Annotated in this window: 47 protein-coding genes, 2 tRNA genes and 1 pseudogene (2 of these 50 running past the window's edge); 24 read left to right on the forward strand and 26 right to left on the reverse strand. The window is 71.0% G+C overall.

The window, feature by feature from the left end; genetic code table 11:
- Both ABZX90_RS11980 and ABZX90_RS11985 read right to left on the reverse strand, forming a co-directional pair.
- On the reverse strand, positions 1-354 hold the 5' end (the start) of the coding sequence (locus ABZX90_RS11980; protein ID WP_351119831.1) for a glycosyltransferase family 2 protein. Its footprint begins 792 nt before the window's first position; the window shows 354 of its 1,146 coding nt (coding positions 1-354); the start codon lies at positions 352-354; its stop codon lies beyond the left edge, outside the window.
- Between the two features lie 5 nt (positions 355-359).
- Positions 360-734, reverse strand: coding sequence for a hypothetical protein (locus ABZX90_RS11985; RefSeq protein WP_355204177.1), 375 nt, complete (start codon positions 732-734; stop codon positions 360-362).
- A 145-nt stretch (positions 735-879) separates the two neighbouring features.
- Here ABZX90_RS11985 and ABZX90_RS11990 point away from each other — a divergent pair, with 145 nt between their 5' ends.
- The 4 genes from ABZX90_RS11990 to ABZX90_RS12005 all read left to right on the forward strand — a co-directional run bounded on the left by ABZX90_RS11990 (position 880) and on the right by ABZX90_RS12005 (position 5,614).
- Positions 880-1,647, forward strand: coding sequence for a TetR/AcrR family transcriptional regulator (locus tag ABZX90_RS11990; protein WP_355203920.1), 768 nt, complete (start codon positions 880-882; stop codon positions 1,645-1,647).
- Positions 1,648-1,880: 233 nt separating this feature from the next.
- Positions 1,881-2,060, forward strand: a complete 180-nt coding sequence (locus ABZX90_RS11995) for a hypothetical protein (RefSeq protein ID WP_351119837.1) — start codon at positions 1,881-1,883, stop codon at positions 2,058-2,060.
- A 71-nt stretch (positions 2,061-2,131) separates the two neighbouring features.
- Entirely contained in the window at positions 2,132-2,776 is a 645-nt protein-coding gene (locus tag ABZX90_RS12000) for a class E sortase (protein ID WP_351119840.1), read from the forward strand.
- Between the two features lie 1,020 nt (positions 2,777-3,796).
- Complete coding sequence (locus tag ABZX90_RS12005) at positions 3,797-5,614, forward strand: ABC transporter ATP-binding protein (RefSeq protein ID WP_355203924.1); 1,818 nt, start codon at positions 3,797-3,799, stop codon at positions 5,612-5,614.
- A gap of 163 nt (positions 5,615-5,777) precedes the next feature.
- Here ABZX90_RS12005 and ABZX90_RS12010 read toward each other — a convergent pair whose 3' ends face one another.
- The 3 genes from ABZX90_RS12010 to ABZX90_RS12020 all read right to left on the reverse strand — a co-directional run bounded on the left by ABZX90_RS12010 (position 5,778) and on the right by ABZX90_RS12020 (position 9,841).
- On the reverse strand, positions 5,778-7,511 hold the full coding sequence (locus tag ABZX90_RS12010; protein WP_351119846.1) for a GAF domain-containing protein: 1,734 nt from the start codon (positions 7,509-7,511) through the stop codon (positions 5,778-5,780).
- 497 nt (positions 7,512-8,008) lie between these two features.
- Complete coding sequence (locus ABZX90_RS12015; RefSeq protein ID WP_355203927.1) at positions 8,009-8,770, reverse strand: CBS domain-containing protein; 762 nt, start codon at positions 8,768-8,770, stop codon at positions 8,009-8,011.
- Positions 8,771-9,028: 258 nt separating this feature from the next.
- Positions 9,029-9,841, reverse strand: coding sequence for an SAM-dependent methyltransferase (locus tag ABZX90_RS12020; protein WP_355203930.1), 813 nt, complete (start codon positions 9,839-9,841; stop codon positions 9,029-9,031).
- A 326-nt stretch (positions 9,842-10,167) separates the two neighbouring features.
- Between ABZX90_RS12020 and ABZX90_RS12025 the strand changes: the two genes are divergently transcribed.
- Entirely contained in the window at positions 10,168-11,355 is a 1,188-nt protein-coding gene (locus ABZX90_RS12025) for a thiolase family protein (protein ID WP_351119855.1), read from the forward strand.
- Between the two features lie 181 nt (positions 11,356-11,536).
- Entirely contained in the window at positions 11,537-12,310 is a 774-nt protein-coding gene (locus tag ABZX90_RS12030; RefSeq protein WP_355203933.1) for a sulfite exporter TauE/SafE family protein, read from the forward strand.
- Positions 12,311-12,340: 30 nt separating this feature from the next.
- Here the strand turns inward: ABZX90_RS12030 and ABZX90_RS12035 are convergent, their stop codons facing one another.
- Positions 12,341-13,171, reverse strand: a complete 831-nt coding sequence (locus ABZX90_RS12035; protein WP_355203936.1) for an HAD-IIA family hydrolase — start codon at positions 13,169-13,171, stop codon at positions 12,341-12,343.
- A gap of 72 nt (positions 13,172-13,243) precedes the next feature.
- Here ABZX90_RS12035 and ABZX90_RS12040 point away from each other — a divergent pair, with 72 nt between their 5' ends.
- Positions 13,244-13,990, forward strand: a complete 747-nt coding sequence (locus tag ABZX90_RS12040; protein ID WP_355203939.1) for a cobalt-precorrin-6A reductase — start codon at positions 13,244-13,246, stop codon at positions 13,988-13,990.
- A gap of 27 nt (positions 13,991-14,017) precedes the next feature.
- Here the strand turns inward: ABZX90_RS12040 and ABZX90_RS12045 are convergent, their stop codons facing one another.
- The 3 genes from ABZX90_RS12045 to ABZX90_RS12055 form a co-directional block, all read right to left on the reverse strand.
- On the reverse strand, positions 14,018-16,102 hold the full coding sequence (locus tag ABZX90_RS12045; protein WP_355203942.1) for an MDR family MFS transporter: 2,085 nt from the start codon (positions 16,100-16,102) through the stop codon (positions 14,018-14,020).
- 76 nt (positions 16,103-16,178) lie between these two features.
- A complete protein-coding gene (gene cobF, locus ABZX90_RS12050; RefSeq protein ID WP_355203945.1) occupies positions 16,179-16,949 on the reverse strand; it encodes a precorrin-6A synthase (deacetylating) in 771 nt (256 codons plus the stop codon).
- A gap of 102 nt (positions 16,950-17,051) precedes the next feature.
- Positions 17,052-17,576 carry a DUF309 domain-containing protein gene (locus tag ABZX90_RS12055; protein ID WP_355203948.1) on the reverse strand — a complete coding sequence of 175 codons (525 nt, stop codon included), beginning with the start codon at positions 17,574-17,576 and terminating at the stop codon, positions 17,052-17,054.
- Positions 17,577-17,676: 100 nt separating this feature from the next.
- Here ABZX90_RS12055 and ABZX90_RS12060 point away from each other — a divergent pair.
- Positions 17,677-17,750: transfer RNA gene (locus tag ABZX90_RS12060), tRNA-Pro, on the forward strand.
- Between the two features lie 185 nt (positions 17,751-17,935).
- Here the strand turns inward: ABZX90_RS12060 and ABZX90_RS12065 are convergent.
- The gene (locus ABZX90_RS12065; RefSeq protein WP_351119874.1) at positions 17,936-18,472 is read right to left on the reverse strand and encodes an NUDIX hydrolase family protein; all 537 of its coding nucleotides are present in this window, start codon (positions 18,470-18,472) and stop codon (positions 17,936-17,938) included.
- A gap of 299 nt (positions 18,473-18,771) precedes the next feature.
- Here ABZX90_RS12065 and ABZX90_RS12070 point away from each other — a divergent pair, with 299 nt between their 5' ends.
- Positions 18,772-19,635, forward strand: a complete 864-nt coding sequence (locus ABZX90_RS12070) for an intradiol ring-cleavage dioxygenase (protein ID WP_355203951.1) — start codon at positions 18,772-18,774, stop codon at positions 19,633-19,635.
- A gap of 13 nt (positions 19,636-19,648) precedes the next feature.
- Here ABZX90_RS12070 and ABZX90_RS12075 read toward each other — a convergent pair whose 3' ends face one another.
- Positions 19,649-20,860 carry an RNA-guided endonuclease TnpB family protein gene (locus tag ABZX90_RS12075; RefSeq protein ID WP_355203954.1) on the reverse strand — a complete coding sequence of 404 codons (1,212 nt, stop codon included), beginning with the start codon at positions 20,858-20,860 and terminating at the stop codon, positions 19,649-19,651.
- Between the two features lie 155 nt (positions 20,861-21,015).
- On the opposite strand from ABZX90_RS12075, the gene ABZX90_RS12080 reads away from it, so the two are divergent.
- The 3 genes from ABZX90_RS12080 (at position 21,016) to ABZX90_RS12090 (ending at position 24,978) form a co-directional block, all read left to right on the forward strand.
- The gene (locus ABZX90_RS12080) at positions 21,016-22,110 is read left to right on the forward strand and encodes a maleylacetate reductase (RefSeq protein WP_355203957.1); all 1,095 of its coding nucleotides are present in this window, start codon (positions 21,016-21,018) and stop codon (positions 22,108-22,110) included.
- Positions 22,111-22,477: 367 nt separating this feature from the next.
- Complete coding sequence (locus ABZX90_RS12085; RefSeq protein ID WP_355204171.1) at positions 22,478-23,926, forward strand: hypothetical protein; 1,449 nt, start codon at positions 22,478-22,480, stop codon at positions 23,924-23,926.
- 284 nt (positions 23,927-24,210) lie between these two features.
- A complete protein-coding gene (locus ABZX90_RS12090) occupies positions 24,211-24,978 on the forward strand; it encodes an NPP1 family protein (RefSeq protein WP_351119885.1) in 768 nt (255 codons plus the stop codon).
- 66 nt (positions 24,979-25,044) lie between these two features.
- On the opposite strand, the gene ABZX90_RS12095 is transcribed toward ABZX90_RS12090, so the two are convergent.
- Positions 25,045-25,932, reverse strand: a complete 888-nt coding sequence (locus ABZX90_RS12095) for an SDR family NAD(P)-dependent oxidoreductase (RefSeq protein WP_355203961.1) — start codon at positions 25,930-25,932, stop codon at positions 25,045-25,047.
- A 71-nt stretch (positions 25,933-26,003) separates the two neighbouring features.
- Between ABZX90_RS12095 and ABZX90_RS12100 the strand changes: the two genes are divergently transcribed.
- The gene (locus tag ABZX90_RS12100) at positions 26,004-26,927 is read left to right on the forward strand and encodes a LysR family transcriptional regulator (RefSeq protein ID WP_355203964.1); all 924 of its coding nucleotides are present in this window, start codon (positions 26,004-26,006) and stop codon (positions 26,925-26,927) included.
- A 193-nt stretch (positions 26,928-27,120) separates the two neighbouring features.
- Positions 27,121-27,194 (forward strand) — tRNA-Pro (locus ABZX90_RS12105).
- 127 nt (positions 27,195-27,321) lie between these two features.
- Here ABZX90_RS12105 and ABZX90_RS12110 read toward each other — a convergent pair.
- On the reverse strand, positions 27,322-28,989 hold the full coding sequence (locus ABZX90_RS12110) for an FAD-dependent monooxygenase (RefSeq protein WP_351119891.1): 1,668 nt from the start codon (positions 28,987-28,989) through the stop codon (positions 27,322-27,324).
- A gap of 235 nt (positions 28,990-29,224) precedes the next feature.
- Between ABZX90_RS12110 and ABZX90_RS12115 the strand changes: the two genes are divergently transcribed.
- The 7 genes from ABZX90_RS12115 (at position 29,225) to ABZX90_RS12145 (ending at position 34,539) form a co-directional block, all read left to right on the forward strand.
- On the forward strand, positions 29,225-30,349 hold the full coding sequence (locus ABZX90_RS12115; protein ID WP_355203967.1) for a SchA/CurD-like domain-containing protein: 1,125 nt from the start codon (positions 29,225-29,227) through the stop codon (positions 30,347-30,349).
- Positions 30,350-30,417: 68 nt separating this feature from the next.
- Complete coding sequence (locus ABZX90_RS12120; RefSeq protein WP_355203970.1) at positions 30,418-30,897, forward strand: cupin domain-containing protein; 480 nt, start codon at positions 30,418-30,420, stop codon at positions 30,895-30,897.
- On the forward strand, positions 30,894-32,162 hold the full coding sequence (locus tag ABZX90_RS12125) for a beta-ketoacyl-[acyl-carrier-protein] synthase family protein (RefSeq protein WP_351119896.1): 1,269 nt from the start codon (positions 30,894-30,896) through the stop codon (positions 32,160-32,162). The genes ABZX90_RS12120 and ABZX90_RS12125 overlap by 4 nt, the downstream gene beginning before the upstream one ends.
- Complete coding sequence (locus ABZX90_RS12130; RefSeq protein WP_355203973.1) at positions 32,159-33,421, forward strand: ketosynthase chain-length factor; 1,263 nt, start codon at positions 32,159-32,161, stop codon at positions 33,419-33,421. The genes ABZX90_RS12125 and ABZX90_RS12130 overlap by 4 nt, the downstream gene beginning before the upstream one ends.
- Before the next feature lie 13 nt (positions 33,422-33,434).
- Positions 33,435-33,695 carry a phosphopantetheine-binding protein gene (locus tag ABZX90_RS12135; RefSeq protein ID WP_351119900.1) on the forward strand — a complete coding sequence of 87 codons (261 nt, stop codon included), beginning with the start codon at positions 33,435-33,437 and terminating at the stop codon, positions 33,693-33,695.
- A gap of 1 nt (position 33,696) precedes the next feature.
- Positions 33,697-34,176 (forward strand): SRPBCC family protein, encoded by a 480-nt coding sequence (locus ABZX90_RS12140; protein WP_351119902.1) that lies wholly within the window; start codon positions 33,697-33,699, stop codon positions 34,174-34,176.
- A gap of 30 nt (positions 34,177-34,206) precedes the next feature.
- Complete coding sequence (locus ABZX90_RS12145; protein WP_351119904.1) at positions 34,207-34,539, forward strand: TcmI family type II polyketide cyclase; 333 nt, start codon at positions 34,207-34,209, stop codon at positions 34,537-34,539.
- A gap of 99 nt (positions 34,540-34,638) precedes the next feature.
- Here the strand turns inward: ABZX90_RS12145 and ABZX90_RS12150 are convergent, their stop codons facing one another.
- The 3 genes from ABZX90_RS12150 to ABZX90_RS12160 all read right to left on the reverse strand — a co-directional run bounded on the left by ABZX90_RS12150 (position 34,639) and on the right by ABZX90_RS12160 (position 39,340).
- Positions 34,639-35,667, reverse strand: coding sequence for a methyltransferase (locus ABZX90_RS12150; protein ID WP_351119906.1), 1,029 nt, complete (start codon positions 35,665-35,667; stop codon positions 34,639-34,641).
- 227 nt (positions 35,668-35,894) lie between these two features.
- Positions 35,895-36,953: a right-handed parallel beta-helix repeat-containing protein gene (locus ABZX90_RS12155; RefSeq protein WP_355203978.1), complete on the reverse strand. Its 1,059-nt coding sequence runs from the start codon at positions 36,951-36,953 to the stop codon at positions 35,895-35,897.
- A gap of 167 nt (positions 36,954-37,120) precedes the next feature.
- Complete coding sequence (locus tag ABZX90_RS12160; RefSeq protein ID WP_351119910.1) at positions 37,121-39,340, reverse strand: NADP-dependent isocitrate dehydrogenase; 2,220 nt, start codon at positions 39,338-39,340, stop codon at positions 37,121-37,123.
- 292 nt (positions 39,341-39,632) lie between these two features.
- Here ABZX90_RS12160 and ABZX90_RS12165 point away from each other — a divergent pair, with 292 nt between their 5' ends.
- Positions 39,633-41,183: a M1 family metallopeptidase gene (locus tag ABZX90_RS12165; RefSeq protein ID WP_355203982.1), complete on the forward strand. Its 1,551-nt coding sequence runs from the start codon at positions 39,633-39,635 to the stop codon at positions 41,181-41,183.
- A gap of 59 nt (positions 41,184-41,242) precedes the next feature.
- On the opposite strand, the gene ABZX90_RS12170 is transcribed toward ABZX90_RS12165, so the two are convergent.
- From ABZX90_RS12170 to ABZX90_RS12180, 3 genes are all read right to left on the reverse strand, one after another.
- Positions 41,243-42,340 carry a mechanosensitive ion channel family protein gene (locus tag ABZX90_RS12170; protein WP_351119914.1) on the reverse strand — a complete coding sequence of 366 codons (1,098 nt, stop codon included), beginning with the start codon at positions 42,338-42,340 and terminating at the stop codon, positions 41,243-41,245.
- 239 nt (positions 42,341-42,579) lie between these two features.
- Entirely contained in the window at positions 42,580-43,344 is a 765-nt protein-coding gene (locus ABZX90_RS12175; RefSeq protein WP_351119916.1) for a crotonase/enoyl-CoA hydratase family protein, read from the reverse strand.
- Between the two features lie 118 nt (positions 43,345-43,462).
- The gene (locus ABZX90_RS12180) at positions 43,463-44,446 is read right to left on the reverse strand and encodes a lysylphosphatidylglycerol synthase transmembrane domain-containing protein (RefSeq protein WP_355203986.1); all 984 of its coding nucleotides are present in this window, start codon (positions 44,444-44,446) and stop codon (positions 43,463-43,465) included.
- Between the two features lie 240 nt (positions 44,447-44,686).
- Here ABZX90_RS12180 and ABZX90_RS12185 point away from each other — a divergent pair, with 240 nt between their 5' ends.
- Positions 44,687-46,588 carry an ABC transporter ATP-binding protein gene (locus tag ABZX90_RS12185; protein ID WP_351120309.1) on the forward strand — a complete coding sequence of 634 codons (1,902 nt, stop codon included), beginning with the start codon at positions 44,687-44,689 and terminating at the stop codon, positions 46,586-46,588.
- A gap of 98 nt (positions 46,589-46,686) precedes the next feature.
- Here the strand turns inward: ABZX90_RS12185 and ABZX90_RS12190 are convergent, their stop codons facing one another.
- Positions 46,687-49,911, reverse strand: coding sequence for an alpha-L-rhamnosidase (locus tag ABZX90_RS12190; protein WP_355203988.1), 3,225 nt, complete (start codon positions 49,909-49,911; stop codon positions 46,687-46,689).
- A gap of 938 nt (positions 49,912-50,849) precedes the next feature.
- On the opposite strand from ABZX90_RS12190, the pseudogene ABZX90_RS12195 reads away from it, so the two are divergent.
- Positions 50,850-51,257: pseudogene (locus ABZX90_RS12195) on the forward strand (carbohydrate binding domain-containing protein); the annotation flags it as partial.
- 52 nt (positions 51,258-51,309) lie between these two features.
- Here the strand turns inward: ABZX90_RS12195 and ABZX90_RS12200 are convergent.
- From ABZX90_RS12200 to ABZX90_RS12225, 6 genes are all read right to left on the reverse strand, one after another.
- Positions 51,310-51,651 (reverse strand): hypothetical protein, encoded by a 342-nt coding sequence (locus ABZX90_RS12200; RefSeq protein WP_355203991.1) that lies wholly within the window; start codon positions 51,649-51,651, stop codon positions 51,310-51,312.
- Positions 51,652-51,698: 47 nt separating this feature from the next.
- A complete protein-coding gene (locus tag ABZX90_RS12205; protein ID WP_355203994.1) occupies positions 51,699-52,448 on the reverse strand; it encodes an alpha/beta fold hydrolase in 750 nt (249 codons plus the stop codon).
- A 34-nt stretch (positions 52,449-52,482) separates the two neighbouring features.
- Positions 52,483-54,300 (reverse strand): non-ribosomal peptide synthetase, encoded by a 1,818-nt coding sequence (locus ABZX90_RS12210; protein WP_351119926.1) that lies wholly within the window; start codon positions 54,298-54,300, stop codon positions 52,483-52,485.
- A 169-nt stretch (positions 54,301-54,469) separates the two neighbouring features.
- A complete protein-coding gene (locus ABZX90_RS12215) occupies positions 54,470-55,486 on the reverse strand; it encodes a TauD/TfdA family dioxygenase (RefSeq protein ID WP_351119928.1) in 1,017 nt (338 codons plus the stop codon).
- An 83-nt stretch (positions 55,487-55,569) separates the two neighbouring features.
- Entirely contained in the window at positions 55,570-56,574 is a 1,005-nt protein-coding gene (locus tag ABZX90_RS12220; protein ID WP_351119930.1) for a beta-ketoacyl-ACP synthase III, read from the reverse strand.
- Between the two features lie 100 nt (positions 56,575-56,674).
- Positions 56,675-57,671, reverse strand: partial view of a LuxR C-terminal-related transcriptional regulator gene (locus tag ABZX90_RS12225; RefSeq protein WP_351119932.1) — the 3' portion only. 11 nt of this gene lie beyond the right edge of the window; only the last 997 of its 1,008 coding nucleotides appear in the window; the start codon falls outside the window, past its right edge — the gene reads right to left on this strand; it ends in the stop codon at positions 56,675-56,677.

The raw sequence follows: 57,671 nt of genomic DNA on the forward strand, positions 1-57,671 counted from the left end.
ATCATCCGAGAGGGTTTTCAGAAGTTCTGCCAGCGCTCCGTTGAGATTGCCGGCCTTCTTATACTTGTTGCCGACAGAATGCCAGACTTCGGCACCGGCTTCCCGGCCTATTTGCTCCAGTTCGCCGGTTCGTTGCTTCTCCTTGTGCGGGTCAAGAGTCACGACTATGCGGTCCGGTGGGTGCGTCTGGCGCTTCAGCGCTTCAAGGACGTGCCCCAGAGAGTCCACTTCCTTGTAAGCGGGAACGAGCGCCACCACCCTTCCCGGGTTCTCCCCTGAGGGCGGCCTGCCACGTTCATGCTTCGAACGCATCCAGAAGAAGCAGGCGCGAAGCATGCATGTCTTGGCGAACATGGCCGTCACCTCGATGCCGCTGAGAGGGTGAACGCTGTTTCCACCGGGGCGATGTGACTGAACGCCTCGGGTGTGTTGCCGAGTTGGCGGCCCGTGTCCGGGGCCGCGTACCGGCGTGGGAACCGTCCGTGTCCGAGCCGGCGCACGGATCGAGCGGTGGAACGCCACGCCACGATCTTGGAGTGGACGAACTGTCTCCCGGGGCCGCGCACCCGCCAGTTGTCGGTGAATCGCACCGGGCCGGTCTCGGTCTCCCGCGCGGCCGGGCGGGCAGGTGAGTCGAGGCGCAGCGGACATGGCCAGTCGGCTGATCCGCCCCTGGCGACCGTCGGAGCCGTCTCCAGGTGACTGAGGAGGGCGTAGTCCTCGATGCGGGGCATGGAGTCCGCCTTTCGACCCATCGGTGCGAGCAGCCCTGTTGAAGGAATGGGCTATATGCGTATATTTACACTGTATACGTACACTAGGATCGAACGGGCGCGGCGTCAACACGAGCGGCGCGGGGGCGGATCGCCTGGAGGTGCCATGACCAAGGAGCAGGGTCGGGCGGGGGGTGAGGGCTGGCGCGGCGCCGGTCCGGTGCGCCGCTCCGGCGGTCGCGGCTGGTATCGCCCGCTGAGCCGGGAGCGTGTGCTGGCCGCAGCGCTGGCGTTGGTGGACCGGGAGGGGCTGTCGGCGCTGAGCATGCGCCGCCTGGGCGCCGAACTCGGGGTGGAGGCGATGGCGCTCTACCGGTATGCGCCGAGCAAGAACGCCCTCCTGGACGGACTGGTGGAAGCGCTCTATCTCGAAGTGGAGGAGTGCCTGGCCGCCGATGCGGAGGCGGGTGCCGTGGCCGGCGTGCCGGCGTGGCGCTCCGGGCTTCACCGGATAGGGCGGGTGACGTACGACGTCTGCCTGGCCCATCCCGAGGCGGTGCCACTGCTCCCCACGCGCATGCTGAGGGCTCCCCTGGCCCGTCGGCCGCTCGCCGTTCTGAAGGACCACGAGAGGGTGTTCGCCCTGCTCGAGGAAGCCGGACTCGACGGCGCCCGCGCCGGAGTCGTCTTCCGCGCCATCACGGGGTGGGTCCTCGGCTATGTGTCAGTTGAGGTGTGCCCCATGGCGGCCAAACCGGATGAGCCGGATCCCGTGGTCCGCCTCGGGCTGGATCACCTTCCGCCGCGGGAGCTGCCCAGGCTGCGGATGGCCGTCGCGCTCACCGAGCCGGGCGGGCCGGAGGGCCTGGCCGTCGGGCTGGACGCACTGCTCGACCGCCTGGTCCGGCCCATCGGGGCGGGGTCGGTGCAGTGATCGCCGCACTCTCCACTTGACCGCATGCGCCAACGGGGTTAAAGCTGGACGTATACGTCGTAAACAAGTCGGATCGGCAGCTGAGAAAACTCGGCTGATGTGCCCGCCCCCTCACCACTACGGCTTCGGGCCGGGCGTCGGATCGATGCAGGTGCCGGATCTCCAATTTGTCCGTGAAGCTGATCCGTTTCTGATGGCGGAATTGGCCGCTTCATGTTCCGAAGGAGAAACTCATGGCGGACTACACCGGTGCCGGAACTGTGGCATCTGCCGGAGTCGGTGCAGGCGTTCTGCCTGTCACCGGCGGCGTGGACAGCATCTGGTTCTGGGTCGTGATGTTTGTTCTGATCTCGGCGGGATTCGCCGCGCTGCGGCTGATTCCCCGAAGGGAGAGCAATAGCGACGACACCTGACCAAGGCTGAGTCGCCCCCAAGGTGGAGTGGCATTTCCGGTGACCCCGCCAAAACCGTGAGGACGTTTCCCATGCGGACAATAATCCGCCTGGTGGGAGTGGGCTTGATCCTTACCGGTCTCCTTATGGGAGGCCTCAGGCTTCACCAGGACTGGCAGCAGAATCACGAATATAGCCGCGCGCAACAGAATCTGCGTGATCAACTGTTGCAGCCGCAGGTGGGCCATCAGGAATCGGCTCCTCCACAAGGGGCGACACGGAAGGATCCCGGCCCCAGTGAGGGGAAGGCTCTCGCGGTGCTGCGGATTCCGAAATTCGGGGCCGGATACCATCCGGTCATTGTCGAGGGAGTATCTCAAGATGCTCTGGCAAAGGGCCCGGGGCACTATCCGGGGACTGCGATGCCCGGTGAGATCGGCAACTTTGCGGTCGCCGGCCACAGAACGGGTTGGGGGCAGCCGTTCAACCGGCTGGACCAGTTGAAACGCGGCGACTCGGTCACCGTCGAGTGGCGGGGACGAAGCGACACCTACCGGATCACGGGGACAAGGAAGGTGAAGCCGACGGAGGTCGGTGTCGTCCTGCCCGTTCCCAACAGGCCCGGGGTCAAGCCCGACAAGGCGCGCATCACGCTCACCACCTGCACGGACCGTGACCCGGTCACCCGCGCCTACAGGCTCCGGCTCGTCGTCTGGGGTGAACTGGACGAGCGGTGACATCGCGCGCTCCGAGCCGGGCGGCGACTGTTTCCAGACGTCGCTGAGGAAAGGCGCGCATCCTGCGCCATCGAGCCAGTGTCACCGGCTCGTGCTGCTGCCCGGCCCAACGCACGATCGACTGTTCGAACAGGTGGTAGAAGGCCGGGATCAGACGACCGGTACGGTCCACCTCCACCTCGATGGCCAAGAGCTCGGCTCGATGGCCGAGAGCTCGGCGCACCGCACCTCACGGCGCACACGCTCTGATGGAAGTGGCGCTGCCAGACCGTGTTGAATCCGCCGTCGAGGTTCCGTGCGTGTGCGGTGTGGGGATCCAACCGGAAGCCCGTGGGTGCGGCGCGCCCCCACACCTCGTCGTCCCCCGGCCGGAACCTGACGGAGAGCCGGTCGCCCAGCGAGGTCGTCGAACACCGCCCCAGCGTCCACAACACCGACACCTCCGGGCGGCACCGGTCCTCTGGCACCCCACTCGCCCGACCAGGATTCCTCGGCTCCTCGCGCCTCACAGATCATCGAGGCGACAGCCGACCTACCTGCCCGCTACGAGGCTCACGCGGCGCGACAGACTCCGTACAGGGAGTACGGCATCTCATACATCTCTCACAGACCACCTCAGGTCGGCACGCCGACCACGCCCTTGACCTGGATGTTTACCGGATGGCCTGGACTGTGTGGACGCCCTGACCTTGGCGTCGGCTTCCGGGGGCAAGGGGTCGCAGGTTCAAATCCTGTCGTCCCGACTTTTTGAGTCGTGGTTCAGAGGCCGTTTTCTCATCACTGAGGAAGCGGCCTTTGTCGTACCCGGACACCGCCGTTCGCCACCCCGTTCGACCGGTGGCGTACGGGTGTCCGAGATGGCTCGGTGTCCGAGAAAAACGCTTGGACCGGGTGGACACCGTCACGGGAGACTGCAAGTCCTGGCCTGCCCATATGGCTACATCGGCGTCTTTGTGAACCGCGCGGGGACTCCGTCGCACAAGCGCGTGGCGGGCTGCCGTACGACGACACAGGGTGGGGATGGCATCGCCTGAATCGCGGAGGGCTTTACCGGGCAGGGGCTCAGTGCTCCTCGCACTTCGTTACTACGGAAGGGAGTTGGTCCGGCTCAAGCGGCTGACGGCGCCCGCCATGCTGATGCCGGCGCTGGGCAACATCGGCATCGGCTATGTCGCGCCGCTCATCGTCGCGAAGCTCGTCGGTCGCATCGCGGGCGACGGCGGCGGCCTCTCCATCGGCGTGGCGCTGCCCTACGTCCTCGGCTTCGGCGGTGTCCTGCTGCTCGCGGAGGCGTTCTGGCGCCTCGGTCTGCACTGCCTGAACCGCCTGGACGCCCTGGGCATCGAGCAGTTGTACGTGATCGGCATGGACGAACTGTTCGCCAAGGACGCCTCGTTCTTCCACGACAACTTCGCCGGGTCGCTGACCAAGCGGGTGCTGAGCTTCGCCTCCCGCTTCGAGGAATTCGTCGACACGATGACGTTCCAGGTCGTCGGCAGTCTCGTGCCGCTGGTGTTCGGGTCGGTGGTGCTGTGGCGCTACGAACCGCTGCTCGTCGTCGGGCTCCTGGTGATGATCGCGGTGACGGGACTGTGCGTGGTGCCCCTCATCCGCCGCCGCCAGGCACTCGTCGACCAGCGCGAGGAGGCGATCGCCCGGGTCTCGGGCCACGTCGCCGACAGCCTGATGAACATGGACACGGTCCGGGCCTTCGCCGCCGAGGAACGTGAGGCCGCCGAGCACCGTTCCCGAGTCGCGGTCTCGCGGCGGCTCACCCTGCGGTCGTGGGACTACGGCAATCTGCGCATCGACACCCTGGTCGCGCCGATGTCCGTGCTCACCAACGCGTTCGGCCTGCTGCTCGCGGTCGCGCTCGGCGGGGGCGGTCACGGCGTGGAGGCGGTCGTGGTCGCCTTCACGTACTACGCCAACGCGACCCGGATCATGTTCGAGTTCAACCAGATCTACCGTCGCCTGGAGAGCTCGATGACGGAGGCCGCCCAGTTCACCGAACTGCTGCTGACGCCGCCGACCGTTCTCGACCCTATCGCTCCGGAGCCCCTGCTGTCCCGCGCCGCCGACGTCCGCTTCGAGCGGGTGACGTTCACCCACGCGGGCGCGAAGCCGCTGTTCACGGGGCTCGAACTGGCCGTACCCAGCGGGGCGAAGATCGGTCTGGTCGGCCGGTCCGGCGGGGGCAAGACCACGCTCACCCGGCTGCTGCTGCGGATGACGGACATCGACGACGGCCGCATCCTGATCGGGGGGCAGGACATCAGCAAGTTGCGCCAGGCCGACCTGCGCAGCCTGATCGCCTACGTGCCGCAGGACCCGGCGATGTTCCACCGCACGCTGCGGGACAACATCGCCTTCGCCCGGCCGGACGCCACCGACGCCGAGATCCGCCGCGCGGCCGAGGCGGCGCACGTCACCGAGTTCGCCGACGCCCTGGCGGACGGCTTCGACACCATGGTCGGAGAGCGCGGCATCAAGCTGTCCGGCGGCCAGCGCCAGCGGGTGGCCCTCGCCCGCGCGATCCTGCGCGACGCGCCGATCCTGCTGCTCGACGAGGCGACCAGCGCCCTGGACTCCGAGAGCGAGCTCCTCGTCCAGGAGGCGCTGTGGCGGCTCATGGAGAGGCGTACGGCGCTCGTGGTGGCACACCGGCTGAGCACGGTCGCCACCATGGACCGGCTCATCGTCCTCGACCGCGGACGGATCGTGGAGCAGGGCACGCACCAGGAGCTGCTCGCCTCGGACGGCGCCTACGCGAAGCTGTGGCGCCACCAGTCGGGCGGCTTCATCGACGACAGCCCCGCGCCGGCCGACCAGCACTGAACGCGGGCCACGCGACCCCGACCGGGCCGCGTGGGGGAACAAGGGCGATCGCCGTGCCCGCGAGACGGCGAGGCGGTCGCCGAACGGGCTCCGCCGGGTGGCGGCCGCCGGGAGGTGCCGGGAGCCGCCGGGACGTGCCGGGAGGTGCCGGGAGGTGCCGTGGTCAGGCCGGATTGTCGGGGTGCAGCGGCACCGTCCACTCCAGGACGGTGCCGCTCGGCTCGTTGGATGTCAGGGCGCAGGTGCCGCCGAGGTTCTCGGCGCGGGTGCGGAGATTGCCGAGACCGCTGCGGCGGGTGACGGCCGGGTCGATGCCCCGGCCGTTGTCCGCCACCCGCAGCCGCAGCGTGGTGGAGGTGGCCTCGGCCGTGACCTCCACGGCCGTGGCGTGGGCGTGCCGGGCGGCGTTGGACAGCGCCTCGCGCAGCACCGCGAGCAGGTGTTCCCGCTGCTCGTCGGACACGTCGGTGTCCAGCAGGCCGCTCATGCGCAGAGCGGGGGTGAAGCCGAGCGTCTCGGACGCACGGCCCACTTCGGTGACGAGTCGGGCGCGCAGACCGGTGGCGCCCGCCCGGTCGCTCTCCCGAAGGGCGTAGATCGTGGAGCGTACGACCTTGATCGTGTCGTCGAGATCATCCACCACCCGCTGGACGCGTTCGGCCACCTCGGGCCGGTCGGAGAGGCGGTTGAGCACCGACTGCAGGCTGAGCCCGCCGGCGAAGAGCCGCTGGATGGCCAGGTCGTGCAGGTCACGCGCGATGCGGTCCCGGTCGTTGAGGACGAGCAACTGCTCCGCGTCGCGGCGGTGTTCGGCGATCTCCAGGGCGAGCGCGGCGTGACCGGCGAACCCGGCGATCATGTCGATGGTGGCGTCCGGGAACACGGTTCCACCCTGCCGGTTCGCGACCTGGAGAACGCCGCGCACCCGCTCCGGGGTGCCCAGCGGGATCACGAACGCCGGGCCGAGGTCGAGGACCGACGCGCTGCCCGTCCCGGTGCGTGGGTCCTCGCTGAGGGAGGCACTGACGATTCGCTCGCCGGAGGTGAACACCTTGGCCGCCAGACTCGTCCCGTCCGGCAGGGCCAGCCCCCGTACCAGTTCGGCGTCGCGTCCTTCGGCGGACTCGATGACCAGGTCCGTGGTGCCGGTCACCGGCAGGGCCAGGGTCACCAGATCCGCGTCGGACATCTCCCGGACCGTCGCCGTGAACGCGTGCAGGACGTCGGCCGGATCGGCGCCCGACAGCAGGGTGCGGGTCAGCTCGCTGCTCGCGGCCAGCCAGCGCTCACGGCGCCGGGCGTCGTCGTACAGCCGGGCGTTGTCGATGGCCACGCCGGCCGCCGCGCCGAGCGTGCGCAGCACCGCTTCGTCCTCGGCGTCGAACTCGGCACCGCCGCGTTTCTCCGTGAGGTAGAGGTTGCCGAAGATCTTGTCGCGGACCTGCACGGGGGTGCCGAGGAACGTGGTCATCGGGGGGTGCCCGGGAGGGAAGCCGACGGAGTCCGGGTGGTCGCTCAGGACGGGGAGCCGCAGGGCGTGCGGCTCCCTGATGAGCAGGCCGAGGATGCCTTCTCCCCGGGGGTAGTGCCCGATGCGGGCGATGGTCTCCTCGTCGATACCCACCGTGATGAACTGCTTGATGCCGCCCTCTTCACCGAGGACGCCGAGCGCTCCGTAGCGGCAGTCGACGAGCTGCACCGCGGACTCCACGATCTGCCGCAGGACGACATCCAGGTCCAGGTCGCTGCCGATCGCGAGGACCGCTTCGAGGAGGGTGTGCACCCGGTTCTGGGTGCCGCGCACACGCTGGACCTGCTCCTGCAGGTCCTCCAGCAGGGCGTCCAGCCGGAATTGCGGGGCCGAGGGCTCCTCCGGAAGGTGCGCGCTCTGGTTCATTCGTGTTCCCCTCGCTCGACACCCGTCGGAGCCATGATGCCCGACCGGCCGGGCCCGAAGTCGAGCACCTGTGCGGAACGCGGCGGACGAAGTGGCCGCCGCGGCGAGGCCGACCGCCTCGTGGCCCCCGACCCGCGGCTGAGCCGCAGCCGACCAGGGGCCTTCAGGGGAGGTGCGAGTGGTTCACGAGGTTCTGGGGAGGTCAGGTCGGTGAGGGGGGACACGGGGGCCGGGGCCCGCCGGGCCAGGGCCGTTCGGTCCGCACCGGTCGGCCGAGGGGTCCTTCGCTCCGGTCATGCCGGCAGGCCGATCTGTCCATGGCCTAGGTCATGCCGGCCAGCCGATCCTTCCGCGGCTCCGCGGCTCCGCGGCTCCGCGGCTCCGCGGCTCCGCGGCTCCGGGGCTCCGCGGCTCCGCGGCTCCGGGGCTCCGCGGCTCGGCCCGGCGCTCTGGGGCGCGGCCGTCGCGCACGCGATCGACTGCCCCGGGCCGGCCCGTCAGCGTTCGGGAAGCCAGTGGTGGCCGATCCGGTGCGAGGGGTGGAGTTCGGGCGGGAGGGTGTCATCGACGCGGAAGGTCAGGCTGTTCATGACTCCGACGACGCCGTCGACCCGCCACGTCAGCCGGATGGCCCGCGGGATCTCGCTCCGACGCTCCAGCCGACCCTCCAGCGTCACCACACCGTCGCCGACCGAGACGATCACGCTGTGGGGCGGCAACGACAGGGTGCGCCCCAGAACCTCGTCGGTCACCTCCTGGCGGATCTCCTCGTCCGTCCGCAGGAATACCCGCAGCAGGTCCCGGCGGGTGGCGATTCCGATCAGCCGGTCCTCCTCGTCCACCACGGGAAGCCGTTCGATGCGATGACGCTCCATCACCCGGGCGGCATCCGCCACTTGCTGTTCCGGATGCACGGTGATCGCGGGCGTCGACATCAACTGCTCCGCGGTCGTGGCGCGGGCCGGTGTGGCCTCGGCGCCCGCCGCGCGGCGCGCCACCCTGCCTTGGCGCAGCGAGCGCGACCGGCCGCGGCGCAGGGACGGCAGGAGGCCGCGCCGTACCTCGGGGTCGCACCGGGCCGCCTGCCGGCGCAGCAGATCGGTCTCCGAGATCACGCCCACGACCTTGTCGTCGTCGTCCACCACCGGCAGTCCGCTGATCCGGTACCGGTCCAGCAGCCGTGCCACGTCCTTGAACGACATCTCCCGGTGCGCCTCGACGACCTCGCTGGTCATCACCTGCCCGACGATGAGGGTCATCTCGCCATCTCGCTTCCTTCTCGGATGGCTCCCCAGCGTTCCTCCCCGGCACCCAAGGGGGCAGGGGCCGACCGTCCTCGGCCACGGGCCCGACCGTCCCGGTCAGGAGGGCCAAGGACACGCTCAGAAGGGCCAAGGACCCGGCCAAGAGGGCCAAGGACCGCCCGCCTCGTCCCGCGAGAACGTGAAACCGACCGGCGCCACAGACCGGCGCCGACCCTCGAATTCGACCGGCGCCGCCCCCCTAACCGACCGGCCCTAGCTTTTGAAGCCGACCCCGCCGTACAGGGACACCGGCTCGTCGCCGATCGGGGTCTCGCCCTCCGCGAGTTCCGGACGCCAGTCCTTCACGGAGACGATGCCCGGCTCGACCAGGTCAAGTCCCCCGAAGAAGCGGCTCACTTCGGCGTGCGAACGGCCCACCAGGGTGACACCGCCGCGCGCGTACGCCTCGATGCCCCGGCGTACGTCCTCCGGCTCGAAGTCGATCGTCATCGCGGACAGCGCCAGAAAACTGCCCGGCGCCAGTGCGTCGACCAGGGTCTCCACCAGTTCGTACGCACCGTCGTCGTCGGCGATGAAGTGCATCAGCGCGATCAGCGACAGGGCCACGGGGCGGTCCAGGTCGAGCACGCGCGCGGCCTCGTCGAGGATCTTCCGCGGCTCGCGCACGTCCGCCTGGATGTACTCCGTCACGCCCTCCGGGGTACCGCGCAGCAGCGCCTCGGCGTGGGCGAGGACGATCGGGTCGTTGTCGACGTACACCACCCGTGCGTCCGGAGCGGTGACCTGCGCGATCTGGTGAAGGTTGGGCTCGGTGGGAATGCCGGTGCCGATGTCGAGGAACTGGCGGATTCCCGCCGTACGGACCAGGTGGCGGGTGGCCCGCTGCATGAACCAGCGGTTGCTGCGCGCGGCCCGTTTGGCGCCGGGATCGCGCTCCGTGATCTGCTGCCCGAGCTGCTCGTCGACCGGGTAGTTGTCCTTGCCGCCCAGGTACCAGTCGTACACCCGTGCCGGATGTGGCCTGCTGGTGTCGATCCGGTCCGCGGCGGACTCGGTCCCCGTCATACGACAACTCCCTGCTGTGTCCGTCCTGTTCACCCCGTCAACCCGTGTTCGGCGGGGCGCGCGAGCAGTGTCGCATCCGCGCGGGGTGCGGGGCGGGCGACAGTCGATCCTCGGCCACCCGGAACCGCGGCGCCGTGGTGCTCGGCGCGGAGAACCGCTCCGCGGCCGCGATGGCCGCCTTCCCTGCGGGGCGGGTGTCGGGACGTACGGGCGGATACCGGCCGCGGGGGGATCTTCCCAAGGGCTCGGGGCGGGGGTTATAGTCAAAAACTAGCAGTGCTAATTAATCCCGGTGTCCCTCACCGGTGTCCGTCAGGAGTCCTGTCGTGCGTCCCGTCCACTTCGCGGCCGCCCGCCGCACGCCCATCGGCAAGCTGCGCGGGGCCCTGTCCTCCGTGCGGCCCGACGACCTCGCCGCGAGCGTCATCCGCGGTCTGGTCGCCGAGGTGCCCACGCTCGACCCGGCCCGCGTCGACGACGTCTACTGGGGTGCCGCCAACCAGGCCGGTGAGGACAACCGCAATGTCGCGCGCATGGCCGCGCTGCTCGCCGGACTGCCCGACAGCGTGCCCGGCGCCACCGTCAACCGGCTCTGCGCCTCCGGCCTCGAAGCCGTCACGACGGCGGCCCGCGCCATCGCCTCGGGCGAGGCCGACATCGTGCTCGCCGGCGGCTCCGAGTCGATGAGCCGGGCCCCCTTCGTCCTGCCCCGCCCGGACGAGGCGCTGCCGCACCGCATCGAGACCGTCGACACCCGGCTCGGCTGGCGCATGGTCAACCCCGTGATGAAGGAGCTGCACGGCGTCCTGTCGATGGGGGAGACCGCGGAGGAGGTCGCCGCGCGGTACGGCGTCTCGCGCGAGCGGCAGGACGCCTTCGCGCTCCGCAGCCACCAGCGTGCGGCCGACGCCCGCAAGAACGGGTACTTCGACGCCGAACTGCTCCCCGTGGAGCGTCCCGACGGTGTGATCGTCGACAGCGACGAATGCGTACGGGAGGACACCTCGCTCGACAAGCTGGCCCGCCTCAAGCCGGTGTTCCGCGCCGGCGGCACGGTCACCGCGGGCAACGCCTCGCCGATGAACGACGGCGCCGCCGGCGTGCTGCTGGTCAGCGAGGAAGCCCTGAACGAACTCGGACTGGAATCGCTCGGACGCTATGTCGCCGGAGCCTCGGCCGGCGTCGATCCCGACGTCATGGGCATCGGTCCCGTGCCCGCCACGCAGAAGGCGCTCGGACGCGTCGGCTGGAGCATCGGCGACATCCAGGAGGCCGAGTTCAACGAGGCGTTCGCCGCCCAGGCCCTGGCCTGCGTGGACCGCCTCGGCATCGACCCCGACCTCGTCAACCCGACCGGCGGAGCCATCGCCCTCGGTCACCCGCTCGGCTGCTCGGGCGCCCGCATCCTCACCACCCTGCTGCACCGCATGCGCCGCACGGGCGCCGAGCGCGGCCTGGCCACGATGTGCGTCGGAGTCGGACAGGGCAGCGCGGTCCTGGTCGAGCGCCACTGACGCGCGGACCCTCCCGGAGCTGCGCGTCCGCAGGGGCAGGTCCCTACACGGCGTGTCCCTGGCGTCGGCCCGTACACGGCGTGCCCTTGGGGTCGGCCCGTACAGGGTGTGGCCCAGGGCCCACCTGGGCCACGACCCTCCTTAGCCGGGCGAGTTGCGTGGGCATAACATCGGTCCCCGCATGAACACGATGACGCTCTGGCACATATCCACCGGGGAGTTCGCCGCTCTCGCCGCCGCGGCTCTGCTCGTCGGCTTCTCCAAGACCGCCGTCAGCGGAGCCAACACGGTCAGCCTGGCGATCTTCGCCGCCGTACTGCCCGCCCGCGCCTCGACCGGCGTCCTGCTGCCCCTCCTGATCGTCGGCGACGTGCTCGCCGTGCTCACCTACCGGCGCCACGCCCACTGGCCCACGCTGTGGCGCCTGTTCCCGGCGGTCGCCGCGGGTGTCGTCCTCGGTACGGTCTTCCTGGTCTGGGCCGACGACGCGGTCGTACGGACCTCGATCGGCGCGATCCTGCTGCTGATGGCCGGGGTCACCGTGTGGCGTCGCCGGGCCGCCGTCCAGGACGAGGAACCCGACTCGGTCGTGACCCGCACGGGACGCGTCAAGGCCCGTTCCTACGGGGTGCTCGGTGGCTTCACCACGATGGTCGCCAACGCGGGCGGCCCGGTGATGTCGATGTATCTCCTCTCGGCGGGCTTCCGCAAGCTCGGCTTCCTCGGCACCTCCGCCTTCTTCTTCCTCATCGTCAACGTCTCCAAGCTGCCCTTCAGCGCGGGCCTCGGCCTGATCGACGGCCGCTCGCTGCTCCTGGACGCGGCCCTGGCGGCCTTCGTCGTGCCGGGGGCGTTCATCGGAAAGTGGGCGGTGAACCGCATCGACCAACTGCTCTTCGAGCGACTGGTGATCGGGGCGACGGTCGTCGGGGGAGTGCAACTGCTGCTGCACTAAAGTCCGGGGCCTCCGGGACGCGCCCCGGTGCTACCGGGAAGGGCCGGAGCCCAGCAGGCGCGGGAGGTCCGCGAAGGAGTCCAGGACGTGATCCGGCGTGCCGTGGGCCGCGCGATGGCTCTCCCGCAGGTACTTCCCGGTTCTCACCAGGACGCCGGTGATGCCCGTGCGCTGCGCCGCGAGGACGTCCGACTCGATGTCGTCGCCGATCATCAGTGCCTCGCCGGGACCGACTCCGAGACGGGCCAGCGCCGTCTCGAAGAACGCGGGTGACGGCTTCCCGGTGATCTCCGCCTCCGTGCGGGCCGCCCGTTCGAGCCCCAGCAGGAACGCGCCGCTGTCGAGCTGCAGACCCCGGTCGGTCCGCCAGTACAGATTGCGGTGCATGGCGATCAGCCGCGCACCCCGCTGGAGGTGGCCGAAGGCCCGGTTCACCGCCGCGTAGCCGAACTCGGGACCGGCACCCCCCACGACGACGACATCCGCCACGGTGTCGGCGTTCCCCTCGACAGCACCCGGTACAGCGCCGGCGTTCTCCTCGACGAGGAGTACGCCTTCGAGGTCTTCGCGGATGTCACCGCTGTTCAGCAGAGCGCACCGGGCGCCCGGATGGTGTTCGGCGAGGTACGCGGCGGTGACGGCGGGCGCGGTGAGGATGTCCCCGGCGTCCACCGGGAAGCCCGCTCCGGCCAGCGTGGCGGCGATGGACGCGCGTGTGCGGGACGTCGTGTTGGTGACCAGGGCGACCGGAAGGCCGGAATCGCGGATCCGCCGCAACGCCTCGACCGCGCCGGGAATCGGCTCCCACGAGACGGTGAGCACACCGTCGATGTCGATCAGGACCGCCCGTACCGCCTCCATGCCAGGACCCTACCGATCCGCGGTGGCAAGGGCATGCGCACAGCCGTTCCCGCACCCCCGTACGCTCGGCGCATGGCCCCGCACGTCCTTCTCCTCGGCGGCACCACCGAGGCCCGCGAACTCGCCGCCGAGCTGGCGGCGCGCCCCGGCGTGCGCGTGACGACGTCGCTGGCGGGCCGGGTCTCCCGGCCGGGAGCGCTCGAAGGGGAGGTACGGACCGGGGGGTTCGGCGGGGCGGACGGACTCGCGCGATGGCTGAGCGAGCACCGTGTCGACGCCGTGGTCGACGCGACGCATCCCTTCGCGTCCGGCATCACCGCGAACGCGGCACGGGCCGCGGCGGCGACCGGGATTCCCGCCGTGGTGCTGCGCCGCCCCGGCTGGCGCCCCGGTCCCGGTGACCGCTGGCACCCGGTGGACTCCCTCGCCGAAGCCGCCGCGCTGCTGCCCGAGCTGGGCCGCCGCGTCTTCCTCACCACGGGCCGCCTCGGACTCGCGGCGTTCGCGGATCTCGCACAGCTCCACTTTCTCGTACGTTCGGTGGAGGCCCCCGAGCCGCCGCTGCCTCCCGACACCGAAGTGCTGCTCGCACGCGGTCCCTTCACCCTGGACGACGAGAAGGCCCTGCTCCGCGGTCATCGCATCGACGTCCTGGTGACCAAGGACAGCGGCGGTGCCGCGACGGCGGCCAAACTGACGGCCGCCCGCGACCTCGGCCTCCCCGTGGTCGTCGTACGCCGCCCGCCCCTCCCGAAGGACGTGAGCGCGGTTCCGGACGTCGCGTCGGCGCTGGCCCTGCTGGACCTCGGCCCGCGGTGACCGGTCTCCGGAGCCGCCGCGCGGCCGTCAACTCCTCGTGGCCGACGCCAGTTCCGGGGTCCGGTCGGGCAGACCCTGGGTCAGGTCCTCGACCAGCAGGCGCTTGGCGATGGTGTCGACGGCGGCGCGCAGTTCCTCGCCGGACGGGCGGCCGAGATCCTGCTCCACACGTCCGGCGAGCCAGCGGCCCCAGGCCTCGCTGATCACCCGTGCCTCGCGCTCGCCCGCCGCGGTGTGCGAGAACAACGAGCCGTGCCGGGTCAGATAGCCCTCCTCGACCATCCGGTTGAACACCGGGACGAGCACCTCGGGGGGCAGATGGCGCCGGGCGGCGATCAGTGCGAGATTGGCGTGGCCGACCATCCGGGTGAACAGCTCCACCTGCATCACGGCCCAGGAGCCCGCCACATCCAGCCGGGTGTCGGACTCGGCGACGATCCGGCGCGCGGTGTCCATCTCCGTGGTGCCGATGATTTTCGCGACCGAGAACTCCAGCAGCCGCTGGGAGTCCGCGGTGGACGGCGACGCGAAGCCCTCGCCCATGTCCGTCGACCCCATCCGCGCGCTGTCGCGCAACTCCACCTGCTTGAGGAAGAGCGCCACGACGAAGCCGAGGACCGCCACCGGAACCGTCCACAGGAACACGGTGTGGATGGTGTCGGCGTAGGCGTCGATGATGGGCTGGGCCGCCTCCGGCGGCAGTCTGTGCAGCCCTTCCGGACTCTGCGCCGCCTTGGCGATGACGGCCGGCCGGGCCGCACCGGTCTCCGCGGCCGCTCTGACCCCCTCGGCCAGGTTCGGCTTCAGCGCGTTGGTGTAGATCGTGCCGAAGACGGCCGTACCGAAGGAACTGCCCAGCGTACGGAAGAAGGTGACGCCGGAGGTCGCGGTGCCGAGGTCGGTGTACTCGACGGTGTTCTGCACGGCGATCGTCAGCACCTGCATGCACAGCCCGATCCCGGTGCCGAGCACGAACATGTACAGGGACTCCAGCCAGGCCCCGGTGTCCGGTCCCATGCGCGACATCAGATAGAGCCCGACCGCCATCACCAGGGAACCGACGATGGGGAAGATCCGGTACTGCCCGGTCTTGCTGACCACGTTGCCGCTGAAGACGGACGCGATGAGCAGGCCAAGGACCAGGGGCAGGGTGCGCACACCGGAGACCGTGGCGGAGTCCCCGTCGACGTACTGCAGATACGTCGGCAGAAACGTCATCGCGCCGAGCATCGCGAACCCCACGATGAAGCTCAGGATCGAGCAGACCGTGAAGACCGGGTTGGAGAACAGCCGCATCGGCAGCATGGGTTCGGCCGCACGCGTCTCCACCAGGCAGAACAGACCGAGCGCGACCACACCGCCCACGAAGAGACCGATGATGGTCGGCGATGTCCACGCGTACTCGTTGCCGCCCCAACTCGTCGCCAGGATCAGGGAGCTGGCGCCGACCGCGACCAGCGCGATGCCCAGATAGTCGATGACCGGCCGGGTCACCGACTTCACCACGGGGATGGTGCGGGCCGCCGCGATCACCACCACGATCGCGAGGGGGACGTTGACGTAGAACGCCCAGCGCCACGACAGATGGTCCGTGAACAGTCCGCCGAGCAGCGGCCCGATGACCGTGGCCACACCGAAGACCGCGCCGATCGCGCCCTGGTACTTGCCCCGCTCTCGCAGCGGGATGACGTCCGCGATCAGCGCCATGGAGGTCACCATCAGACCGCCCGCGCCGATGCCCTGCAACGCCCGCCAGGTGATCAGCAGCGACATGTTCGTGGCGAGCCCGCACAGGAACGAACCCGTGATGAAGATGATCGCCGACACCTGGAAGACCACCTTGCGGCCGAACAGGTCGCCGAACTTGCCGACCAGCACCGTCGCCACGGTCTCGGCCAGCAGGTAAGCGGTCACCACCCACGACATGTGCGCCGCGCCGCCCAGATCGGACACGATCGTCGGCAGCGCGGTGCCCACGATCGTCTGGTCGAGCGCGGCGAGAAGCATGCCCAGCACGATCGTCGCGAAGACGATGTTGCGGCGCCGGCTGTCCAGCACCGGCGGCCCGGGCGCCCCCGCCGCGGGGGGCGCCGAATCCTCCGTGATCGTCACAATCGCCACCCTCACACCGGTGGGCTCCCCGTGCATGCGGGGCGGCCCGCGCGGCGTACCGGCGGACAGGACGTCTCTAGCTCCCCGGATTCCTGCGCAGCAGGTAGGTGTCCATGATCCAGCCCTTGCGTTCCCGGGCCTCGGCGCGCAACCGCTCGATACGGGGGGCCGCCTCGGCCAGCGGACCGGAGGCGAGGATCTCGTCGGGCGTGCCGATGTAGGCGCCCCAGTAGATGTCGATGTCCTCGTCCGCGTACTGCCGGAACGTCTGGTGGGCGTCGAGCATCACCACCACGTCGTCCACCCCCTCGGGAAAGCCCTCCGCGAGGCGTCGGCCGGTGGTGATCTGCACGGGCCGGGCGACCCGGTTCAGCCCCGTACGGTGCCGGGCGACGAGCGCCGAGACGCTGCTGATGCCGGGCACCACGTCGTACGAGAACGCCACCGCGCCCTGGTCCAGGATCTCCTCCAGGATGCCGAGCGTGCTGTCGTACAGCGCGGGATCGCCCCACACCAGGAACGCGCCGCTCTCGTCCTCGCCCAGCTCCTCGGTGATCAGCCGCTCGTAGATGGCGGCACGGGCGCTGCGCCAGTCCCCGACGGCCGGGGAGTACGACGAACCCCCAGCTGTCCGGTCCCGGTCAGGGTCGCGGGCCTCGACCAGGCGGTACGCCCCCTCGGGTATGTGCGCGTCGAGGATGTCACGGCGCAGCTGGACGAGGTCGGACTTCACCTCGCCCTTGTCCAGGATGAAGAACACGTCCGTGCTCCTCAGCGCTTTGACCGCCTGCAGCGTGAGCTGATCGGGGTCGCCCGCTCCAATGCCGATGACATGAATCTTTCGCACACCCAGAGTCTGCCGCACGCCACTGACCGTGGACGCACCGGCGTCGGTACGTGGTCGGGCACCGGCGTCGGTGCCTGGTCGGGCGCCGCAGGCATGCACTTGTCAGGCGACCCGGCCGCGCAGTCGTGGAGCTGACACCGCCGCGTCGACCGGCTCGCCGTCACGCTCCACGACGCCCGCCAACTCCCGTGCCCAGATGGTGAGTTCCGCGAGCTCCATGCCGTACGGCCGCGGCCGACCCGTCCCCGACGCCCACTCCTCGATCGCCCCGGCGCCGCGTCGCAGCAGCCGTGCGCCGCCCGTCGCGTTCCCCCGGGCCGCGTGCGTGAGCCCCACGGCGAGCTGCGCCAGCCCCCGCCAGAGCCCGCGCTCGTCCTGCGGACCGGACTTCCAGGCGTCCTCGAAGACCTCGTGCGCGTGGAATGGTCTGCCCGCGTCCAGCAGCGCCTGCGCCTCGGCGACCGTTTCCTCGGGACCGCGCACGACCCCCTCCGGCTGCCGCTCCACCCCGTCCGCGCCGTACGGCAGGGGGCGCCCCAGTCCGTCGCGGGGCCTGGCGTTCCGCGCCCGCCCCTCGGTGTCCCGATCGCGTCCGCCGGCCTGCCGCGTCTCAGATGTCCCGGTCATACGCCGATTGTCGCGCGCCCCCGTCCCCCGGCGGAGCAGCCCCCGGCGTGGGGTAAAGTTCTGTTCGCACGATCACGCGGGTCACCGCGGGTGAACGCACCGGGACGTGGCGCAGCTTGGTAGCGCACTTGACTGGGGGTCAAGGGGTCGCAGGTTCAAATCCTGTCGTCCCGACTTGCGTATACGCAGGTCGTAGGCCGTTTCCGCTTTCGCGGGGGCGGCCTTTCCGCTGTCTGCGGCATGGGTGTCACCCGCTGAGGCGGCGCCGCCGGACGGCGCCGGGCAGGGTGAGGGCCCGGCTGCCGCGTCGGGCGAGGCGTCGCCGTCCCCCGATTCCGGGGCGTTCGGCGGCCTTCGCGTCAGGACAGATGGCCGACGTGCGCCAGCGCCTGTCGCAGCAGAACGCCGTGACCGCCGGGCATGTCGTCCGTGACCACGGGTGACGAGGCCTCTTCCGGGCTGAACCAGACCAGGTCGAGGGCGTCCTGCCGGGGGCGGCAGTCGCCGGTCACCGGGACGATGTAGGCCAGGGACACGGCGTGCTGGCGGGGGTCGTGGAACGGCGTGACGCCGAGTGTCGGGAAGTACTCGGCGACGGTGAACGGCTGCAGGGAGGCCGGGATCCGGGGGAGTGCCACCGGGCCGAGGTCCTTCTCCAGGTGGCGCAGCAGGGCGTCGCGGACCCGCTCGTGGTGCAGCACCCGGCCCGAGACGAGGGTGCGGCTGACCGTCCCGTCCGGACCGATACGGAGCAGGAGCCCGATGTGGGTGACTTCGCCGTTGTCGTCGACGCGCACCGGTACGGCTTCGACGTACAGGATCGGCATACGGGCGCGGGCCGACTCCAGTTCGTCACGGGACAGCCAGCCGGGCGTGGTTTCGGTCAAGTCAGACATTGCTTGATCATACTTTCCGTGCGTCCGGTGCGGGCGTGATGCTCCAGGTCAACGATGCCCCACCGAAAGGGTCATCGCGCGTCCCTCGACGTCAGCCGGGCGGTTTTCGGCCCAGCCGGCCGTCGACGGAATCCGGCCCCGGTGACGCGCGTCGCGCGCGTGAAGGTGCCGCCGACGTCCAGGTCCCCTCCGTGCCGCCGGACGCGGCGGACGGGTTCTTCGGCTTCGGACGGTGGGCCCCGGCACCTCGTAGCCTGGTACACGCCCGGCAGGGCGACCGGCGGGACCACGGGAGCGGCATGGTCGAGGAACACACCACGGAGATCACCGACGCTGTCGTCGACAGCTTCGCGGGCACGGCCGACCCGAGGCTGCGTGAGCTGCTCGGCTCGCTCACCCGCCACCTCCACGCCTTCGCCCGCGAGACCCGGCCGACGACGGAGGAGTGGGAGCGCGCCATCGGCTTCCTGACCGCGACCGGGCAGAAGTGCGACGACACCCGGCAGGAGTTCATCCTCCTGTCGGACGTGCTCGGCGTCTCCATGCTCGTGGAGGCCCTCAACGGCCACCGTGACCCGGGCGCGACGGAGTCGACGGTCCTCGGCCCGTTCCACATGACGGCGTCGCCCGAGCGGGAACTCGGCGCGAACATCGACCTGGTGGGCACCGGCGAGCCGTGTGTGGTGAGCGGCCGGGTGCTGTCCCGGGACGGCACCCCCCTGCCCGGCGCGGTCCTCGACGTGTGGCAGGCCGACGGCGAGGGCTTCTACGACGTCCAGCGGCCGGACGTCCAGCCGCCCGGCAACGGACGCGGGCTCTTCACGGCGGACACCGAGGGCCGCTTCCGGTTCCGCACCTGCGTCCCGAGCCCGTACCCGATCCCCACCGACGGCCCGGTCGGCGCCCTGCTCGGGGCCACCGGCCGCCACCCCTACCGCCCCGCCCACATCCACTTCATCGCCTCGGCCGCGGGGCACGCCCCCGTCACCACGCACCTCTTCGTGGCGGGCGGCCCCTACCTCGACTCCGACGCCGTCTTCGCCGTCAAGCAGAGCCTCGTCCAGGACTTCGCCGAGACCGACGACCCCTCCCTGGCACGGGAGTTCGGCGTCGCGAACCCCTTCCGGCACGCCCACTTCGAACTCGTACTGGAGCCGGCTTGACTTCCTCCCTCGCCTAAAGGCGGGGGATTCCAGCGGTCGCCCGCTGGGGTTCCTGCTTCACCGACGACCGCCCCGTCCGGGAGGACTCCCGTTGAGGTCTTACACCGCCTCCACAGGCAGACACGGCCAGCCCGGCCGCGAGAATGTTCTGCGCCGCGTTTCCGTCGCGGTCGTGCACCGCTCCGCACTCGCACGTCCACTCGCGGACGTTCAGCGGCAGTGTCGCCCGGACGATGCCGCAGTTCCCGCACAGCTTGCTGGACGGGAACCAGCGGTCGATCACGACGAGCTCACGCCCGTACCAGGCGCACTTGTACTCCAGCATCATCCGCAGCTCACGCCAGGCCGCGTCCGAGACAGCTCGGGCGAGCCTGCGGTTCTTGACCATGTTGCGGACGGTCAGGTCCTCGATCACGACCGTTTGGTTCTCACGGACGAGACGAGTGGTCAGCTTGTGCAGGAAGTCGCGGCGCCGGTCGGCGATCCGCGCGTGGACCTTGGCAACCTTGCGACGCGCCTTGGCCCGGTTCGCCCCATCACCAGGGGCCTTGCGGGACAACTCCCGCTGGGCCTTCGCGAGACGGACGCGGTCACGGCGTTCATGACGGGGGTTGGTGATCTTCTCCCCGGTGGACAGGGTCACCAGCGAATTGATCCCCGCGTCGATCCCGACAGCGGCCATGGTGGCCAGCGGTGGGGTGATCGTGTCGTCGCAGAGCAGCGACACGAACCAGCGTCCGGCCGCGTCCTGGGACACGGTCACCGTGGACGGCTGCGCGCCCTCGGGGAGCGGCCGGGACCACACGATGTCCAGGGGCTCGCGCATCTTGGCGAGCGTGAGCCTGCCCTCGCGGTAGCGGAACGCCGAGCCGGTGTACTCGGCGGAGCGGCGGGACTTCTTGCGCGACTTGAACCGGGGGTACTTCGCCCGTCCCTCGAAGAAGCTGGTGAACGCTGCCTGCAGGTGCCGCAGGCACTGCTGCAACGGCACCGAGGACACCTCGGACAGGTAGGCGAGCTCCCCGGTCTTCTTCCACGCGGTGAGCATCGCCGAGGTCGCGTTGTAGTTGACCCTCTCCCGGCGCTGGTACCACGCGGCGGTACGGGCCTCGAGAGCAAGGTTGTAGACCTTCCGCACGCATCCGAACGTGCGCGACAGCTCCGCCGCCTGCGCATCGTCCGGGTAGAAGCGGTACTTGAACGCCCGCTTCATGTGAGTGGCCACTACTCACAAGTTATCACAACAGATTGTGACCGTCTGCTGACTTGGGGTGGTGATCGGCGATCCGCCCCGGCGGCGAATCGTCTTTCCCTGCCCTGCTCCGCAGGAGTCCCTTTCCTCCCCGGCCCGAAGGCCGGGGTATCCACGGAGGAAGCCCGATGACCACCCCACGGAGCACCCCGCTCGACTTCGCCTACGAGACCCGGCCCGCCCGGGTCGTCTTCCGGTCCGGTGCCTCGGTGACCGCGACACCGGGGGAGGCCGCGCGGCTCGGGCTGCACCGGGTGCTCGTGGTGTGCGGCAGCCGGGGCGAGGAGGTCGCACGGTCGGTGGCGGACGCGCTCGGCGACACTTGCGTGGGGCTGCACTCCGGCGCCCGGATGCACGTACCCGTGGAGGTCGCCGACCGGGCGGTCGAGGTGGCGCGCGCGGCGGGCGCCGACGGCTGCGTCGCCGTGGGCGGCGGCTCCGCGATCGGTCTCGGGAAGGCGATCGCGCTGCGCGCCGGACTGCCGTTGATCGCCGTGCCCTCCACCTACTCCGGCTCCGAGATGACGTCCGTGTGGGGCCTGACCGAGCACGGGGTCAAACGCACCGGGCGCGACTCCTCCGTACAGCCCCGCTGCGTCGTCTACGACCCCGAGCTCACCCTCGGTCTCCCGGTCCCGCTCTCGGTGACCAGTGGCATCAACGCGCTGGCACACGCCGTCGAAGCGCTGTACGCACCCGATGTGTCCCCGATCGTCACCCTGATGGCCGAGGAGGGCGTGCGGGCGATGGCCGGTGCCCTGCCCGAAGTGGCCGCGGCTCCCGGCGATCCGGAGGCGCGCGGCCGGGCTCTCTACGGCGCGTGGCTCTGCGGTGCCTGCCTCGGCGCGACCACCATGGGCCTGCACCACAAGCTGTGCCATGTCCTCGGTGGCAGCTTCGGCCTGCCGCACGCCGAGACCCACACGGTGGTCCTCCCGTACGCCCTCGCCTACAACGCGCCGGCCGCGCCCCGGGCGATCGCCGTTCTGGCCAGGGTCCTGGGTACCGACGACGTCCCCGGTGCCCTGCGGGAGCTCGCGGGAGGCCTCGGCGCTCCCCGCACCCTCGCGGAACTCGGCCTGAAGGAAACCGACTTGGCAGCCGCGGCGACACAGGCCGCCGCGGAGTCCTACCCCAACCCCCGAGAGGTCACCGCGCACGGCGTCCTGGGGCTGCTGACGGCGGCCTACGAGGGGTGGGAACCGCGGAGCGAGGTCTTCTAGGGGCGGCGGGCGGCTCCGCCGACTCACCGACTCACCGGCCCGCCGACTCAGGCCCGCCGGCTCACCGGCCCGCCGACTCACCAACTCACCGAAACGGCGGGGCCGCCGGGTCCGTCGATCCGCCTCTTCGGTCCCTCCCGCCCGCACTTTCTGACACTACGTCACACTCCTTGCAGGGCTGGTTAGTTGAGGAGTTGACGACTTGTCGGGCATCGGTCTGTGGTCGACGGGGCGGGCGTGGCGCACATCACGCCGGCGGGCGCCGAAAGGTGGAGCGGGGCTTCACGGGTTCATGACACCCTCACTTCTGGTTACCCGTCGGTAATCCCGAGTCACCCCCCACCCCCCTCAAGGACTGAACTTGCGTATCCGCAAGCGGCCCTCGCGGGCCGTCGTGCCCGCGCTCGCCGCATCCGCCCTCTTCCTCGCCGCCGGCTGCTCCGTGAGTCCCGCGGAGTCGTCCTCCCGGGCCGACCATGCCCGTCCCGCCGCCTCTTCCTCCGCCCGAACGGACGCCGGGCAACCGCTCGCCGTCGCCGCGGCCCCCGAGGCGGCGGCCACCTCGACCGCCGTCGCCCGTCCGGGCACGTCGGGCGGCCGGGCCCACCGGGCCGCGCTCAAGGTGACCTCGTACGACAGCAAGACCCGACGAGCCGTCATATCTCCTGTTCACCAGGGTGGTTCGGGCGACAAGGCGACCGGTTCGCCATCCTCGTCCTCGTCCCCGTCCGCCGGGAGCACGGCGAAGCCGCACGGCACCGCCGTGGGAGACGTCATCGCCAGCGCCCCCGCGCCCGGCGCCCCCGACGGCCTCCTCGCCAAGGTGACCCGGGTGATCGGCGAGAGCGGCGCCGGCACCGAGGTGCAGACGGCACCGGCGACCCTGGACGCGCTGCTCGGCGACGGCGACGCCAAGGGGTCCGTCCCCGTCGACGCGGCGTCCTTCGCGATCGAGAAACTGCTGCCGGACGTGCAGGTCTCCTGGGCGAAGAACGGAGACGCCCACGTCGGCCCCGAGGGTGCGAAGGTTCCGCTCGGCAGCCTGCGGATCGACGTCGGAGCGAAGGTGGCCACGGCGCCGGGCGCACCGGCGTCGGCATCGGCGTCCGTTTCCGGGTTCGTGCAGGTCGCGCCGGACGTCGACTTCTCCTACGGCGGTGACGCGGCCGGCTCCGGGCCCGGCGCCGCCTATCTCGGTGTCTCCGGCGACTGGGACGCGCAGTGGACGGTGAAGGGGCGCGCCGCCGCCTCCGCGCAGCCCGTGCGGGTGCCGTTCGCGAAACTGCACGCCGACCCCGTCCTCCAGGTCGGCCCGATTCCCGTCGTGGTGAACCTCGATCTGACCTGCTACTTCCAGATCGCCGCCGACGGAAAGGTCACGGTCGACGTCGAACAGCATCTCCAGGGCGACTTCAAGGCCGGCGGCACCTTCGGTCTTGCTCAGGGGTGGACGCCGGTCGACGAGTCGCACATGACGAGCAGTCCGGTGCACACCTCCGTCAGCGCGGCGGGACGGGTGAAGGCGGCCCTCGGCGCGGAGGCCACCGTCGGCCTCTACGGCGCCGTCGGGGTCAGCGCCGACCTGGCCCCGTATCTGCGAGGCGAGGCCGCGGGTTCGGCCGACGTCACGACCACGACCGGGTCCACGGCGAAGGCGGACGGCGCCGCGACGGGCGCCTGGGCCCTCTACGGCGGTGTCGACCTGACCGGCACCCTGCGGATGCAGCTGTCCATCTTCGGCACGCCCGTGTTCCAACGGGCCATTCCCTTGGGCGCGTTGCACCGGGAGTGGAAGCTCGCCGACGGCCAGGTCTAGTTCCGGGTACCTTCCGTGCCCGGCATCCCGTGCCCGGCATCTCCCGTGCCCGGTACCTCCCGTGCCGGGCGGCAACCGGGCCGCCGGGCACGGGAGTTGGGCGATGGGGAGAGTCGGGCGGCCTCCAACAGGCTGCCTCACCCTCCCCATTGGTTGATCCTTCATCGCTCTGACACCCGCGACCTCTGGTGTTTTTCGCGCCCGCCCGGAAAGCTGATCTGGGCATGCCAAGACGACCGCCTGGTCTGCCCCGCCCCCACGCCGCGGTCGATCTGGAGGACGCAGTGACAAGAAGCTCGCGGATCCGCAAGGTCTCGCTCATCCTCGGCAGCGCCGTCGCGCTGGTCGTCGCCTTCCCGGGCAGCGCCCTCGCCGACCCGCCCAAGGCCTTGCCCGCGAACGCGGACGGACTGGAGCAGACGTTCCAGCCGGCCTTCGACTACGACACCGACGGCTGCTACCCGACGCCCGCCATCGGCCCCGACGGCACCGTCAACCCCGGCCTCAAGCCCTCCGGGGCCCTGAACGGCCAGTGCCGCGACTCCTGGGACCTCGACAACACCAACGGGTACTCGCGCGAGAAGTGCAACAACGGCTGGTGCGCCATCATCTACGGCCTCTACATGGAGAAGGACCAGGCCGTCGTCGGCAGCGGCCTCGGCGGGCACCGCAACGACTGGGAGCACGTCGTGGTGTGGGTCCAGGACAACGAGGCCAAGTACGTGTCCACCTCGGCCCACGGCAACTTCAACATCTACAGCCGCGACCAGATCCGCTGGGACGGAACACACCCCAAGGTCGTCTACCACAAGGACGGCATCGGCACGCACTGCTTCCGGCCCGCGAACACCAACGACGAGCCGCCGGAGAACCACCACCACACCTGGCAGTTCCCGACCCTGGTCGGCTGGAACGGCTACCCCGCCGGGCTGCGCGACAAGTTGAGCGCGTACGACTTCGGCAGCGCCGTGTTCGGCCTCAAGGACGGCAACTTCAACTCCCACCTGACGAAGGCCAAGCCGGCCGGCATCACGTTCGACCCCAACGCCTGACCGACGGTCCGGTGGTGGGTGGAGCGCGCCCGGCGCCACCCACCACCGGCTGGTGCCGGCAGGGCCCTACGCGTTGAGAAGCTTCTCCTGGTGACGCGGCGGCCTGCCCGCCCGCCACGGCATCACCTCACCGAACCGCACCAGTTCGCCGTACCGCGCCGGATCGACCTTGTCGCGCAGCAGCAGATCGAGCACCGCGACCGCGGCCCGCGCGGGGGTCTGCGCCTGGCTGAAGTCGGCGAACCACGGGCGCGACAGCGGTGTGTCCACGAGCCCTGGGCAGACGGCCGCGACCAGGGTGCCGTCGGCCAGGTCGGCGTCCCGGCGCTCGGCCGCGACCGCCCGCACGGCGGCGACCTGGGCCACCTTGGACGGCACGTTGATCCACCGGGGCCAGCCGAGTTCCCGCTCGGTGCCCGCGTGCACGGCGGCCCGCCAGGACTCGACCGCCGAATCCACCTCGTCGAGCGAGGCGCCGTCGAAGAGCGGATGCAGCCGGGCGTCGAGATGACCCAGCGTGCCCAGCGAACTGGCCACGACGATCAGCCGCCCACCGGGGCGCAGCACCGGGCCGAACGAGCGCAGCACCGCGTGCGCGCCCCCGTTGGCGACATCGATGAAGGCGTCGGCCTGCTCGGCCTGCGACCGCTCCGGCCTCAGCATGGCGCTCGCGTTGGACACCACGATGTCCACCCCGCCGTGGCGCGCGCCGAGTTCGGCCGCCAGGTCCCGTACGGCCCGCGCGTCGGTGACGTCGAGGACGCGGCCCTCGACCCGGCTCACGGTCGCCGCGGACGCGTTGACGCGCGTGACGGCGTCGGCGACCCGGCGGGCGTCGCGCCCGGTGAGCAGGACCAGGTCGTCGCGGTCCATCCGGGCGGCGAGCCCTTCGACGAGCGCGAAGCCGAGCCCCTGGTTGGCTCCGGTGACAAGAGCGATGCGTGGGTTGGTCATGTCCACCACGCTAGGAACCCCTCGGGCATGCGTCCAACGAAACCTGCTCAGGTCTGGTATGCGTAATCGTCATGGACTTCACCGACGTCTCGCTGGTCGCCCTGCGCGTCTTCCGTGAGGTGGCCGAACGGGGCACGCTCACCGCGGCGGCCGGTGCGCTCGGCTACACCCAGTCCGCCGTGTCCCGGCAGATCGCCTCGCTCGAACGGGCCGCACGGGCACCGCTGTTGGAGCGGCGCAGGGACGGTGTGCGGCTGACCGCGGCCGGACACGTCGTACTGCGCCGGGCCGTGACCGTGCTCGACCAGATCGACGCGACGGCGCGGGAACTCGCCGGGCTGCCCGCCGAGGCCGGGACCGTCCGCCTCGGCTGGTTCGCCAGTGCGGGCGCGGTCCTGCTGCCCCGTGCTGTCGCCGCCCTGCGCCGCAGCCACCCGGCGATCACCGTCAGCACCCGGGAGGGCAGCACCCCCGCGCTGGTCCGCGCGCTGCGGGCCGGCACCCTGGACCTGGCCCTGCTCGCCTCGGCGCCACCGTTCCGGCCCCTGGACAGCGAGTCGCCCCCGCTGACAGTGCGGACGCTCGCTGAACGCAGTCTGCGGCTCGCGGTGCCGGCGACGCACCCGCTCGCCGCCGCCGACTCCGTCGACGTCGCCGATCTGCGCGGACAGCGCTGGATCGCCGGTTCGTCCGTCGGCGACGAGCGACTGATGGGCGTCTGGCCGGGACTGGACGAGCGTCCTGTGATCGCCCACACCGCCCGTGACTGGCTGGCCAAACTGCACCTGGTGGCCGCCGGCTGCGGTCTGACCACCGTTCCCGCCTCGCTGGCCCCCGCCGCGCCGGCGGGCGTACGGATCCTGTCCGTGCGCGGCGGCCCCGAGGAGCGGCGCCGCCTCGTCCTCGCCCGCCTTCCGCACCCCCTGCCGGAACCGGCGGCCCGGCTGGCCGACGCACTCCGGGCGGCCGCGGCCGACCTGGACCAACCGGCCTGACGGCGACACCTCCCGCCCCGTACGGCGGACCCTTCAGCCCCTTACGGCGACCCGTCCCGCCTCGTACGGCGCCCCCGCCCGCGTACGGCGACCCCGGCTGCGCTGGGACGATGACAATGCGTGCGCGGTCATCCACCGAGGTGCGGTAGGGTTTGGATGCGTGATCACGCGGGGCACCGCGAGTGAGACGCATCGGGACGTGGCGCAGCTTGGTAGCGCACTTGACTGGGGGTCAAGGGGTCGCAGGTTCAAATCCTGTCGTCCCGACTGATGAAGTCGTGGCCGGAGGCCGTATCGGACATCCGATACGGCCGCCGGCTGTTTCCGTTCCCGTGGGGACCCGCGGTCGCCGCCCGGCCCGGGCGATGATCTCGGCCCGCCCGGAAACGGCAGGTCAGGCCTGGTCCAGGAGCGCGATCAGGGCCTCCCGCAGCGCCGTCCGGGGCTCCTTGGACGGCCCCTCGGACCGCCAGGCGACGAATCCGTCGGGACGGACCAGCACCGCACCGTCCGCGCCGACGCCGTGGATCGCCGCCCAGTCCGTGTCGCCCGCGGGGACCAGATCCGCCTCGGGCCCGTCACCGATCCGGTAGGAGTCGAGCGGGACGGACAGTTGTCGGGCCGTGTCCGTCGCCGCGGCGTGCCACCCGCCGGAGCCGTCCGCCGAGCTCAGCAGGACCATGGACCGCTCGTACAGATCGAGGGTGGAGATCCGGGTGCCGGCGCGGGTCAGCCACAGGTGCGGTGCCCGGCTTCCGGGCTCGCCCGTCAGCCGTACGCCCTCGGGCACGACCGGAGCGGCCGGATCGGCGCCCAGCACCGCGCCCCGCGGGTAGCGGTAGGCGAGCGCCACGTTGAGGATCCCGCCCCGCTTGCCGCCGGGGCCGCCCTGCCCACCGGCCTCGGGAGCCGGGGTGTACCCGGGGTGGCTGTGCTCGACCGAACGCGACGAGGCGCGTGCGCTCGTCGCCTCCGCCACCGGCCGGCGCTCGGCGTCGTAGGACTTCAGCAGTCCCGGGCCGGCCCAGCCGGCCAGCACGGCGGACAGCTTCCAGGCGAGGTTGTGCGCGTCCTGGATACCGGTGTTGGAGCCGAACGCCCCGGTGGGTGACATCTCGTGGGCCGAATCGCCGGCCAGGAACACCCGTCCCTGCCCGTACCGTTCGGCGACCCGCTCGGCCGCGTGCCACGCGGCCCTGCCGGTGATCTGCACATCGAGATCCGGCACGCCGATCGCCCGCCGGATGTGTTCGGCGCACCGCTCGTCGGTGAACTCCTCGATGGTTTCGCCGTGTTCGGGGTGCCAGGGAGCGTGGAAGACCCAGTGCTCCTTGTTGTCCACCGGCAGCAGCGCCCCGTCGGCCTCCGGGTTGGTCAGGTAGCAGACGATGAACCGCCGGTCGCCGACGACCTCGGCGAGACCGCGGGAGGTGAACGTGACGCTGACGTTGTGGAACAGGTCGCCCGGGCCGGTCTGCCCGATGCGGAGCGCCTCGCGGACGGGGCTGCGCGGACCGTCCGCCGCGACGAGGTAGTCCGCGCGGATCGTGGTGTGCTCGCCGGTCTCCCGGCTCTTGACCTTCGCCGTCACTCCTTCGGAGTCCTGCTCGAACGACATCAGCTCCGTGGAGAACCGCAGATCTCCGCCCAGCTCCCGGGCGCTCTCCAGCAGGACCGGTTCGAGGTCGTTCTGGCTGCACAGGCACCAGGCGCCCGGGCTGAAACGGGCGAGCCCGCCGCCGGGGTCGATCTCCTTGAACAGCCACTCGCCGGCATCGCCCACCAGGGTCGGCGCCTGCAGGATGCCGTGGTTGTCCGCGAGGACCGAGGCGGCCTCCTCGATGCGCCGCTGGACCCCGGCGACCCGGAAGACCTCCATGGTGCGCACGTTGTTGCCGCGCCCGCGCGGGTGGATCGAGGTGCCCGCGTGGCGCTCGACCAGCATGTGCGGCACGCCGAGGCGCCCCAGGAACAGCGAGGTGGAGAGGCCCACCAGAGAGCCGCCGACGATGAGGACGGGCGTATGGAGACCGTTCTCGCCGGCCTCTTCGAATCGGTTCATCGATTGCCTCCAGCGTCGCCTGCGACGCGAGTGAGAGAAGGGGATGCAGGTTCCATGCCCCTTGTGGACCGGTTCGCGCGGCAGGGGCACCCGGATGGCGCACGGTTCACTCGTCCGACCCGTGGGGCTCGCGCACTGCGGACCTCGCGTCAACGATCAGCTCATGGCGGCCCCGGCCTTTCGGATACCGCGGTCGTTCCTGACTTTCCGTGACAAAAAGGAGAGGTGTGCCGGAATGACTCCTTCGGGACGTATCTCGCAGTCGGCGTTCGACGGCTCCAGGCTTCGGGTGATCCTGCTGCTCGACCTGTACGAAGGCGCTCAGCAGCAGTTCCTCGACGCGTACGAACTCATGCGCAACCAGGTCGCCTCGGTCCCCGGTCACATCAGTGACCAGCTGTGCCAGTCGATCGAGAACCCCTCGCAGTGGCTCATCACCAGCGAGTGGGAGAGTGCCCCGCCGTTCCTCGCCTGGGTGAACAGCGAGGAGCACGTCGAAACCGTCAGGCCGATGCACAGCTGCGTCCGGGACACCCGGTCGATGCGCTACAGCATCCTCCGCGAGACGAGCCCCGCCGAACCGCTCACCCCGGAGTCGGCCAGGGCGCCCAAGCAGGTCGAGGCCCGTGTCGGCAACGGTGTGGCACGCCACGCCCTGACCTTCACGGTCAAGCCCGGGTCCGAATCGAAGGTCGCGGAGATCCTGGCCGGGTACCAGTCGCCGCAGGCCCAGGTCGACGACACCACCCGGCTGCGCCGCACCTCGCTCTTCATGCACGGCAACCGCGTCGTGCGGGCCGTCGAGGTGGAGGGCGACCTCCTCGCGGCACTGCGCCACGTCGCGCGCCAGCCGGAGGTACGCGCGGTCGAGGAGGCCATCAACCCCTACCTGGAGCAGGACCGGGATCTGAGCGACCCCGACTCGGCGCGGGTGTTCTTCACCCGGGCGGCGCTCCCGGCCGTGCACCACGTGGTCTCCGGCCGCAAGGAGCCCGCGAAGCTGCGGCGGCACGCGCTGTACTACCCGGCCCTGCCGGGCTGCGGAATGGAACTGGCCCGGCTGCTCGCCCACCAGGACCAGGCCGCGGCGGACGACGAGAACAGCCCGGTGTACGGCAGCACCGTCTTCCAGCGCGACGACATCGTGGTGCGGCTCATCGACATCGTGGGCGACCTCGACGCCGACCCCGTCGCCTCCCTCGGCCTCAAGGGCACCAAGAAGGCCGCGGAGCTGGAGCGGCTCCTCGACGGTGCCGCGATCGGCGTCGAAGGCTCGCTGGGGACGGAACGCAACATCAACCGCCTCCTGTCGCACGCCGACATGCTGCCCGTCACCGACCGAAGCTCGGCGGGCTCCTGACGGACCGCCGCAGCCCACGTACGCGGACGACCCACCCGACGTCCCCGCCACACCCGGAGGTATCAACCATGATCAAGCACCATCCACGCATCGTGGACCTGAGCGAGACGGAACCCAACCGCAGACGCGGAGGCGACATCCGGGCGCTGCTCACGCCCGCCACGGCGGGATCGACCAGCGGCTTCATGGGCCTGGCCATCATCCAGCCCGGCGAGCGCATCGGCGAGCACTACCACCCGTACTCCGAGGAGTTCGTGTACGTGGTCGCCGGCGCCCTCGAAGTGGACCTGGACGGTGAGGCGTTCGCGCTCCGGCCCGACCAGGGCCTGCTGATCCCGATCGACATGCGGCACCGCTTCCGCAACGTCGGCGACGTGGAGGCCCGCATGGTCTTCCACCTGGGCCCGCTCGCCCCGCGTCCGAGCCTCGGACACGTCGACACGGAGGAGACCTCCGCCGCCCCCGGCCACGAGGTCGTCATCGGCGGGCCCGACCTGTCCGCGCCCGACCACGGACAGCCGTCCGAGCGAAGTGGGGCCATACAGTGACCCGGCGGGTGGCCGTCACCGGTATCGGTGTGGTCGCTCCGGGCGGGACCGGAACGAAGGCGTTCTGGGAACTCCTCGCAGCCGGCCGCACCGCGACCCGCGGCATCACGCTGTTCGACCCGGCGGGACTGCGCTCCCGCATAGCCGCCGAATGCGACTTCGACCCCCTCGACCACGGACTCGACCCGGCGCTGATCCGGGACGCCGACCGGTACATCCAGTTCGCGGTGGTCGCCGCCGGGGAAGCCGTCCGTGACTCGGGACTCGACGCCGGCGAGGAAGACCCCTGGCGCGTCGCCGTCTCCCTGGGCAGCGCCGTCGGCGGCACCACCCGCCTGGAGCACGACTACGTCAAGGTCAGCGAAGGGGGCAGCCGGTGGGACGTGGACCACCGCGCGGCCGATCCGCGACTGCACCTGGCGTTCGCGCCCAGCACGCTCGCCTCCGTCGTGGCCGAGCAGTTCGGGGCCCAGGGACCGGTGCAGACCGTCTCCACCGGCTGCACCTCCGGACTCGACGCCGTCGGATACGCCTTCCACACCATCGAGGAGGGCCGGGCCGACGTCTGCATAGCCGGGGCGTCCGACTCGCCGATATCCCCGATCACCATGGCCTGCTTCGACGCCATCAAGGCCACGTCGCCCAACAACGACGACCCGGAGCACGCCTCCCGGCCCTTCGACGCCAACCGCAACGGCTTCGTCATGGGCGAGGGCGCGGCCGTACTGGTGCTGGAGGAGTACGAGCACGCCCGAGCCCGCGGCGCGCACATCTACTGCGAGATCGGCGGCTACGCCACCTACGGCAACGCCTATCACATGACCGGTCTGACCAGCGAAGGCCTGGAGATGTCCCGGGCGATCGACGGCACGCTCGACCAGGCCCGCCTCGACCCCACGCTGATCGACTACGTCAACGCGCACGGCTCGGGCACCCGGCAGAACGACCGGCACGAGACCGCCGCGGTCAAGCTGTCCCTGGGTGAGCACGCCTACAACACGCCCATGAGCTCCATCAAATCCATGGTGGGCCACTCGCTGGGCGCGATCGGCGCGATCGAGGTCGTCGCCTGCGTTCTCGCCCTGAAGCACCAAGTGGTGCCCCCCACGGCGAACTACGAGACCCCCGACCCCGAGTGCGACCTGGACTACGTGCCGCGCACCGCACGCCCGCGGAAGCTCAGGAATGTGCTCTCCGTCGGCAGCGGGTTCGGCGGATTCCAGTCCGCGGTACTCCTGACCGGGCCGGCTGGGAGGACACGATGAGTACTCAGCGCCCCCGGCGCGCGGCCGTCACCGGCATCGGTGTGATCGCGCCCAACGGATTGCGTGCCGACGCGTACTGGAAGTCCGTCAGGGAGGGCCTCGGCGTTCTGGACCGGATCACCCGCGAGGGCTGCGAGCACCTGCCGCTGCGCGTCGCGGGCGAGGTCCGGGCCTTCGACGCCGCGGACCTCATCGAGGAACGGTTCCTCGTCCAGACCGACCGCTTCAGCCATTTCGCGATGGCGGCGACCGTCCTCGCCCTCGACGACGCGGGCCTCGGAGCGGTCGACCCCGAGGAGGCGTACGACATCGGCGTGGTCACCGCCGCCGGATCCGGCGGCGGCGAGTTCGGCCAGCGGGAACTGCAGAAACTGTGGGGACAGGGCTCCCGGTTCGTGGGCCCGTACCAGTCCATCGCCTGGTTCTACGCCGCCAGCACCGGCCAGATCTCCATCCGCGGCGGCTTCAAGGGGCCCTGCGGAGTCGTCGCGAGCGACGAGGCCGGGGGACTGGACGCCATCGCGCACGCCGCCCGCGGCGTACGGCGCGGCACCGGCGCGATGGTCGTCGGCGCCGCGGAGGCCCCCCTGGCCCCGTACTCGATGGTCTGCCAGCTCGCCTACCCCGAGCTCAGTACCGTCGAGGACCCCGACCGCGCCTACCGCCCCTTCACCAAGGGAGCCTGCGGCTTCGTGCCGGCGGAGGGCGGCGCCATGCTCGTCGTGGAGGACGAGTTGCGTGCGCGCGAGCGCGGAGCGAGCGTCCGGGCCGTCGTGGCCGGACACGGGGCCACGTTCACCGGCGCCTCGCAGTGGGAGCGGTCCCGGGAGGGACTCGCGCACGCGATCCGGGGCGCCCTCGCCGAGGCGGACTGCGCCCCGGAGGAGATCGACGTCGTCTTCGCCGACGCCCTCGGCGTCCCGGCGGCGGACCGCGCCGAGGCCCTGGCCATCGCCGACGCCCTGGGGGCGCACGGAACCCGTGTACCCGTCACGGCACCCAAGACGGGCATCGGACGGGCCTACTGCGGGGCACCCCTGCTGGACACCGCGGCCGCCGTGCTCGCGATGGAGCACGGCCAAGTACCCCCCACCCCCAATGTGTTCGACATCTGCCACGACCTCGACCTGGTGACGTCGAACGCCCGCCCCGCCGAACTGCACACGGCCCTGATCCTCAGCAGGGGACTCATGGGTTCCAACGCGGCGCTGGTCGTGCGCCGCGGCGGCGACTCCGCCCGCCAGTCCGGGCGGAAGTGAGGAGAACACACGCATGATCACCACCGAAGTGACCTTCGACGAACTGGCCGCTCTCATGAAGAAGGCGGCAGGGATCACCGTCGATCCCAAGGAACTCAGGAAGGCTGCCGACGCGCCGTTCGGCACCCTCGGACTCGACTCGCTCGGTCTGCTCGGCATCGTCGGCGAGCTGGAGAACCGGTACAGCCGGCCTCTGCCGCCCGACGCGGAGCGCTGCAAGAGCCCCCGCGAGTTCCTCGATCTCGTCAACGACACCCTCAAGGCTGGAGCCTGACGTGGCCGGACACACCGAGAACAGCATCACCATCGACGCCCCTCTCGACCTCGTCTGGGACATGACGAACGACATCGAGAACTGGCCACAGCTCTTCAGCGAGTACGCGTCCCTCGAAGTCCTCTCCCGGGACGGCGACACGACGACCTTCCGCCTCACCATGCACCCGGACGAGAACGGGAAGGTGTGGAGCTGGGTCTCGCAGCGCACCGTGGACCGGGCGAGGCGGACCGTCCGGGCCCGCCGCGTCGAGACGGGTCCGTTCGCGCACATGAACATCCGCTGGGAGTACAAGGAGACCCCGGCCGGCACCCACATGCACTGGGTGCAGGACTTCGCGATGAAGCCCGAGGCCCCGGTCGACGACGCCTGGATGACGGACAACATCAACCGCAACTCCGTCACGCAGATGGCCCTGATCAGGGACCGGATCGAGCAGGCCGCCCGTGACCGCCGCAGCCCGGCCGCCATGCCCCGTTGACCGCCGGCACCGGCACAGGAAGGACACTTGATGCACCACGCCCTGATCGTCGCCCGCATGGCGCCCGACTCGGCGCCGGCGATCTCCGACGTGTTCGCCGCTTCCGACCGGGGTGAACTCCCGCACCTCATCGGGGTCAACCGGCGCAGCCTCTTCCAGTTCGGTGATGTGTATCTGCACCTCATCGAATCCGACCGGGACCCGGCGCCGGCCATCGCGAAGGTGGTCGGGCACCCCGAGTTCCGGAGCGTCAGCGAGGAACTGTCGGCGTACGTCAGCGCCTACGACCCGCAGACGTGGCGGAGCCCCAAGGACGCCATGGCCCACTGCTTCTACCGCTGGGAGCGGGACGCCGCCGGCTGAGCGAGCGCCCGGACACAACCCGAGGCCGCCGGCTCCGCATGAAGCGGAACCGGCGGCCTCGGGTTTTCCCCTGCGTCCAGGAGGATCGTCCCGGGAGGATCAGCCCGGGACGGTGCACTCGAAGGCGTGCAGATAGGCGTTCACCGGGCGGATCTCGCCGATGACCAGGCCCGCGTCCGTGAGCCGGTCGACCATGCTCTGCCGGGTGTGCTTGGCACCGCCGACGTTGAGGAGCAGCAGCAGGTCCATGGCCGTCGTGAACCTCATCGACGGGGTGTCGTCCACGAGGTTCTCGATGACGACCACCCGGGCACCGGGCCGTGCGGCCTCACGGATGTTCGCGAGCGCCCGGCGGGTGCTCTCGTCGTCCCACTCCAGGATGTTCTTGATGATGTAGACGTCGGCCTGGACGGGGATGTCCTCACGGCAGTCCCCGGCCACGATCCGCACCCGGTCGGCCAGCGCCCCGCCGTCGCGCAGGCGCGGATCGGCGTTCTCCACCACGCCCGGCAGGTCGAGCAGGGTGCCGTGCATGCCGGGGTGCTTCTCCAGCAGGCTGGCCACGACGTGTCCCTGACCGCCTCCGATGTCGGCGACCGCCTTCACACCCCGCAGGTCGAGCAGGTTCGCGACGTCCTGCGCCGACTGCGAACTGGACGTCGTCATGGCCCGGTTGAAGACGTGCGCGGACTCGGGGGCGTCTTCGTTGAGGTACTTGAAGAACTCCTTGTCGTACACGTCCTCGAAGACGTTGCGGCCGGAGCGGACCGCCTCGTCGAGCTGCGGCCAGACGTTCCACGTCCAGGGCTCGGTGCACCACAGGGCGATGTACCGCAGGCTGTGCGGGTCGTCCTCGCGCAGGAGCCTGGACATCTCCGTGTGCGCGAACGTGCCGTCGGGGCGCTCCACGAAGACGCCCTGGCAGGACAGGGCGCGCAGCAGCCGGCGCAGGGTCCCCGGCTGGGTCTTCACCGCCGCCGCCAGGTCCTCCGCGCTCATGGGCGTGTCGTCCAGGGCGTCCGCCACACCGAGGCGGGCGGCGGCGCGTACGGCGGCGGCGCAGGCCGCTCCGAACACGAGCTCCCTCAGCCGCATCGGCGGCGGGGGAGCCTGATCAACAGTCGTCATTCAATGCCTCGTTTCTGATGTCGTGCCGTACGGGGGGACCGGACCGGTCCGTACCGGGGGGACCGGACCGGTCCGTACCGGGGGGACCGGACCGGTCCGTACCGGGGGGACCGGACCGGTCCGAATGGGGGACGGACCGGTCCGAATGAGGAGCGGACCGGGCTGTACGGAGGGAGGACCGGGGCCGTACGGGGGTGCGGACCCGGTTCTGTGGTCGGGCCGGGACGTCAGCACATTCCGGCGGGCTCGGAGACCTTGCAGGTGTTGCCCCGGAACCTGTTGTCCTTGCCGGTGTCGCGGTTGGCGATGTCGGACGGGCCGTTGCGCAGGACCACGTTGTCGCGCACCACGTTGCGCTCGCTGAGCGCGCCCACGAAGCTCTTGAACAGCACGATGCCGCCCGACAGCGGGGACGTGCCCACGTTGTCCTCGACCCTGTTGTGCGTCACGCGGGTGTCCTCCGCGCCGGTGAGGACGATCCCCGAGCCCTGGAGGGCGGGCAGCCGGGCGGTCTTGGGGCAGGACTTGTTGTTGGCGTGGATGTAGTTCCGGCGTACGGACAGGTCCCCGACACGCGGCTTGTTCTCGTCACCCACGACGAACACCGCGGTGCAGTTGCCGGTGGCCTCGTTGCGGGCGACGGTCAGATTCCGCAGCCGCCGCACCGTGATGCCGATCCGGTTGCCGCTCAGGTAGTTGTGAGCGAGCACCGTCCCCTTGGTGTCGCGGGCTCCCTCCTCGGTGCCGATCGTGTTGGAGACGAACAGTCCGGCGTCGCCGTTGTCCTTCGCGGTGTTGTGGACGAACACCGAGCGGACGGACCTCTCCGAGGCGAGACCCCACTGGCCGTTCTTCTCGGAGGTGACCCTGCGGACCGTCAGCCGGTCGGTCCCCGACGCCCACAGGCCCTGCTTGGAGAAGCCCCTGAGGGTCAGTGAGGCCACGGTGACGTTCCGGACGGGACTGCTGTCCGTCCCTGTCACACAAATGCCGTTGCCCGCCTTGGCACACGCGTCACCGGTGGCCGTACCCGGCACGATGACGGTGGAACGGGCGCTCGCGCCCCGCAGGGTCAGGTCCGACACCGTGATGCGGACGCTCTCGTGATAAGTGCCGGGGGAGACGACGACGGTGTCCCCCCGCTTCGCCGAGTCAACGGCCTTCTGGATGGATTCACCGGGGCGTACCAGGTGCACGGACGGGTGGTTCGCCGGCAGGGCGGCGCCCACGCCCGAGGCCACGACCACCGCGGTGCACGCGAGGTAGGCCATCTGTTGTTTGGTCATAGGCCGAAGCTATGAACGGGAGTTCCGGCCCGCCACCGGTGATCCCCCAGGTGGGCCGCTGCTGTCACCGTGACGCGCCGGGAGGGCCGCACAACGCGGCCGCCCCGGCCGGAGGATCCGGCCGGGGCGGCATGCGCGCGGTGGCGTCCGCGCGGGTGGTGTGTGGGTCAGGCGAGGATCGCCAGCGCCTCGTTCCAGGTGGCCGACGGGCGCATGACCGAGGCGGCCTTGGCCGGGTCGGGCTGGTAGTAGCCGCCGATGTCGGCCGGGTTGCCCTGAACCGCGATCAGCTCGTCGACGATCGTCTGCTCCTGCGCGCTCAGCACCTCGGAGAGCTGGGCGAACGCCTTGGCGAGGTCCGCGTCGTCGGTCTGCCGCGCCAGCTCGTTGGCCCAGTACAGGGACAGGAAGAAGTGGCTGCCGCGGTTGTCGATGCCACCGACGCGACGGGTCGGCGACTTGTCCTCGTTGAGGAAGGTCGCCGTCGCGCGGTCGAGGGTGTCGGCGAGCACCTGGGCACGCGCGTTGCCCGTGGTGGTCGCGAGGTGCTCGAAGCTGGAGGCCAGCGCGAGGAACTCACCGAGGCTGTCCCAGCGCAGGTAGTTCTCCTTGACGAGCTGCTGCACGTGCTTGGGGGCGGAGCCGCCGGCGCCCGTCTCGAAGAGGCCGCCGCCCGCCATCAGCGGGACGATCGACAGCATCTTGGCGCTGGTGCCCAGCTCCAGGATCGGGAACAGGTCGGTCAGGTAGTCGCGCAGCACGTTGCCGGTGACCGAGATGGTGTTCTCGCCGCGGCGGATGCGCTCCACGGACAGCTTGGTCGCCTCGACCGGGGACAGGACGCGGATGTCCAGGCCCTCGGTGTCGTGCTCCGGGAGGTACCGCTTGACCTTCTCGATGAGCACGGCGTCGTGTGCGCGCTCCTCGTCCAGCCAGAACACGGTCGGCTCGCCGGTGGCGCGGGCGCGGGTGACGGCCAGCTTCACCCAGTCCCGGATCGGCGCGTCCTTGGTCTGGCAGGCGCGGAAGATGTCGCCGGCGGAGACGGACTGCTCCAGGACGACGTTGCCGGCCTGGTCGACCAGGCGGACCGTGCCGGTGGTCGCGATCTCGAAGGTCTTGTCGTGGCTGCCGTACTCCTCGGCCTTCTGTGCCATCAGACCGACGTTCGGGACGGTGCCCATCGTCGACGGGTCGAAGGCGCCGTTGGCGCGGCAGTCGTCGATGACGACCTGGTACACGCCGGAGTAGCTGCTGTCCGGCAGGACCGCGAGGGTGTCGGCCTCCTGGCCGTCCGGGCCCCACATGTGGCCGGAGGTGCGGATCATGGCCGGCATCGAGGCGTCGACGATGACGTCGGACGGCACGTGCAGGTTGGTGATGCCCTTGTCGGAGTCGACCATCGCGAGGGCCGGGCCCTCGGCGAGCTCGGCGTCGAAGGACGCCTTGATCTCGGCACCCTCGGGCAGGGCCTCCAGGCCCTTGTAGATGCCGCCGAGGCCGTCGTTCGGGGTCAGACCGGCGGCGGCGAGCGTCGCGCCGTGCGCCGCGAACGTCTTCGGGAAGAAGGCGCGCACCACGTGACCGAAGACGATCGGGTCGGAGACCTTCATCATCGTGGCCTTGAGGTGCACCGAGAACAGCACGTCCTCGGCCTTGGCGCGGGCGATCTGCTCGGTGAGGAACTCGCGCAGCGGCGCGACGTGCAGGACGGACGCGTCCACGACCTCGTCCGCGAGGACGGGTACGGACTCGCGCAGCACGGTGGTGGAGCCGTCGTCGCCGACCAGCTCGATCCGCAGCGAGCCGGCCTCGGAGATCACCGCGGACTTCTCGGTGGAGCGGAAGTCGTCGACGCCCATGGTGGCGACGTTCGTCTTCGAGTCGGACGACCACTTGCCCATGCGGTGCGGGTGGGTCTTGGCGTAGTTCTTGACCGACGCGGGGGCGCGGCGGTCGGAGTTGCCCTCGCGCAGCACCGGGTTCACGGCGCTGCCCTTGACCTTGTCGTAACGGGCGCGGATGTCGCGCTCCTCGTCCGACTTCGGGTCGTCCGGGTAGTCCGGCAGCGCGTAGCCCTGCGCCTGCAGCTCGGCGACAACGGCCTTCAGCTGGGGGATCGAGGCCGAGACGTTCGGCAGCTTGATGATGTTCGCGCCGGGCGTCTTGGCCAGCTCTCCGAGCTCGGACAGGGCGTCCGCGATGCGCTGGTCCTCCTGGAGGAACTCCGGGAAGAGGGCGATGACGCGCCCGGCCAGCGAGATGTCACGGGTCTCCACAGTGACACCCGCCTGCGAGGCGTACGCCTGGACCACCGGCAGGAACGAATACGTCGCCAGGGCCGGGGCCTCGTCAGTGTGCGTGTAAATGATGGTCGAGTCAGTCACCGGGTGCTCCGCTCCACGTCTGCAACATTGCTCGACATCAAGATATCTCGTGAGCGACCCCGGCTCGACAGGGGTCGGCCCCGGGTCGGGCCGCGGGTGGGGGAAAAGCGCTGTCCGCGTCGGCCCGGGCCCCGCGGAAGTGAATGCACGGGCCGGAGTGAAAACGGGAAAAGCTGAGCCGGAGGCAACCGGACGCCCCGCTCACGCGTACAGGTGGGTGATCACCCATGTGATCACCCACCTGATCCGGCGACGGGCCTCCAGGCTCCCGCCGCTCCGACGAAAGCGACTCATGAGATATCGCACCAGAGTGACGGCCCCCGCGGCCGCGCTGATCGGCACGGCCGCCGCGCTCGCCGTCGCACCCACGGCCTCCGCGCGGCCCCAGGCCTTAAGGCCTCAGGGCACCCCGGGTGCGGAGACCCTCGGCGACTCCGTCTTCCCGGCCCTCGGCAACGACGGCTACCGCGTCGAGGCGTACCACCTCGACTTCTCGTACGACGCCACGACCCGTCTGGTCGACGCCAAGGCGACCTTGATGATCAAGGCGACCCAGGATCTCTCCCGCTTCTCGCTCGACGCGCTCGGCCTGGACGTGCGCTCGGTGCGGGTCGGCGGTACCCCCGCCACCTTCGAGCAGGTGGACGAGAAGCTGCGCATCACCCCGGCCCGGACCCTTCCGGAGCACTGCGCCGTCGCGGTCTGTGTCGAGTACGGCGCCGACCCGGCCAAGGCACTCGCGCACACCGCCTGGGTCCCCACCGCCGACGGATTCGCGGTGTGCCCCCAGCCGAACTCGGCGCACACCGTCTTCCCGTGCAACGACCACCCGTTGGACAAGGCGGACTTCAGCTTCCGCATCACCGTGCCGAGCAGTCTGCGCGGTGTCGCGAGCGGCACGCTGCTCCGCACGGAGAGCCTCGACGGCGACCGGACCGCGTACCTCTACCGTTCGGCCTCGCCGATAGCGACCGAGCTGGTGCAGATCACGGTCGGCGACTACACGGTCAAGGAGCGGCAGGGGCCGCACGGGCTGGGGCTGCGGGACGTCGTCCCGACGGCGCGCGCCGCCGCGCTGGAGCCGGCGCTCGCGCTCACCCCCGGCCTGATCGACTGGCTGGAGCAGCGGCTCGGCGCCTATCCCTTCGAGACGTACGGGCTGCTGCCCTGCAACTCCGACGCCGCGAACGCCTTCGACTTCACGGGTCTGGAGACCCAGACGCTCACGCTCTACAAGCCGAACTTCCTGCTCCAGGAGGAGAAGAAGATCGGCTCGCACATGATGCACGAGCTGGTCCACTCCTGGTTCGGCAACAGTGTCAGCCCCGCCAACTGGGCGGACCTGTGGCTGAACGAGGGCCACGCGGACTTCTACGGGCTGCTCTACCGCTACGAGCGCGGCTGGGCCGACTCGCTCGGCCTCACCACCATGGAAGCCCGGATGAAGGACACGTACGCCAAGGGCGACCAGTGGCGGCAGACCTCCGGGCCCGTCGCCGCGCCGAACGAGGTCAACCTCTTCGACAACCAGCGCTACGTGGGCGGTGTCCTGGTCCTCTACGCGCTGCGCGAGGCCGTCGGCGAGGACGTGTTCAACCGCATCGAGCGCACCTTCCTGGAGCGGTACCGCAACTCCGCGGCGACCACCGCGGACTACATCGCGGTCGCCTCGGAGATCTCGGGACAGGACCAGTCCGGCTTCCTGAACGACTGGCTGTACGGGACGAGGACACCGCGCATGCCGAACCACCCCGACTGGACGGTCACCCCGGTGGTGTCGAGCCTGGTCGCACCCCGCCACCGCGAGCCCGGCCACTACCCGGACTCGTCCGCCACGCTCTGATCGACCCGCCGACCGGCGGGGGCCGGGCGGAAGTGTTCCGCCCGGCCCCCGGCCCGCTCTCAGGGCTGTTTCGTGGCCTCGCGCTGATGTGGGATGGACGACTCCAGGGACGGCTCCAGGAGCCCCACACCGCCGGGCTGCAGCGCGACCGTCCGGGCGGGCGACGGAATCCGGATGCCCTCGTCCCGGTAGCGCCTGTGCAGGCGCTTGATGAACTCGTGCTTGATCCGGTACTGGTCGCTGAACTCGCCCACGCCGAGGATCACGGTGAGACCGATGCGCGAGTCGCCGAACGTGTGGAAACGGACGGCGGGTTCGTGGTCCGGGACGGCGCCGGCGATCCCCGTCATCACCTCGGCGACGACCTCGTTGGTGACCCGCTCGACGTGGTCCAGGTCGCTGTCGTAGCCGACGCCGACCTGCACGAGGAGCGTCATCTGCTGCTCGGGCCGGGTGAAGTTGGTCATGTTGGTGCCCGAGAGCTGGGCGTTGGGGATGATGACCAGGTTGTTGGAGAGCTGACGGACCGTGGTGTTGCGCCAGTTGATGTCGACGACGTACCCCTCCTCACCGCTGCTCAGACGGATGTAGTCGCCCGGCTGGATCGTCTTCGACGCGAGGATGTGCACGCCCGCGAAGAGGTTGGCGAGGGTGTCCTGGAGGGCGAGGGCGACGGCCAGACCGCCTACACCCAAGGCCGTGAGCAGGGGCGCTATCGAGATGCCCAGCGTCTGCAGGACGATCAGGAAGCCGATCGCCATCACCACGACCCGGGTGATGTTGACGAAGATGGTGGCCGATCCGGCGACGCCCGATCGGGACTGGGTCACCGACTGCACCAGGCCGGTGATCAGCCGGGCCGCGGTGATGGTCGTGACCAGGATGAGCAGGACGGTCAGGGACCGGTTGACGGTGCGTCCGATCGGCGCGGTCAGCGGAAGCACCGCGGCCGCCGACGCGAGGCCCGCCGCGATGGCCGCCCACGGCACCAGGGTGCGCAGCGCGTCCACGACGATGTCGTCGCCGCTCCAGCGGGTGCGCTCGGCGTGCTTACGCAGCCAGCGCAGCAGCATCCGCAGCAGGAACGCTGCCAGCAGCCCGGCTATCACGGCTATTCCGGCGACCATCAGGTCGTCCACGGTGACGGAGCGCTTCATCGATGACCTCCTCCGAAGCCGGGACCGGGGTGAGGGCCCGCGGGCCGAATGTGCTGTGTCGTCACTTGCCACCTGCTCGAATCCGGGAACGCACGATCACACCCGGACGTGTGCTCGTCGTCGTCCGGGGAGACCGCTCATCCTGCCGCATCCAGCCGCCCTTCCGTCACCAGGCCTGCGGGGGACCGGCCTTGACCACCGCCCCGGCCAACGGGCCTGCCGGGCGGGGATCGCCGGTGTCACAGCCCGCCGAACGAACCGTGCCGCCCCGCACCGGAGGCGAAGCGGGCCGCGCCCTCCGTGCTCTCGTCCAGCACGCCCATGCCGTAACGGAGTTCGGTGCGCATGGCCTCCTTCTCGACCAGGCCGTCCTGGTCGAGGACCGAGGCACGGTCGCTGCGCACACAGGCCTGCGGGAAGTCGGCGATCTCTGCGGCGAGCCGCTCGGCCTCGGCGCGGGCCCGGCCGACCGGGACGAGCCGGTTGGCGAGCCCCATTTCGTACGCCTCCGCGGCGGCGACCGCGCGACCGGTGAGGATCATGTCCATCGCACGGCTCGTGCCGATCAGCCGGGGGAGCCGTACCGTGCCCCCGTCGATGAGCGGGACGCCCCAGCGGCGGCAGAACACCCCGAAGACGGCGTCCTCCTCGGCGACGCGCAGATCGCACCAGAGCGCCAGCTCCAGACCGCCGGCCACGGCATGTCCCGCGACCGCCGCGATCACCGGCTTGGTCAGGCGCAGCCGGGTGGGACCCATCGGCCCGTCGCCGTCCTCCGTGACCTGGTTGCCGCGCTCGGTGCCGATGGCCTTGAGATCCGCGCCCGCGCAGAAGGTGCCGCCCTCGCCCCAGAGCACCGCGACGCGCGCCGTCTCGTCCGCCTCGAACTTCCGGAAGGCGTCCGCGAGTTCCGCGGCGGTCGGCCCGTCCACCGCGTTACGGGCCGCGGGCCGGGAGAGGATGACGGTGGTGACGTGACCCTGACGTTCGATCCTGACCGGCATCGCGCTGTCCCCTTCTCCGTCCGGCGCGCCTCATCGCACACCGTGGTTACTCCTCGGTATCACAGCGCGCGACGGAACGCACGACCCGAAGCGGGCTTCCGAAGGGGACGGTCCCGGCTCAGATCACCTTCCAGCGGACCAGCGCGCCCAGCGTCAGCGCCCCCGGGAGGAGCGGCAGCCACACCGTGATGATCCGGTACGCCAGCACCACCGCGGTCGCCACGGCCACCGGGCCGCCGGCGGCGACCAGCGCCACGATCAGCGCGGCCTCCACCGAACCGAGTCCGCCGGGCGTCGGCACCATCGCGACCGCGATCGTCGCCGCCAGGTAGGCGATCATCATGTGGGTGGGCGACACCGGGAGGCCCAGCGCCCGCCCCACCGCGGCCAGTCCGGCCGCCTGGAGCAGCGGGAAGGCGAGCGAGCCGCCCCACAGGGCGATGGCCCGGGACGGACGGGTGTGCACCGAGCGGGCCTCGCCGAACGCGGTGCGCAGGAACGAGAAGACGGCCGTGCGCAACCGTCGTACGAGCGCGAGCACCGCCACGGCGGCGCACAGGGCCACGCCGACGCCGATCAGCAGCGGGCCGACCGCCCCGCCCGGCAGCAGACCGCCGAGCCGCAGCGCTCCCGGGAACGCGATCAGCAGACCGAGGAGCAGGCTCAGCCGGGCGATCGACTCGGCGAGCAGATACAGCGCGAGCGCGGCCGACGAGCGGGCGAGCGGCACCCCGCACACCGTCATGAACCGCAGATTGACCGCCCCGGCGCCGAGACCCGTCGGCAGCAGGTGGTTCGCCGCACCCGCGGCGAACTGCGTGGCGAGCAGCCGGCGGGCCGGCAGCCGTTCCATGACCGCGCCCTGGCGGGTCACGGCCGCGGCGACCCAGGTCAGACAGGTCGCGGCGGCCGCGGCCACGAGCCACGGCCACTCGGCCGACTCCAGATGACCGAAGCCCTCGATGAGCACGGAGCGGTGGCGCACGGCCACCACCAGGACGAGGGCGAGCGGGAGCAGGCACAGGACCGGCCGGACGGCAGGTCGCAGGGCGAGGCGCCGGGGAAGCCTGGGCAGTCCCCGGGAAAGTCGTACGGCTGTCACATCGGGAGAGGTTTTCCACACCGCACCAACGTGAGGTTGCGGGCGCGGAGACGGCGGCTGACACGCCGGGCAAGGTGCGGGAGGGGCGGCCGGGGGGTGCCCGGTGGCGACCCAGGTGTTCACCTCGATGTCGACCGCTGTGCCGACCCCGGTGCTGACGAGATGCCGCCCGCGCGCGTGCTCCCGCCCGGAGCTGTTGACCTCAACAAAGCTTGAGGTCCTACTGTCTCTCTTATGAGCATGGAGACCACAGCCTGGACACAGCTGCACAGCGTCATGAACGCCCAACAGGAGCGCCGCCCCTTCGACCCCGCGACGCTGCGCCGCATCGCCGCCTTCGCCCGCCCGCACCGCCGCCGTATCGCGCAGTTCGTCGTCCTCAGCGTGGTGACCGCGCTGCTGGCCGTCGCGACGCCGGTGCTCGCGGGGCACATCGTGGACGCCATCGTGGCCCACGGGGACGAAAGCACCGTCATCCGTCTTGCCGTGCTCATCGCCGTCATCGCGCTCGCCGAGGCGGCACTCGGGATACTGGGTCGCTGGCTTTCGTCCACGCTCGGCGAGGGACTCATCCTCGATCTGCGGACGGCTGTCTTCGATCATGTGCAGCGCATGCCGGTCGCGTTCTTCACACGTACACGTACGGGCGCGCTCGTCAGTCGACTCAACAACGACGTCATCGGCGCCCAGCGCGCCTTCAGCAACACGCTGTCCGGAGTTGTCAGCAATGTCGTGACGCTGCTGCTCACCCTGGTCGTGATGCTCACCCTGTCCTGGCAGATCACCCTGCTCGCGCTGGTCCTGCTGCCGGTGTTCGTGCTCCCCGCCCGGCGGATGGGCAGCCGGATGGCCAAGCTCCAGCGGGAGGCCGCGGACCTCAACGCCGCCATGGGCACCCGTATGACCGAGCGCTTCTCCGCGCCCGGCGCCACCCTCGTCAAGCTCTTCGGGCGGCCCGGGCAGGAGTCCGTCGAGTTCGCGGCGCGCGCCCGGCGGGTGCGGGACATCGGGGTGCGTACGGCGATGGCGCAGTCCGCGTTCATCACCGCGCTGACGCTGGTGTCGGCCCTGGCGCTGGCCCTCGTCTACGGCCTCGGCGGCTGGTTCGCCCTGCGGGGCACCCTGGAGCCGGGCGCCGTCGTCTCGCTGGCGCTGCTGCTCACCCGCCTGTACGCGCCGCTCACCTCGCTCGCGGGGGCGCGCGTCGAGGTCATGAGCGCCCTGGTCAGCTTCGAGCGCGTCTTCGAGGTGCTCGACCTGAAGCCGCTCATCGAGGAGAAGCCGGACGCCCGCGCGGTCCCGGACGGGCCCGCCGCCGTCGAGTTCGACGACGTCCGCTTCGCCTACCCCTCCGCCGACAAGGTCTCCCTCGCCTCCCTCGAGGAGGTCGCCGCCCTCGACACCCGGGGCGGCGCCGAGGTCCTGCACGGCATCTCCTTCCGCGCCGAACCCGGCCAGACCGTGGCGCTCGTCGGCTCCTCCGGGGCCGGCAAGTCGACCATCGCGCAACTGCTGCCGCGCCTGTACGACACCGACGCGGGCGCCGTCCGGATCGGCGGGGTCGACGTCCGCGAGCTCAGCGCCGAGTCGATGCGCGCCACCCTCGGCATGGTCACGCAGGACGGGCACCTCTTCCACGAATCGGTCCGCGAGAACCTGCTCCTCGCCCGGCCGGCCGCGACCGAGGACGAGCTGTGGGACGTGCTGCGCCGCGCGCGGCTCGACGATCTCGTACGGTCCCTGCCCGACGGCCTCGACACCGTGGTCGGCGAACGCGGCTACCGGCTCTCCGGCGGCGAGCGCCAGCGCATGACCATCGCCCGGCTGCTGCTCGCCCGTCAGCGTGTCGTCATCCTCGACGAGGCCACCGCCCACCTCGACAACACCTCGGAGGCGGCCGTCCAGGAGGCGCTCGCCGAGGCGCTGGCGGGCCGCACCGCCGTCGTGATCGCGCACCGGCTGTCGACCGTGCGGGCCGCCGACATGATCCTCGTCGTCGAGGCGGGCCGGATCGTGGAGCGGGGCACCCACGAGGAACTGCTGGCGGTACAGGGGCGCTACGCCGAGCTGTACCGGACGCAGTTCAGGACGGCACGGGAGGGCGCGTCGGAGATCCCGGTCGCCGTGGACGCCACGCCGTAGGCACCGGGCGGGGACGCCCCCGCGACCGCCGGGCGGCAGCGGGGCGGACGCCCGCCGCACCCCGGCGGGCGTCCACGGTGACCTGGACGCGTGCTCGGCTACGCGGAGAACCGGTGACTGCCGGAGCCGACCCGGTAGACCGCGCAGCCGTCCTGCGTCCGCAGGAAGGTCGCGCGGGTGTGCGAGACCGCGTCCGGGCCGGCCGCGGGGATCCACACCTCGGCCGTGGTGTTGGCGGGCACGGCGCAGGTGAGGTCGAAGCCGTCGGAGCGCTGGTGCCATCGCGTGGAGACCGGGCCGTACACGGAGGTGAACGTGGCGCGGGCGGAGGTGACCTCGCCGCCCGGCCGGGGGCGGACGACGATCTCCCGGTAGCCGGGCCGGCCCGCCGAGATACCGGCGATGTTCGTGTACATCCACTCGCCGACCGAGCCGTAGGCGTAGTGGTTGAAGGAGTTCATCTCCGGGGTCTGGAAGCCGCCGTCGGGCTTGATGGAGTCCCAGCGCTCCCACATCGTGGTGGAGCCCTTGTCGATCTGGTAGCCCCAGCTCGGGAAGGAGCGCTGCTGGAGCAGCCGGTAGGCGACATCGGTGTGCCCGGTGTCCGTGAGGACGGGCAGCAGCCGGGGCGTGCCGAGGAAACCCGTCGACAGATGCCAGTCCTTCGCGCGGATCAGGTCGACGAGACGGCCGGCCGCCGCCGTGCGCAGCGCGTCCGGCAGCAGGTTCATCGACAGGGCGAGGACGTACGCCGTCTGTGTGTCGCCCCTCACCTTCCCGTCGGCGCCGACATAGGCGTTCCGGAACGCCTCGCGGACGCGCTCGAAGAGGCCGGAGTAAGGCGCGGGGTCCTTGCCGAGCTCCGTGGCCATCCGGGCCGCGAGATCGGCACTGTGCGCGAAGTACGCGGTGGCGATGACGTCCTTGGGCGTCTCGTCGGAGATGTTCAGCCAGTCCCCGTACCCGTTCGCCGGCCGCAGCAGGCCGTCGCTGTGGCGCTCCAGGTAGCCCAGCCAGGCCTGGACGGACGACCACGCGTCGGCCAGGACCTGCCGGTCCCCGTAGGCCTGGTACAGCGACCAGGGGACCGTGACACCCGCGTCGCCCCAGCCCGCGACGCCGTTGCCGACCGTCCCGACCATCGGCGCCACGTCCGTGAACGCGCCCTCCGCGGTCTGGCCGTCGCGCAGGTCCACGAGCCACTTGGCGAGGAACCGGGCCGACTCCATCGTGTAAGCCGCCGTGGGGGCGAAGACGTTGATGTCGCCGGTCCAGCCCAGCCGCTCGTCACGCGCCGGTGTGTCCGTCGGGACGGAGAGGAAGTTGCCGCGCTGGCCCCAGGTGATGTTGCGGTGAAGCTGGTTGAGCAGGGGGACATCGGTCTCGAACTCAAGGGTGAAGGGGGCCGACGTATGCATGACGCGGCCGGTCACCGCCCGCGCGGAGGGGGTGCCGGGGAACCCTGTGACCTCGACGTAGCGGAATCCGTGGAACGTGAAGCGCGGCTCGTACGTCTCCTCGCCGCCGCCCTTGAGGGTGTACGTGTCGGTCGCCGCGGCCGAGCGCAGATTCGCGGTGTAGAGCGTGCCGTCCGGGTTGAGGACCTCGGCATGGCGCATCCGCACGGTCGTCCCGGCGTCGCCCGAGACACGCAGCCGCACCGAGCCGACCATGTTCTGGCCCAGGTCGAAGACGAAGACGCCCGGCGCGGGCTCGGTCACCTTCTCGGCCGGCCGTTCACCGGCCACGCGCACCGGGCCGTCCGCCTGCGCGACGATCCGAGGGGGCGCGGCATCCCCCGCGGCGCGCACCGCGAGCCAGGTCCCGTCGTCGAAACCGGGTGAGGTCCAGCCGGGGGTCTCCATGCGCGCGTCGTACGTCTCGCCGCCCAGCAGGTCCGCGGCGACGATCGGTCCGGCGGCGGCCCGCCAGTCCGTGCCCGAGGTGACGCGTTCACTCGTCCCGTCGGCGTACTCGACCTCCAACTGTGCCAGCAGGGCGGGGCGTTCACCGTACTGGTGGGGCCCGAACATGCCGACGTTGCCCGCGTACCAGCCCGGCGCCACACAGGCGCCGATGGCGTTGGCGCCGGGCCGCAGGAGGGAGGTGACGTCGTACGTCTGGTACTGGACACGCTCGCGGTAGTCGGTCCAGCCGGGGGCGAGCTGGTCGCGGCCCACCCGGCGTCCGTTGAGGTGCGCCTCGTACAGGCCGAGAGCCGTGGCGTACAGGCGCGCGCGGGCCACTTTCTTGCGGGGCAGCGTGAACTCGTGCCGGAGCTGGTTCGCGGCGAACGACGCCGGAACGACCCTTCCCCAAGGGCCCGCCCCCCACGCGGCGGCGACCTTCGCCGCAGACCAGCCACTGTCGTCGAAGCCGTCCCCGCGCCAGTCGCCCGGAGGCTCCGCGTCCGTTGCCTTCCAGGAGCCGTCGGTGACGATCCGCTGTTCGCCGGTCGCCGCCGTGCGCAGGGTCAGCACGGCGACCAGACCGGCGGGGCCCACCGTCGCGTTGGTCGCCGCGACCGCCAGAACGTTCCGTCCGGGGCGCAGCCGCCCGAGGACGTCGGCCACGGCCGGATGGCGCCAGCCCTCGTTGTCGGTCGCCAGGTCGGTGCGGGCCACCTCGGCGCCGTTCACCGATAGCGAGAAAACGTTGTCAGCGCTGACGGCGATCTTCGCCGCCGTGACGTCGGCGGGGAGATCGACGACCCGCCGGAACCACCGCGTGGCCGCCGGGGCGCTGCTCGCCGGGTTCCCCTCGGGGAACCAGATCCAGGCGCTGCCTTCGAGGGAGGGCGCGTCCGTGAGGGCCGGAGGGGCGGAGACCCAGTCCGCCGACCACCGCGCGGTGTCCATGAGGCCGGTCTCCCACCAGGACGGCGCACTCCAGCCGGAGACCGCGCCATCGGTGTCCCAGACCCGTACGGACCAGAAGTAGCGTGTCCGCGGGGCGAGTTGAGGGCCGGCGTACGGGACGAGGACGGACTGGTCGGAGGTCACCTTTCCGCTGTCCCAGACATCCGGGTCGGACAGGCCCGACGCGCTGGAGGCGACGCGGATCTGGTAGGCGCCCTGGAGTGTTCCCGGCTTGTCCGAGGCCATCGGCCAGCTCAGCCGGGGGTGTTGCGCGTCGAGGCCCAAGGGGTGCTGCACGTACTCGACGGTCGGAGTGGTGACGCGCGGAGCTCCGCGCCGGGCACGCGCCCCCGCCGTCGCGGAAGCCGGTGCGGACGCGGGCGCGGCCATGGCCGGTCCCGCTCCGGTGGCCGTCGCGGCAACGGCACCCGCCGCGCCCGCCAGGATGTTCCTCCTGCTGATCAATTGCGGCCCCTCACCTAGGAGTTGTGAATCGATTCACGTCGGTGAAGGTAGGGGTGTGGGAGGTAGGGGTCAATGTGCGTGCAGGAAATTCCGTGGTTCCGTGCCGTTGATCCGTGTCACCATGCGGGATCTGGCTGATTCGCGTCACCCGTCGATTGAACGGTTTCAATCCCAGGGTCTCCCCGGCACCGCCATCAGGAAGTGGACCTGCTCCTCCGGCACGACCGGAACACTCGGCGGCGAGGGTCATGCGCTACGGCCGTCGCGTCACCAACGCCGCGCACATGAAGGTCGAGGACATGAAGGTCGAGGACTTCGGACCGGCCCGCGTCAACGCGTCAGCGCCCGATCGACGTACGGCTGTCTCTGACCTCACGGGCGTCCCGCGTGCTTCCCCGGGCGCGGCGTCGACTGAACCTCCGGAGCGGGCGTTGCGTATCAATTCCACAGTGACAGCTCAGGTTTCTACCACGGGACGGAAGGAGAGCACCGTGCCCACACCGCCCGAGTCCGACCCACCGGACGACCGCCCCGCGCTGGAGCCCATCCGCGTGCTGCGCCCGCGCCGCACCGACGCGCTGGCCCAACTGCTCGACGAGATACGCCAGGACAAGGACTACCGCAGCCACGAGAGCGTGGCCGCACCCGTCCCGCACACCCGGACCGACGGCGAGACGGAGGAACTCCCGCCTGTCCCCGGCGGCAAGGCGGAGGAACTCCCCGCACCCGACGGCGACGTCCGCCCGCCGCGTCCCGCAGGTCGCCCGCGCCTCGGGCCCGGACAGCGCCGGGCGGCCATGGTGATCGCGGTGGTCGCGGCGGCCGTCGTCGGCTTCGGTTGCTCCCTCCTGATCCCCGGCCGTACCGCCGCCACCCCGGCCGCACCCTCGGCGAGCGCGTCGGCCGCCCCGACGCCGGCCGGTCCGGGCGCGGTCGGGGCCGCCGACGTCCTGACCAACCCCGGCTTCGAGTCGGGCAGCATCTCGCCGTGGAGCTGCACCGGCAACCCGGGCTCGATCGTCTCCTCCCCCGTCCACACGGGCTCCAAGGCCCTTCAGGGGAGGGTGAGTTCGAGTGACATCGCGCAGTGCAACCAGACCGTCGCGGTACGGCCGAACACCACCTACTCACTCAGCGGGTGGGTCCGCGGTTCCTACGTCTACCTGGGCGTGAACGGCGGTGCCTCCACCTGGACCAATTCCCACTCCGGATACAGCCAACTGGCCGTCTCCTTCACCACAGGTGCCTCCCAGACCAGCGCGACGATCTACGTGCACGGCTGGTACGCACAGGGCAGGTACTACGCCGACGACATCGCCCTGGACGCGCCCGGTGGCGGCGGTGGCGCCTAGCCAGAGCTCGTCGTCAAGTGACGACGACTCCTGGGGTGCGCGAGGGTCAGCCGAGTCGCCGTCCCAGATTCGCCGACTGGCGGTTGTGTCCCTTCGTGTCCCACCACTCGTCCAGATGGGCCCGGACGAGACGCACGAGCTGCCGCAGCCGGTCGGCAGGGGGCGCGGGAGAAGTGAGTACATCCGCCCAGGACTTGTCGTCCCAGGGCAGGGTGACCACCCAGCGCTCGTCCGGGTGGCCCGGGCGGCCCACGGTGAGCGAGTACGTCAACGACGCGCTGCGGTTCGGATGGTGCTCGACCGCCATCTCGGTGACGTCGAAACGGAGTCCGTCAGCGGTGACGTATGACCGACTCAGGGCTTGTTCGGCCGGTGTCCGTTCCTCCACAGCGGATCAATCACCCCTTCGCGCCTTGATCCCGTACCGCTCTTCGCTCAGTCCTGGTGCAGGGAGGTGATCCGGGACGGCAGGCCGCGCCAGATGTCCGGGGTGTAGAAGTGGCCGCCCGGGAGCTCGTCGTGCCGGAAGTCGCCGGTCGACAGCTTGCGCCAGTGGTCGGCCACATGCCGGTCGATGATGTCGTCGTCGGCGCCGGAGAGGATCTGCAGGGGCGTGCTCACCTTCGCACCCTCGCGGTGGTAGAAGGTGTCGCGGACCCGGATGTCGGCGCGCATGAGCTCCAGGGCCATCTCCGCCAGGTCCGGATCCCCGAGTACATGCTCCGGCAGGAGGCCGAATGTGCGCATCCAGTCCATGAGCTGCTCGTCGGTGTCCTGTTGCGCGGGAAACATGTCCCGGACCGTCAGTCCGAAGCTGGGCGCGTTCGCCGCGGAGACCACGAGGGCCTCGGGGGCACGCCCGCCGCGCTCCTCGATGCGGGAGGCGACGTCGAAGGCCATCCAGCCCCCCATGCTGTGTCCGAACAGCACGTAGGGTCCTTCCACGGCGGTGACGACGGCGAGGGCGTCCTCGGCCAGGGCGTCCCAGTCCGCGGCGAAGTCCTCCACGAACCGTCCCTCCCGGCCGGGATAGCAGACGGCGGCGAGCTCCACGCCGGCCGGCATCGCGTCCGCCCAGCGCAGGTACACACCCGCGCCCCCGCCACAGAACCCGAGGCAGACCAGTGTCCGCCGGACGTCCGGCACCTGCCAGGGTCGGACCAGTGCCGTTTCGAGCAGCTGCATCTCTGTCCTCTTCTGCGATCTCGTTGGAAATGGGTCAGGTACGGGCGGCGGTGGCGGGCCGGTTCGTGTCCTCGACGTGCCGGGCGAGGTCCCGCAGCCGGGGGTAGCGGTAGACCTCCCTGATCGAGATGACCAGGCCGAGGTGCTTCTTGAGGCGTGCGACGCAGCGCAGCGCCATGAGCGAGTGGCCGCCGAGGGCGAAGAAGTCGTCGTCCGCGCCCACCCCTTCCCGGCCCAGCACCTCGGACCAGACGTCCGCGATGAGCTTCTCGAACTCGCCCTGCGGTGCGCTTCCCGCCGCCGCGGAGGCGCTCGCCTCCCGGGCTCCGGGCAGGGCGGCCGTGTCGAGCTTGCCGTTCGGGGTCAGTGGCAGCTCGTCCAGGAGCAGATAGAGGGAGGGCACCATGAAGGCGGGCAGGGCCTCGGCCGCGTGCTCGCGCAACCGCTCGGTGAGCGCGGTGGCGGTGGGCCCGTCGACCCGCTCCGCCGGTACGCAGTAGGCCACCAGCTGATCCCCGGCGGCGCCGCCGTCCCGTACCAGTACGGCGGTCGTGGCGACGTCCGGATGCGCGGACAACACCTGCTCGATCTCCCCCAGTTCGACCCGGAAGCCACGAATCTTGACCTGACGGTCGACGCGTCCGAGGAACTCCAGATCGCCTCCGGCCGTCAGCCTCGCCCGGTCGCCGGTGCGGTACATCCGGGCGCCAGGACCGCCGAGGCCGTCGGGCACGAAGCGGTCCGCGGTGAGCGCGGGCCGGTTCACATAGCCGTGGGCCAGCCGCGGCCCGCTGATGTACACCTCGCCGGCGGTGCCGGGCGCCACCGGCCGCAGCTGTCCGTCCAGGAGGTGCACCTGGCCGCCTCCGCCGAGCGGGCGGCCGATGTGCGGCTGCTCGCCCGTGATCCAGGCGGCGGTGGCGTCGACGGTGCACTCGGTCGGCCCGTAGAGATTCAGCGCTTCGAGCTCTCCCCGGACACCGGCCGCGGCGAGTTCGCGCCATACGTGCCCGGGAACGGGCTCCCCGCCCATGAAGAGCCGCAGCACGCGGCCGTCCGCACGCGGGGGCAGCAACCGGGCGCGGAGCATCTCCCAGTGCGACGGGGTCAGATCGAGATCGGTGACGCCGTACCGGTCGAGCAGGTCGGCGAGCCGCTCGGGCTCCTTGCGGTGGTCGTCGTCCAGCACCACCACCGTGTCGCCCCGGCACACGCGCACCCACTGCTGGACCGACGCGTCGAAGGAGGCACTGGCGTTCCAGGCGACGACCCGTGGCCCGGCGTCGTACATGCCGGCCGCTTCGAGCGCCGAGACGAGCGAGGCCACACCGCCCCGCGTCGCCTCCACGCCCTTCGGGGTGCCGGTCGAGCCCGAGGTGTAGATGACGTAGGCGGGGGCGAGGGCGGGCACCTCCGGGTCCATGCGGGCGGAGGACGGGTGTTCCGTCCGTACGTCCACGGGGACCACCTCCACGCCGGCGGGCAGGAACGGCGGGCCGGCCGGGGAGTCGCCCGCCGCCAGCAGCTGCCGGATGCCCGCGTCCTCGGCCATGAACGCCAGCCGGTCCCGCGGGTAGGCGGGATCGAGCGGCACATAGGCGGCGCCCGTACGCCACACCGCGAGCAGCGCCACGACGAGTCCTCTGCCGCGCGGCAGGCTCACACCGACCCGGTCGCCCCGGCCGACGCCCCGGGAGCGGAGAGCCTCGGCCAGCCACCCGGTGGCCCGTTCGAGTTCGGCGAAGCTCAGCTCGCCGTCCGCCGCCCGTACGGCGGTCCGGTCCGGATCGGCGCGGACCGCTTGGTGGAAGCGGCTCAGCAGGTCGGCCGGCTGCCGGAGGGGATCGGCCATGGAACGGGCTCCTTCGAGAACGGGGAGAAACGACGGGTCGGACGAGAACACGGCTGAGGCCTGAAATGAGAGAAGGGCGCTAGAGGTCTGTCGTTTGGATCAGGTGGCGTCGAGGCGCAGTGCGTTGTCGGCTGCCCCGCGTACGGCCGCGTGAGCCAAACGGCAGGCCCTAGGGGGCGGGGCGGATGCCGGGGCTGCAGTCGGTGATCTCCACGGGGTTCCCCATGGCCACCACGATCCGGCGGTCGCCCCGGAAGGGGTCACGGCCATGGGCGGTCAGGACGTTGTCGACCAGGAGCAGATCGCCGACCTGCCAGGGTGCGCGGACCGTGGCCCGGTCGTAGGCGTCCTGAATCAGGTCCAGCTCAGCCTTCGTGAGCGGTTCGCCGTCACCGAAGGAGGTGTTGAACGGCAGCCCGTCCCACCCGAACTCGTCGGTGAGCGCCTCCCGGAGCTCCTCGTCCAGGGACCACTCGTTCCAGAACGCGAGATGGTTGAACCACACGTCCTCGCCCGTAGCGGGATGCCGGACGATCCCGGGCCGCAACTGGCTGGTGCGCAGGTTGCCGTCCTCCTGCCATTGGTGGGAGATGAGGTTCTCTGCGCAGTACCGCTCGACCTCGCTCCTGTCCTCGGTGGCGAACGCGGTCGTCCAGTGCGTGGAGATGTTGTCGGAGTAACTGCGCCGCAGCAGCCAGCCGGTGGTGCGCATCCGCTCGACCATGGAGTCGGGGAGGAGGCGCAGGACCTCACGGCAGTCGGCGACCGGGGTGGCGCCGCCCTCGGACGGCGCGACCAGGCAGGCGAACATCAGCAGACCGGGGAAGGTCAGGGTGTAGCTGTTCTCGTTGTGCATCCGGATCGGCTGGGAGGGCGGCAGATCCGTGGAGGAGTACACGCCGTTGCCGAAGTCACTGCGTGGCGTGGCCTTCTCGCGGTACGGGGTGCGCTGCGGGAGGAGGACGTCCCGTACGGCGGCGAAGTCGTCGACGCCCGCGAGGGGCAGGCCCCGCAGGAGCACGGCGCCGTGTTCATGCAGGGCCGCCTCCAGTTCGGCGCGGACCGAGATCAGCCATCGCTCCGCCTCGGCCATGGCCGTCAGCCCGCCGATCGTCGCGAGGGCGGGCCGACCGGGGGTGAACTCCCAGGCCGGCGAGGCGGTTCGGGCCGTGCTTGCGCTGCTCACCGTGTGCTCCTTGTCTCATGTCCGTGCTGAAGTCCGTATGCGGGTACGTGGGGTAGCCACCCGTACGTGTCGTTCCGTGGCTGTCAGGGCAGCCGGACGACCTGCGCCGCCCAGGTGAGCCCGGCGCCGAAGCCGACGAGCAGGGCCGTGGCACCGCTGCCGACCGCGCCCAGCTCGCGCAGCCGGGAGACGGCCAGCGGGATGGACGCGGAAGAGGTGTTGCCGGAGTGCACCACGTCGCGGGCGACGGCGACCTCGGGCGGGAGGGCGAGGCGCTGGGCGAGGGTGTCGATGATCCGCAGGTTGGCCTGGTGCGGGACGAAGGCGTCGAGGCGATCCAGTGTCGTCCCGGCCGCCGCCGCGGCCTTCCCGGCTGTGTCGGGGATGTCCTCGATCGCCCAGCGGAAGACCTCGGGTCCGGCCATCCGCATCGCGGGCCAGGCGGCACGGGGGGTGTCGCGGTACTCCGCCCACGAGGCGTCGTGCGCGATCAGATCGCCGCGTCCGCCGTCGGAACCCCAGACGACGGGGCCGATCCCGTCCTCCTCGGGGCGGCCGGGCCCGATCACGACGGCTCCCGCTCCGTCCGCGAAGAGGAACGCCGCGCCCGGGTCGTGGGGGTCCACGATGTCGGTCATCTTCTCGGAGCCGATCAGCAGGACATGGCCGGCCGTTCCGTCCCTGACCATGGACGCGGCGAGGGCGAGGCCGTAACAGAAGCCCGAGCACGCGGCGTTCAGGTCGAAGGCCGCGGCCCGGCTGCCGATGCGGTGGGCCACCTCGGGAGCCGAGGCGGGGCTCTGCCGCAGATCCGACATCGAGGCGACCAGGACCGTGTCGATCTCGGCGGCGGTGACACCGGCGTCGGCCAGCGCCTTCCTGGACGCCTCGACGGCCATGCCGGCCACGGTCTCGTCGTGTTCGGCGTAGCGGCGCTCGAGGATTCCGGTGCGGCGCCGGATCCAGTCGGCCGTACGCCCGGTCCTGACCGCCGCTTCGTCGTTGCCGACCACGCGCTGTGGCCGGTAGACACCGATGCCCAGGAGCTTGGCTCCGCGCGCTTCGGTTCGCTGAGTGTGGGGAAGCATGCCGCACCTCGTGTGGTCGACAGTGGTGGGGCGGCCGGCGGTCGTGGATGACCGGCCGCCGACGCCGTCGAGAAGCGTCGGACGGTTCCCTATACCGGCTCTATACGGCGGGCCGCTGGGGGTCGAGCCAGCCGCGGAGTGCTGCCAGGGCCCCGGTCTGGAACCTGCTCTTGGCGCCCAGCCGGTGCGCCAGGCCGGCCGTGATGCGCCGGGTCGTGCGGACGGAGATGCCCAGCCGGCGGGAGATCTGGTCGTCGGCGTTCCCCTGCGCCAACAGGTCCAGTACGGCCTGTTCCTGCAGGGTGAGTCCGTCGTCGTCGCCCGGCCACGGTTCGTAGTCCAGGGGCCGTGCGGTGCTCCAGACCTGCTCGAAGAGCTCGCACAGCGCGCTGACGACGCCCTTGCTCCGGGTGACGAGAGCCCCCCGGTGGGTGGCGTCCGGATCGTCCGGGACGATCGCCACCTCCCGGTCGTAGATCACCATGCGGGGCGGCAGCACCGTGGCGAAGCGGATGTGCGCACCCGAGTCGCCGAGCCAGCGCGCGTACTCCATCGTGGCCCGGTCGTTGCCGATGCTCTCCAGGTAGACGCTGCGCATGTGCACCCCTCGGGCCAGGGTTGATTCGTCCAGCGGCCGGCTCGCCTCCATGTTGGCCCGCGACTGCGCGCCACCGGGCACGAAGGCGATGATCTCGGAGGAGCAGCCCGCCGCCAGCGCCTCGATGCGCAGGCGTATGGCGTCGATTCCGCCGAGCCGTTCCGTGTCGGTGCCCTGCCGGGAGCGGCTGAATTCGGCGTACTGGGCGGCCAGTCGTTCGAGTTCGAGCCGGCCCGCCTCGATCTCCTCCTGCCGGCGGCGCAGATCGGCCTCCTGGGTGGACAGCAGGAGCTTGAGACCGACCTCGGGTTCGACCGCGCGGTACTCGCCCGGGTCCTGCCAGGACGGCCGGATCAGCGAGAGACGGTTCAGTTGGGTCATCGCGTTCCGCACCTGGCCGGCCGGCCGGTCGAGTCTCCACGCGATGGCGTCGGCGGCCGCCGACGGATCCTTGAGCATCTCCTCGTACACGGCCTGTGCGATGTCGTCCAGCCCAAGT

The sequence above is a fragment of the Streptomyces sp. NPDC002935 genome, assembly GCF_040611295.1.
Taxonomy (GTDB): domain Bacteria; phylum Actinomycetota; class Actinomycetes; order Streptomycetales; family Streptomycetaceae; genus Streptomyces.

Bases quoted from the DNA above. Each gene is read 5' to 3' on its own strand.
- ABZX90_RS12135 (WP_351119900.1), top strand. From the start codon at position 33,435: ATGATCACCACCGAAGTGACCTTCGACGAACTGGCCGCTCTCATGAAG.
- ABZX90_RS12000 (WP_351119840.1), top strand. From the start codon at position 2,132: ATGCGGACAATAATCCGCCTGGTGGGAGTGGGCTTGATCCTTACCGGT.
- ABZX90_RS12010 (WP_351119846.1), bottom strand. From the start codon at position 7,511: ATGAACCAGAGCGCGCACCTTCCGGAGGAGCCCTCGGCCCCGCAATTC.
- ABZX90_RS11990 (WP_355203920.1), top strand. From the start codon at position 880: ATGACCAAGGAGCAGGGTCGGGCGGGGGGTGAGGGCTGGCGCGGCGCC.
- ABZX90_RS12015 (WP_355203927.1), bottom strand. From the start codon at position 8,770: ATGACCCTCATCGTCGGGCAGGTGATGACCAGCGAGGTCGTCGAGGCG.
- ABZX90_RS12120 (WP_355203970.1), top strand. From the start codon at position 30,418: ATGATCAAGCACCATCCACGCATCGTGGACCTGAGCGAGACGGAACCC.
- ABZX90_RS12205 (WP_355203994.1), bottom strand. From the start codon at position 52,448: ATGCAGCTGCTCGAAACGGCACTGGTCCGACCCTGGCAGGTGCCGGAC.
- ABZX90_RS12035 (WP_355203936.1), bottom strand. From the start codon at position 13,171: ATGGAGGCGGTACGGGCGGTCCTGATCGACATCGACGGTGTGCTCACC.
- ABZX90_RS12165 (WP_355203982.1), top strand. From the start codon at position 39,633: ATGAGATATCGCACCAGAGTGACGGCCCCCGCGGCCGCGCTGATCGGC.
- ABZX90_RS12055 (WP_355203948.1), bottom strand. From the start codon at position 17,576: ATGACCGGGACATCTGAGACGCGGCAGGCCGGCGGACGCGATCGGGAC.
- ABZX90_RS12170 (WP_351119914.1), bottom strand. From the start codon at position 42,340: ATGAAGCGCTCCGTCACCGTGGACGACCTGATGGTCGCCGGAATAGCC.
- ABZX90_RS12020 (WP_355203930.1), bottom strand. From the start codon at position 9,841: ATGACGGGGACCGAGTCCGCCGCGGACCGGATCGACACCAGCAGGCCA.
- ABZX90_RS12210 (WP_351119926.1), bottom strand. From the start codon at position 54,300: ATGGCCGATCCCCTCCGGCAGCCGGCCGACCTGCTGAGCCGCTTCCAC.
- ABZX90_RS12220 (WP_351119930.1), bottom strand. From the start codon at position 56,574: ATGCTTCCCCACACTCAGCGAACCGAAGCGCGCGGAGCCAAGCTCCTG.
- ABZX90_RS12155 (WP_355203978.1), bottom strand. From the start codon at position 36,953: ATGACCAAACAACAGATGGCCTACCTCGCGTGCACCGCGGTGGTCGTG.
- ABZX90_RS12110 (WP_351119891.1), bottom strand. From the start codon at position 28,989: ATGAACCGATTCGAAGAGGCCGGCGAGAACGGTCTCCATACGCCCGTC.
- ABZX90_RS12080 (WP_355203957.1), top strand. From the start codon at position 21,016: ATGACCACCCCACGGAGCACCCCGCTCGACTTCGCCTACGAGACCCGG.
- ABZX90_RS12185 (WP_351120309.1), top strand. From the start codon at position 44,687: ATGGAGACCACAGCCTGGACACAGCTGCACAGCGTCATGAACGCCCAA.
- ABZX90_RS11995 (WP_351119837.1), top strand. From the start codon at position 1,881: ATGGCGGACTACACCGGTGCCGGAACTGTGGCATCTGCCGGAGTCGGT.
- ABZX90_RS12030 (WP_355203933.1), top strand. From the start codon at position 11,537: ATGAACACGATGACGCTCTGGCACATATCCACCGGGGAGTTCGCCGCT.
- ABZX90_RS12070 (WP_355203951.1), top strand. From the start codon at position 18,772: ATGGTCGAGGAACACACCACGGAGATCACCGACGCTGTCGTCGACAGC.
- ABZX90_RS12175 (WP_351119916.1), bottom strand. From the start codon at position 43,344: ATGCCGGTCAGGATCGAACGTCAGGGTCACGTCACCACCGTCATCCTC.
- ABZX90_RS12100 (WP_355203964.1), top strand. From the start codon at position 26,004: ATGGACTTCACCGACGTCTCGCTGGTCGCCCTGCGCGTCTTCCGTGAG.
- ABZX90_RS11985 (WP_355204177.1), bottom strand. From the start codon at position 734: ATGCCCCGCATCGAGGACTACGCCCTCCTCAGTCACCTGGAGACGGCT.
- ABZX90_RS12130 (WP_355203973.1), top strand. From the start codon at position 32,159: ATGAGTACTCAGCGCCCCCGGCGCGCGGCCGTCACCGGCATCGGTGTG.
- ABZX90_RS12145 (WP_351119904.1), top strand. From the start codon at position 34,207: ATGCACCACGCCCTGATCGTCGCCCGCATGGCGCCCGACTCGGCGCCG.
- ABZX90_RS12065 (WP_351119874.1), bottom strand. From the start codon at position 18,472: ATGTCTGACTTGACCGAAACCACGCCCGGCTGGCTGTCCCGTGACGAA.
- ABZX90_RS12150 (WP_351119906.1), bottom strand. From the start codon at position 35,667: ATGACGACTGTTGATCAGGCTCCCCCGCCGCCGATGCGGCTGAGGGAG.
- ABZX90_RS12095 (WP_355203961.1), bottom strand. From the start codon at position 25,932: ATGACCAACCCACGCATCGCTCTTGTCACCGGAGCCAACCAGGGGCTC.
- ABZX90_RS12005 (WP_355203924.1), top strand. From the start codon at position 3,797: ATGGCATCGCCTGAATCGCGGAGGGCTTTACCGGGCAGGGGCTCAGTG.
- ABZX90_RS12040 (WP_355203939.1), top strand. From the start codon at position 13,244: ATGGCCCCGCACGTCCTTCTCCTCGGCGGCACCACCGAGGCCCGCGAA.
- ABZX90_RS12115 (WP_355203967.1), top strand. From the start codon at position 29,225: ATGACTCCTTCGGGACGTATCTCGCAGTCGGCGTTCGACGGCTCCAGG.